Annotated in this window: 57 protein-coding genes and 3 tRNA genes (1 of these 60 cut by a window edge); 25 read left to right on the top strand and 35 right to left on the bottom strand. The window is 67.0% G+C overall.

Translation table 11 applies throughout. The features are described from left to right. The 3 genes in view from AC5P8R_RS19890 to AC5P8R_RS19880 are tightly spaced (each overlapping or abutting the next) and all read right to left on the bottom strand, a layout consistent with a single transcriptional unit that may run on beyond the window. Positions 1-709, bottom strand: the 5' portion of a protein-coding gene (locus AC5P8R_RS19890) for a purple acid phosphatase family protein (protein WP_014646781.1). It extends 659 nt beyond the left edge of the window; the window shows 709 of its 1368 coding nt (coding positions 1-709); its start codon is at positions 707-709; its stop codon lies beyond the left edge, outside the window. Then, positions 706-1821, bottom strand: coding sequence for an NHL repeat-containing protein (locus AC5P8R_RS19885; protein ID WP_032959149.1), 1116 nt, complete (start codon positions 1819-1821; stop codon positions 706-708). Before AC5P8R_RS19885 ends, AC5P8R_RS19890 begins: the two co-directional genes overlap by 4 nt. Further along, positions 1821-4334, bottom strand: a complete 2514-nt coding sequence (locus AC5P8R_RS19880; protein WP_414615654.1) for a TonB-dependent receptor — start codon at positions 4332-4334, stop codon at positions 1821-1823. The genes AC5P8R_RS19885 and AC5P8R_RS19880 overlap by 1 nt, the downstream gene beginning before the upstream one ends. 217 nt (positions 4335-4551) lie before the next feature. Between AC5P8R_RS19880 and upp the strand changes: the two genes are divergently transcribed. Continuing rightward, positions 4552-5184 (top strand): uracil phosphoribosyltransferase, encoded by a 633-nt coding sequence (gene upp, locus AC5P8R_RS19875; protein WP_005409099.1) that lies wholly within the window; start codon positions 4552-4554, stop codon positions 5182-5184. A gap of 114 nt (positions 5185-5298) precedes the next feature. On the opposite strand, the gene AC5P8R_RS19870 is transcribed toward upp, so the two are convergent. Next, positions 5299-5778, bottom strand: a complete 480-nt coding sequence (locus AC5P8R_RS19870; protein ID WP_495223761.1) for an SRPBCC family protein — start codon at positions 5776-5778, stop codon at positions 5299-5301. Further along, the gene (locus AC5P8R_RS19865) at positions 5759-6184 is read right to left on the bottom strand and encodes an ArsR/SmtB family transcription factor (RefSeq protein WP_495223760.1); all 426 of its coding nucleotides are present in this window, start codon (positions 6182-6184) and stop codon (positions 5759-5761) included. Before AC5P8R_RS19865 ends, AC5P8R_RS19870 begins: the two co-directional genes overlap by 20 nt. Positions 6185-6241: 57 nt before the next feature. On the opposite strand from AC5P8R_RS19865, the gene AC5P8R_RS19860 reads away from it, so the two are divergent. Then, entirely contained in the window at positions 6242-6535 is a 294-nt protein-coding gene (locus AC5P8R_RS19860; protein WP_046430010.1) for a PsiF family protein, read from the top strand. Positions 6536-6620: 85 nt separating this feature from the next. On the opposite strand, the gene AC5P8R_RS19855 is transcribed toward AC5P8R_RS19860, so the two are convergent. The 6 genes from AC5P8R_RS19855 to rsmD form a co-directional block, all read right to left on the bottom strand. Beyond that, on the bottom strand, positions 6621-7508 hold the full coding sequence (locus AC5P8R_RS19855; RefSeq protein WP_019338337.1) for an MBL fold metallo-hydrolase: 888 nt from the start codon (positions 7506-7508) through the stop codon (positions 6621-6623). Between the two features lie 120 nt (positions 7509-7628). Next, complete coding sequence (ggt, locus tag AC5P8R_RS19850; protein ID WP_014646774.1) at positions 7629-9359, bottom strand: gamma-glutamyltransferase; 1731 nt, start codon at positions 9357-9359, stop codon at positions 7629-7631. Further along, entirely contained in the window at positions 9356-9637 is a 282-nt protein-coding gene (locus AC5P8R_RS19845; RefSeq protein ID WP_004153175.1) for a YfhL family 4Fe-4S dicluster ferredoxin, read from the bottom strand. Before AC5P8R_RS19845 ends, ggt begins: the two co-directional genes overlap by 4 nt. 133 nt (positions 9638-9770) lie before the next feature. Further along, a complete protein-coding gene (locus tag AC5P8R_RS19840; RefSeq protein WP_005409092.1) occupies positions 9771-10262 on the bottom strand; it encodes a hypothetical protein in 492 nt (163 codons plus the stop codon). 60 nt (positions 10263-10322) lie between these two features. Continuing rightward, complete coding sequence (gene coaD, locus AC5P8R_RS19835; protein ID WP_014036814.1) at positions 10323-10832, bottom strand: pantetheine-phosphate adenylyltransferase; 510 nt, start codon at positions 10830-10832, stop codon at positions 10323-10325. A 26-nt stretch (positions 10833-10858) separates the two neighbouring features. Next, complete coding sequence (gene rsmD, locus AC5P8R_RS19830; protein WP_014646773.1) at positions 10859-11437, bottom strand: 16S rRNA (guanine(966)-N(2))-methyltransferase RsmD; 579 nt, start codon at positions 11435-11437, stop codon at positions 10859-10861. Between the two features lie 819 nt (positions 11438-12256). Between rsmD and htpG the strand changes: the two genes are divergently transcribed. Continuing rightward, positions 12257-14146, top strand: a complete 1890-nt coding sequence (htpG, locus tag AC5P8R_RS19825) for a molecular chaperone HtpG (protein ID WP_099475998.1) — start codon at positions 12257-12259, stop codon at positions 14144-14146. Between the two features lie 215 nt (positions 14147-14361). Here the strand turns inward: htpG and AC5P8R_RS19820 are convergent, their stop codons facing one another. Next, positions 14362-14661 (bottom strand): hypothetical protein, encoded by a 300-nt coding sequence (locus AC5P8R_RS19820; protein WP_495223759.1) that lies wholly within the window; start codon positions 14659-14661, stop codon positions 14362-14364. Between the two features lie 129 nt (positions 14662-14790). Here AC5P8R_RS19820 and ftsY point away from each other — a divergent pair, with 129 nt between their 5' ends. The 3 genes from ftsY to AC5P8R_RS19805 all read left to right on the top strand — a co-directional run bounded on the left by ftsY (position 14791) and on the right by AC5P8R_RS19805 (position 17604). Then, positions 14791-16122, top strand: coding sequence for a signal recognition particle-docking protein FtsY (gene ftsY, locus AC5P8R_RS19815; RefSeq protein ID WP_495223758.1), 1332 nt, complete (start codon positions 14791-14793; stop codon positions 16120-16122). A gap of 82 nt (positions 16123-16204) precedes the next feature. Beyond that, on the top strand, positions 16205-17329 hold the full coding sequence (gene mutY, locus AC5P8R_RS19810) for an A/G-specific adenine glycosylase (RefSeq protein WP_495223757.1): 1125 nt from the start codon (positions 16205-16207) through the stop codon (positions 17327-17329). Positions 17330-17334: 5 nt separating this feature from the next. Continuing rightward, entirely contained in the window at positions 17335-17604 is a 270-nt protein-coding gene (locus AC5P8R_RS19805) for an oxidative damage protection protein (protein WP_004153160.1), read from the top strand. A 74-nt stretch (positions 17605-17678) separates the two neighbouring features. On the opposite strand, the gene AC5P8R_RS19800 is transcribed toward AC5P8R_RS19805, so the two are convergent. The 10 genes from AC5P8R_RS19800 to AC5P8R_RS19755 all read right to left on the bottom strand — a co-directional run bounded on the left by AC5P8R_RS19800 (position 17679) and on the right by AC5P8R_RS19755 (position 24607). Then, complete coding sequence (locus AC5P8R_RS19800) at positions 17679-18128, bottom strand: DUF6491 family protein (protein ID WP_014646768.1); 450 nt, start codon at positions 18126-18128, stop codon at positions 17679-17681. Between the two features lie 107 nt (positions 18129-18235). Continuing rightward, positions 18236-18949: a lipoprotein-releasing ABC transporter ATP-binding protein LolD gene (gene lolD / locus AC5P8R_RS19795; protein ID WP_495223756.1), complete on the bottom strand. Its 714-nt coding sequence runs from the start codon at positions 18947-18949 to the stop codon at positions 18236-18238. Beyond that, positions 18942-20183 (bottom strand): lipoprotein-releasing ABC transporter permease subunit, encoded by a 1242-nt coding sequence (locus AC5P8R_RS19790; RefSeq protein ID WP_032958619.1) that lies wholly within the window; start codon positions 20181-20183, stop codon positions 18942-18944. The genes lolD and AC5P8R_RS19790 overlap by 8 nt, the downstream gene beginning before the upstream one ends. A gap of 23 nt (positions 20184-20206) precedes the next feature. Beyond that, a complete protein-coding gene (locus tag AC5P8R_RS19785; RefSeq protein ID WP_041863309.1) occupies positions 20207-20656 on the bottom strand; it encodes a hypothetical protein in 450 nt (149 codons plus the stop codon). Beyond that, on the bottom strand, positions 20607-20855 hold the full coding sequence (locus tag AC5P8R_RS19780) for an FAD assembly factor SdhE (RefSeq protein ID WP_005409080.1): 249 nt from the start codon (positions 20853-20855) through the stop codon (positions 20607-20609). Before AC5P8R_RS19780 ends, AC5P8R_RS19785 begins: the two co-directional genes overlap by 50 nt. A gap of 75 nt (positions 20856-20930) precedes the next feature. Further along, entirely contained in the window at positions 20931-21716 is a 786-nt protein-coding gene (locus AC5P8R_RS19775) for a succinate dehydrogenase iron-sulfur subunit (protein ID WP_005409079.1), read from the bottom strand. Positions 21717-21782: 66 nt separating this feature from the next. Next, the gene (gene sdhA, locus AC5P8R_RS19770; protein ID WP_014646765.1) at positions 21783-23573 is read right to left on the bottom strand and encodes a succinate dehydrogenase flavoprotein subunit; all 1791 of its coding nucleotides are present in this window, start codon (positions 23571-23573) and stop codon (positions 21783-21785) included. Between the two features lie 31 nt (positions 23574-23604). After that, positions 23605-23991, bottom strand: a complete 387-nt coding sequence (sdhD, locus tag AC5P8R_RS19765; RefSeq protein ID WP_005409077.1) for a succinate dehydrogenase, hydrophobic membrane anchor protein — start codon at positions 23989-23991, stop codon at positions 23605-23607. Further along, positions 23988-24380: a succinate dehydrogenase, cytochrome b556 subunit gene (sdhC, locus tag AC5P8R_RS19760; protein WP_024958620.1), complete on the bottom strand. Its 393-nt coding sequence runs from the start codon at positions 24378-24380 to the stop codon at positions 23988-23990. Before sdhC ends, sdhD begins: the two co-directional genes overlap by 4 nt. Before the next feature lie 56 nt (positions 24381-24436). Beyond that, positions 24437-24607, bottom strand: coding sequence for a DUF1674 domain-containing protein (locus tag AC5P8R_RS19755; RefSeq protein ID WP_005409075.1), 171 nt, complete (start codon positions 24605-24607; stop codon positions 24437-24439). Between the two features lie 39 nt (positions 24608-24646). On the opposite strand from AC5P8R_RS19755, the gene ygfZ reads away from it, so the two are divergent. Then, positions 24647-25522, top strand: coding sequence for a CAF17-like 4Fe-4S cluster assembly/insertion protein YgfZ (gene ygfZ, locus AC5P8R_RS19750; protein WP_495223755.1), 876 nt, complete (start codon positions 24647-24649; stop codon positions 25520-25522). 103 nt (positions 25523-25625) lie between these two features. Here ygfZ and AC5P8R_RS19745 read toward each other — a convergent pair whose 3' ends face one another. Then, entirely contained in the window at positions 25626-26708 is a 1083-nt protein-coding gene (locus AC5P8R_RS19745) for an ABC transporter ATP-binding protein (protein ID WP_126411940.1), read from the bottom strand. A 352-nt stretch (positions 26709-27060) separates the two neighbouring features. Here AC5P8R_RS19745 and zwf point away from each other — a divergent pair, with 352 nt between their 5' ends. From zwf to AC5P8R_RS19720, 5 genes are all read left to right on the top strand, one after another. After that, on the top strand, positions 27061-28497 hold the full coding sequence (zwf, locus tag AC5P8R_RS19740) for a glucose-6-phosphate dehydrogenase (protein ID WP_014646761.1): 1437 nt from the start codon (positions 27061-27063) through the stop codon (positions 28495-28497). Continuing rightward, positions 28494-29501: a glucokinase gene (glk, locus tag AC5P8R_RS19735; protein ID WP_014646760.1), complete on the top strand. Its 1008-nt coding sequence runs from the start codon at positions 28494-28496 to the stop codon at positions 29499-29501. The genes zwf and glk overlap by 4 nt, the downstream gene beginning before the upstream one ends. After that, the gene (gene pgl / locus AC5P8R_RS19730; RefSeq protein ID WP_014646759.1) at positions 29498-30223 is read left to right on the top strand and encodes a 6-phosphogluconolactonase; all 726 of its coding nucleotides are present in this window, start codon (positions 29498-29500) and stop codon (positions 30221-30223) included. The genes glk and pgl overlap by 4 nt, the downstream gene beginning before the upstream one ends. A gap of 58 nt (positions 30224-30281) precedes the next feature. Then, positions 30282-32198 carry a phosphogluconate dehydratase gene (edd, locus tag AC5P8R_RS19725; protein ID WP_495223754.1) on the top strand — a complete coding sequence of 639 codons (1917 nt, stop codon included), beginning with the start codon at positions 30282-30284 and terminating at the stop codon, positions 32196-32198. Between the two features lie 116 nt (positions 32199-32314). Next, positions 32315-32974 carry a bifunctional 4-hydroxy-2-oxoglutarate aldolase/2-dehydro-3-deoxy-phosphogluconate aldolase gene (locus AC5P8R_RS19720; protein ID WP_053495354.1) on the top strand — a complete coding sequence of 220 codons (660 nt, stop codon included), beginning with the start codon at positions 32315-32317 and terminating at the stop codon, positions 32972-32974. A gap of 159 nt (positions 32975-33133) precedes the next feature. Here the strand turns inward: AC5P8R_RS19720 and AC5P8R_RS19715 are convergent, their stop codons facing one another. The 3 genes from AC5P8R_RS19715 to ispG form a co-directional block, all read right to left on the bottom strand. Beyond that, positions 33134-33781 (bottom strand): response regulator, encoded by a 648-nt coding sequence (locus AC5P8R_RS19715; protein ID WP_005416124.1) that lies wholly within the window; start codon positions 33779-33781, stop codon positions 33134-33136. Positions 33782-33982: 201 nt separating this feature from the next. Next, on the bottom strand, positions 33983-34732 hold the full coding sequence (locus AC5P8R_RS19710) for a phosphatase PAP2 family protein (protein WP_014646755.1): 750 nt from the start codon (positions 34730-34732) through the stop codon (positions 33983-33985). After that, a complete protein-coding gene (gene ispG / locus AC5P8R_RS19705; RefSeq protein WP_197621771.1) occupies positions 34713-35978 on the bottom strand; it encodes a flavodoxin-dependent (E)-4-hydroxy-3-methylbut-2-enyl-diphosphate synthase in 1266 nt (421 codons plus the stop codon). Before ispG ends, AC5P8R_RS19710 begins: the two co-directional genes overlap by 20 nt. A 114-nt stretch (positions 35979-36092) precedes the next feature. Here ispG and AC5P8R_RS19700 point away from each other — a divergent pair, with 114 nt between their 5' ends. Beyond that, complete coding sequence (locus AC5P8R_RS19700; RefSeq protein ID WP_032960817.1) at positions 36093-37319, top strand: ATP-binding protein; 1227 nt, start codon at positions 36093-36095, stop codon at positions 37317-37319. Then, positions 37316-37885, top strand: a complete 570-nt coding sequence (locus tag AC5P8R_RS19695) for a response regulator transcription factor (RefSeq protein ID WP_012510702.1) — start codon at positions 37316-37318, stop codon at positions 37883-37885. Before AC5P8R_RS19700 ends, AC5P8R_RS19695 begins: the two co-directional genes overlap by 4 nt. A gap of 124 nt (positions 37886-38009) precedes the next feature. On the opposite strand, the gene pgi is transcribed toward AC5P8R_RS19695, so the two are convergent. The 6 genes from pgi to pcnB all read right to left on the bottom strand — a co-directional run bounded on the left by pgi (position 38010) and on the right by pcnB (position 43617). Continuing rightward, positions 38010-39524, bottom strand: a complete 1515-nt coding sequence (gene pgi / locus AC5P8R_RS19690) for a glucose-6-phosphate isomerase (protein ID WP_049442316.1) — start codon at positions 39522-39524, stop codon at positions 38010-38012. Then, a complete protein-coding gene (panD, locus tag AC5P8R_RS19685; protein ID WP_014646751.1) occupies positions 39521-39901 on the bottom strand; it encodes an aspartate 1-decarboxylase in 381 nt (126 codons plus the stop codon). Before panD ends, pgi begins: the two co-directional genes overlap by 4 nt. Positions 39902-40062: 161 nt before the next feature. Next, on the bottom strand, positions 40063-40902 hold the full coding sequence (panC, locus tag AC5P8R_RS19680) for a pantoate--beta-alanine ligase (protein ID WP_046429939.1): 840 nt from the start codon (positions 40900-40902) through the stop codon (positions 40063-40065). Next, entirely contained in the window at positions 40899-41714 is an 816-nt protein-coding gene (panB, locus tag AC5P8R_RS19675; protein ID WP_014646749.1) for a 3-methyl-2-oxobutanoate hydroxymethyltransferase, read from the bottom strand. The genes panC and panB overlap by 4 nt, the downstream gene beginning before the upstream one ends. Before the next feature lie 34 nt (positions 41715-41748). Continuing rightward, positions 41749-42234 carry a 2-amino-4-hydroxy-6-hydroxymethyldihydropteridine diphosphokinase gene (gene folK, locus AC5P8R_RS19670; RefSeq protein ID WP_032960824.1) on the bottom strand — a complete coding sequence of 162 codons (486 nt, stop codon included), beginning with the start codon at positions 42232-42234 and terminating at the stop codon, positions 41749-41751. A 3-nt stretch (positions 42235-42237) separates the two neighbouring features. Next, entirely contained in the window at positions 42238-43617 is a 1380-nt protein-coding gene (gene pcnB / locus AC5P8R_RS19665; RefSeq protein ID WP_032960826.1) for a polynucleotide adenylyltransferase PcnB, read from the bottom strand. A gap of 52 nt (positions 43618-43669) precedes the next feature. On the opposite strand from pcnB, the gene AC5P8R_RS19660 reads away from it, so the two are divergent. Then, positions 43670-43744: transfer RNA gene (locus AC5P8R_RS19660), tRNA-Glu, on the top strand. A 526-nt stretch (positions 43745-44270) separates the two neighbouring features. Here the strand turns inward: AC5P8R_RS19660 and AC5P8R_RS19655 are convergent. Then, positions 44271-45695, bottom strand: a complete 1425-nt coding sequence (locus AC5P8R_RS19655) for a sugar porter family MFS transporter (protein ID WP_046429936.1) — start codon at positions 45693-45695, stop codon at positions 44271-44273. Between the two features lie 180 nt (positions 45696-45875). Between AC5P8R_RS19655 and fdxA the strand changes: the two genes are divergently transcribed. After that, complete coding sequence (gene fdxA / locus AC5P8R_RS19650) at positions 45876-46199, top strand: ferredoxin FdxA (protein WP_005409054.1); 324 nt, start codon at positions 45876-45878, stop codon at positions 46197-46199. Between the two features lie 119 nt (positions 46200-46318). On the opposite strand, the gene AC5P8R_RS19645 is transcribed toward fdxA, so the two are convergent. Continuing rightward, on the bottom strand, positions 46319-46834 hold the full coding sequence (locus AC5P8R_RS19645; RefSeq protein WP_032960832.1) for a hypothetical protein: 516 nt from the start codon (positions 46832-46834) through the stop codon (positions 46319-46321). Positions 46835-46866: 32 nt separating this feature from the next. Further along, positions 46867-47760, bottom strand: a complete 894-nt coding sequence (gene dapA / locus AC5P8R_RS19640) for a 4-hydroxy-tetrahydrodipicolinate synthase (protein ID WP_046429935.1) — start codon at positions 47758-47760, stop codon at positions 46867-46869. Between the two features lie 163 nt (positions 47761-47923). On the opposite strand from dapA, the gene AC5P8R_RS19635 reads away from it, so the two are divergent. The 9 genes from AC5P8R_RS19635 (at position 47924) to AC5P8R_RS19595 (ending at position 53766) form a co-directional block, all read left to right on the top strand. Continuing rightward, complete coding sequence (locus AC5P8R_RS19635; RefSeq protein WP_005409051.1) at positions 47924-48484, top strand: glycine cleavage system transcriptional repressor; 561 nt, start codon at positions 47924-47926, stop codon at positions 48482-48484. A gap of 91 nt (positions 48485-48575) precedes the next feature. Continuing rightward, positions 48576-49055 (top strand): peroxiredoxin, encoded by a 480-nt coding sequence (locus tag AC5P8R_RS19630; protein ID WP_014646743.1) that lies wholly within the window; start codon positions 48576-48578, stop codon positions 49053-49055. An 84-nt stretch (positions 49056-49139) separates the two neighbouring features. Beyond that, positions 49140-50540 carry a PhoH family protein gene (locus AC5P8R_RS19625; RefSeq protein WP_014646742.1) on the top strand — a complete coding sequence of 467 codons (1401 nt, stop codon included), beginning with the start codon at positions 49140-49142 and terminating at the stop codon, positions 50538-50540. Beyond that, positions 50537-51043, top strand: a complete 507-nt coding sequence (locus tag AC5P8R_RS19620) for a hypothetical protein (protein WP_014646741.1) — start codon at positions 50537-50539, stop codon at positions 51041-51043. The genes AC5P8R_RS19625 and AC5P8R_RS19620 overlap by 4 nt, the downstream gene beginning before the upstream one ends. A gap of 12 nt (positions 51044-51055) precedes the next feature. Further along, a complete protein-coding gene (locus AC5P8R_RS19615; protein WP_032957720.1) occupies positions 51056-51724 on the top strand; it encodes a YoaK family protein in 669 nt (222 codons plus the stop codon). Between the two features lie 107 nt (positions 51725-51831). After that, positions 51832-52641 (top strand): bifunctional hydroxymethylpyrimidine kinase/phosphomethylpyrimidine kinase, encoded by an 810-nt coding sequence (thiD, locus tag AC5P8R_RS19610; protein WP_046429932.1) that lies wholly within the window; start codon positions 51832-51834, stop codon positions 52639-52641. After that, entirely contained in the window at positions 52638-53564 is a 927-nt protein-coding gene (locus AC5P8R_RS19605) for an alpha/beta hydrolase family protein (protein ID WP_142234573.1), read from the top strand. Before thiD ends, AC5P8R_RS19605 begins: the two co-directional genes overlap by 4 nt. After that, positions 53555-53631, top strand: a tRNA-Arg gene (locus AC5P8R_RS19600). Before AC5P8R_RS19605 ends, AC5P8R_RS19600 begins: the two co-directional genes overlap by 10 nt. Before the next feature lie 58 nt (positions 53632-53689). After that, positions 53690-53766, top strand: a tRNA-Arg gene (locus tag AC5P8R_RS19595). The last annotated feature ends 682 nt before the right edge of the window (positions 53767-54448 follow it).

Genomic DNA, 54448 nt, shown 5'->3' with positions numbered 1-54448 from the left:
CGCGGCGCTCCTGCGGCGTGTCCTCGAATTCCTCGAAGTACTCGTGGTTGCCGATGGCCGGCGCCACCAGCGTTTCCTGCGCCAGCCAACTGGTCGCAGCGAACCACTCACCCCACTCGCTGTCATCCATGTTGTCGCCTCCGCTGACCAGGTCACCGGCAAACAGACTCATGCGCGCCTGCGGCGCAGCCTTCTGCGCGGCACGCACCACGCGGCTGACATGGCTGACGTTCTTGTTCTGGGTATCGCCGAAGTACAGCAGGGTCAGCGGCTGATCGGCGCTGGCCAGCGTGCGCAGCTGGTTCCAGGCGCTCCAGCTGCCATTGCCCTGCACACGGTAGACGTACTGGGTATCCGGCTGCAGGCCATCGATATCTGCCCGATGGTGGTGCGACAGACCGTTCTCGGTCTGCAGCGCGCGGGTCGTCGCACGCACCTGGCGGATGCCTTCAATGGCCGGCGAATCTGCGGCCAGCGCGATTTCCAGCAGCGGCGCCTGCACGCTGTCGTCGGTACGCCAGGCCACGGCGAACCCATGACTGGAATCAACCGCCGGCGAGGCGACGATGCGGTCCGGCACCGTCGTCGCCGCGTAGTGGCGGCTACCTGCCGGCACCTGGGTATTCGGTTCGGCCGCCGCGAACGACAGCGACGGCAGCGCCAGCAGCAGGCCCAGCGCCAGCGCGCGCATTACGCACTGCCCGCTCATGCGCCACACTCCAGCGGCAACGCCAGCTGCTTGGCGATGCTCTCCCAGTCGAAGGCCACCACGCCCTGGTCGTCATGTACTGCATACAGCGCACCGTGTGGGAAGCGCGCGCTGGGCTGCTGCATCATCCAGATGCCATCGGTGTTGGCCACGGTATTGCCCTGGAACGCGCCGACCGGCTTCAGCGTGTGCCGGTCGAACAGGTGGAACACGCTGCGCTGCTTGCCCTGTTCGGTGGTGATCCACCAGCCGTCCTTGCCGCAGGTGCGCAGGGTCACGCCTTCGGCCTGGGCCTTGAACACGTCGCGGCCAAAGGTGGTGCCAGTGAAGCGGCCCGCCAGGGTGTAGACCTTGAACTCGCTGGCGTAGCGCTCGTCCTCTTCGGCAATCAGCAGCCGGTCGTTCTCGGGGTCGCCCCAGATCGACTCGACCACGCGCAGTGCACCGGCCTCGGTGGTATCGCCGATGCTGGCCACCAGCTTCGCCTCGACCTTCGCGCCGTCGCGGGTCACATGGTACTGGCGCACGCGCTTGTCCAGCTCGGCCAGCGGCGGCAGGATGTCACGCCCCTGCGCATCCTCGCCGTTGTCCCAGGAATCGGTGACGTAGACGCTGTAGCCATCGGCACGGCGGTCGACCCACAGACCGTACGGCTTGCGCAGGTCGTCCGCAGCGAAGGTCGCCAGCGGCGCGAAGTCCGGCAGGCTCAGCACCTGCACGCGGTGATTGTCGCGCTCGACGATCCACAGCAGGTCGTCGGTCACCGCGATGCCGTTTGGGCGGTCGAACTGCCCCGGTGCGGTGCCGCTGCTGCCGACGTCACGCAGGTGCTGGCCGGTGCTGCCGTCGTAGACCACCAGCTTGTCGGTGGCCTTGGCGGTGGCGATCAGCCACAGCGCGCCGTCCGGCGCGCGCCAGGCCGCCGGCGAGTCGATGTTGTCGGCCGGGGTCATCGGTGACAGGAACGCTTCGGCGATGGTGCTCACCACGCGCTCGCCATTGGCGGCCGGCGCGGCCGCTCCCGCAACCGGATCGTTGCCGGTGGCCGGCGTGCAGCCGGCGACCAGCGTAGCCGCCAGCGCGGCGGCCAGGACAGTGACGCCACGCCCCATCACAGCGCCACCTTCAGGCCCAGCGCATAGGTGCGGCCGTACTCTTCCATCTGCAGGGTGCGCGAGCGGGTGCCCTGGTAAAGCTCCAGCGGCTTGTCCAGCAGGTTCTGCGCTTCGAAGTACATGCTCACGCGCGGGGTGAACTTGTAGTCCAGCGAGAAATCGAGCTGGGTGTTGGGTGCCACGTAGATGTCGAATGCACGCCCCTTGCCGATGCTGTCCAGATACTCGCTGCGGTACACGGCCGCCAGACGCGTGCTTACACCGTACTTTTCATAGCCGATGTGTGCGCTGTAGACATGCTTGGAAGCGCGCGGCAGGGTGAAGTCCTCGCCCTCACGTCCCTTGATGCCGGCATCGAACGTGGTGTCCAGCCAGGTGCCACTGGCACCGATCAGCAGGCCATCCAGGCCCTCCGGCAGGAAGGCCAGCTGCTGCTGCCAGTTGAACTCCGCGCCACGCACGGTGGCCTTGCGACCATTGATCGGCTGGGTCACGTCGAATCCACCGTAGGCCGGATCATTGGTCCGCACGGTCTCCACGATGTAGCCATCGATCGACTTGTGGAACAGGCCCAGCGAAACGATGCCGCTGCTGCCGATGTACTTCTCCACCGACAGGTCGATGTTCTTCGACTCGTACGGATCCAGTTCCGGGTTGCCCAGGCGCACTTCCTCGTCACCGCGGCTGTAACCCACGCGCGGCGAGACGTCGCCGAAGGACGGGCGCGATACGGTCTTGTTGGCCGAGGCGCGCAGCACCCAGTCATCGGCCGCGTCATAGCGCAGATGCAGGCCCGGCAGCACGTTGGTGTAGCTGCTGTTGGCCACGCGCGGGGTGACGGTGAAGCTGCGGCCGTTGGCGGCCACGTCCACCTGGTTGCCGACTGCCTTGAAGCGGGTGTTCTCCACGCGCACGCCGCCGATGATGCGCAGCGCGCCCACATCCCAAGTACCCATGGCATAGCTGGCGAAGATGTCCTCGCTGGCCACGTAATCCTCTTCCAGCGACGTCATCGCATTGCCGCCGACATCCTGCGGGCGGGCGCTGTACTGGCCACCATTGGCGGCCCAGAACGCGCGCATCGCAGCCGAGTCCATGCCATCCCCCATGTTGCCGTGGCGATGCTCCGGCGAAGAGGTGGTCCAGCTCGACAGCACCACCTTCGGGCCGACGCGCAGTTCGCGCTCATCGACATTCACGTCGCGGTCGCGCCAGCGGCCGAGCAGGCCGAACTTGATGCTGCTGCTGTCGCCGTCGAAGCGCACGTTGACCTGCGCGCTGTGTTCCTTGTCGTTCACCTGCTTGGGCGAAAGCACGACGCGGTCGAACGCGTAGTTGCCGTTGTCCAGCCACTGCGGGTTATCGAAGCTGTAGCTGGGCAGGCGGCTGCTCTGGTCCAGGGTGCCATTGAAGGCCTTGCCGTTGAGCTTGAAGCGCGCCTCCATCTCGTCGTTCACGCGCTCTTCGGTACGGGTGTAGCCGATCCGGTAATCGACCACGGCGTTGGTCAGCTTGTTCTCGCCACCAAGACTGGCCGCAAAGGTGTTCTCCTTCTTGGTGCGGTAGCGCATGCGCTTGTCGATCGAGTCCTTCGGCATGCCATCGAGCCGGTACTGGTCGGTGCCGGTCTTGACCATCTTCGCGTCGTCGAAGTTGAAGATCACGCGCTGGCGGGTCTCCGCATCGTCGAACTGGCTGTACAGCGTGCGCAGGTAGTACGTGCTGTCTTCGTTGGGGCGCCAGTCGAGGTTGAGGTTGGCACCGATGCGCTTGCGCTCGATCTCGTACTTGCGGTGCTGCAGGTTGATCGCGGTCACGTCACCGGGGGCGGCATCGTCCTCGCCGTCGTACTCCACTTCGGTGTTGTCCGACTCGAACTTCCGCTTCTGGTAATTCACGCCCAGCGCCACGCCGAACGTGTCGTTGAACACTTCGCTGTAGTTGAAGGCGGCCTTGGGGCTGGTCTCGCCGGACAGCTGCTGGTGGCTGCCCTCGATCTTGCCGCGCAGGCTGCGGCCGTCGCGGTCGAAGGCCGACGCCGATTCCACCAGCACGGCGCCGCCGATGGCATCACCGGGCATGTCCGGGGTCGGCGACTTGACCACGCGCAGGCGCTCGGTGGAGTCCGATGGGATCACGTCCAGCGGCGCGGCGCGGCTGGAATCTTCCGGCGTACCGATGGCGATGCCATCCACGCTGACGCTGTTGAGATTGGCATCCAGGCCGCGAATGACCACGAAGCGGCCTTCGCCCTGGTCGCGGGTCACGCTGACGCCCGGCAGGCGCTGCAGTGATTCGGCCACGTTCTTGTCCGGATACTGGCCCAGGGCATCGGAGGACACCGCGTCCTCGATGGCGTCGCTGCTGCGCTTGAGGTCGACCGCGCGGATCTGCGATTCGAGCTGGGCGCGCACTTCGATACGGTCCAGGTCGACCGCGTCGGCCGCCACGGCGCCGGTAGCGGCTACCGCCTGTTGCCCGGCAGCCTGCAGCGGTGCCGCGGCCCCCATCGCCAGGGTCAGGGTGATGGCAACGGCCAACGGAGTCTTGATATGCACTGGGAATCCCCATTCCTGTTAAGAATGGGTCTGCACGGTATGTCCGCAAGGTTGCATGGCCGTGACATGCGCCTGCACATTTCATGTACATCAGATCCAGGCCCGGTTTGGGGTTCGACACGCCAATCCGGCAAAATGGCCTCCTCTCTCCTTTTCCCCCTTCCCGACCATGAAGATCGTCGAAGTGCGCCACCCGCTGGTGCAGCACAAGATCGGCCTGATGCGCAACGCTGCGCTCAGCACCAAGGATTTCCGCGAACTGGCCAACGAGCTGGGTACGCTGCTGGCCTACGAGGCCACCGCCGACCTGGACACCGAGCCGCACACCCTGCCCGGCTGGGCCGGCCCGGTGACGGTGCAGCGTATTGCCGGCGCCAAGATCACCGTGGTGCCGATCCTGCGTGCCGGCCTGGGCATGCTCAGCGGCGTGCTGTCGCTGATCCCGGCGGCCCGTGTCAGCGTGGTCGGCCTGCAGCGCGACGAGGAAACCCTGCAGCCGGTGCCCTACTTCGAGCGCCTGACCGGCCGCCTGGAAGAGCGCGACGCGCTGATCCTGGACCCGATGCTGGCCACCGGCGGCACCCTGATCGCCACCATCGACATGCTCAAGCGTGCCGGTGCCCGCCGCATCAAAGGCATCTTCCTGGTGGCCGCGCCGGAAGGCATCGAAGCGGTCAAGGCCGTGCACCCGGACGTGGAGATCTACACCGCAGCCATCGATGCCCAGCTCAACGACAAGGGCTACATCCTGCCGGGCCTGGGCGACGCCGGCGACCGCATCTTCGGTACCCGCGTCGGTTGATCCGGTGAACCGGGGTCAGAGCCCTTTCACAGCGAAAGGGATCCGACCCCAACATCGCGGGGGTCGGACCCCTTTCGCAGAAAGGGCCCTGACCCCACCACCCCGCATTCCTGCCTACAGCCCGGCGGCGAAGGCTTCCAGCTGGTCGATGGCGGTGGTCCAGCCGTTGAAGAAGCCCAGCTGCTCATGCTGGTCACGCAGGGCCTTGTCCGAGTGCATCACCCGCGCGGTGTAGCGGCAGCCCTGCCCCTCGTCCTCCATCGTGATCACGGCGGTAAAGCCCAGCCAGGGTGACTGCGGTCGCCAGCCCGCACCCAGCATCGAGGTGAACACCAGGCGCTGCTGCGGCACGATCTCCAGGAAACTGCCCGGATTGTCACTGCTGCCGCCATCGGGGCCCTGCATGAAGGTGTGGAAGGCCCCGCCGGGGCGCAGGTCGAATGCGCGTACCTCGGTGGTCCACGGCTTCGGGCACCACCACTGGCGCAGCAGTTCCGGGTCGGTCCACGCCCGCCACAAGGCGGCGCGCGGTGCGTTCAGCACACGGCTGATCACCAGATCGGTGTCGGGGTTGTTAACTGCGGCTACAGCCATGAGCCTGCTCCTGTCGGTGAAGGGTTTCGACGAAATCGACCATGCGGTCGGAACGCGCTTCCCAAGCCGCACGCTGTTCTGCGAGCCATTGTTCGGCCTGGCCCAGCCGCGCCGGCACCAGTTCGCAGGTGCGTGTGCGCCCCTGCTTGTGGCTGCGCACCACGCCGCTGCGCTCCAGCACGGCCAGGTGTTTCATCAGCGAGGGCAAGGCCATCCCGAAGGGTTCGGCCAGCATCGACACCGTGCGCGGCCCCTGCCCCAGCGCCGCTACGATCGCGCAACGGGTCGGGTCGGCCAGTGCCTGGAAGACGTCTTCAATGGCAGGATAATACTTACCCATATGGCTAAGTAATACGCCGGTCTGAACGTTGCCGCAAGCAGGCGCGGCACTGGCGTGATTCTTCACGTGGCCTTGCCGGCCCGAAGCGAATGCTCCGCGCACCCGCCACCCTTGGAGCTCCCGATGAAAGCCTCTTTCCTGCTGGCCGCCGTCCTGCTGGTCGGCCTGCCCTTGGCTGCCAACGCCACCACCCCGCAGCAGCAGCGCATGGCCGAATGCTCGGCCAAGAACAAGGGCTTGAAGGGTGATGCCTACAAGACCGCGCAGAGTTCCTGCCTCAGCGGCCACGCCGCCGAGACCAAGGCGGTCAATCCGCAGCAGGAACGGATGCGCAAGTGCAACGCTGACGCGGGCGCGAAGAAGCTGGCCGGTGATGCGCGCAAGACCTTCATGAGCAGCTGCCTGAAGTCGTCGTAATCGTCGCGTCCGGATCGAACGCCATCCACGCATGGCGTGGATCTGCCACCATCAGTGAAAGGCCGGGCATTGCCCGGCCTTTTCATTACCCCAGGGCGCGCGCCTTCAGCTCGCCCTGTTCGTGCAGGGTCACGAAACGTCCCTTGTCATCACGGCCCAGCTGCGCCAGCGCCACCTGCGGGTCGTGGGTGAAGAACAGCCGCACGTTGCGCGCCAGCTTGTCTTCAAGGAACTGCCGCTTCTCGTCGATCAGCAGCTCGGCGTTGCGGTCGTAGCCCATGGTGATCGGCACGTGTACCCATGAGCGCCCCGGGATCAGGTCGGCACAGAACACCACGCCACCATGCGCACTTTCGCCGGCATGCGCGTGACCGACGATCTCGGCCAGCATCAGTCCCGGCGTATGCCCGTCGCTGTAGCTGAAGCGCACGCTGCGGCCAAGTGCCTTCGAGTACTCCCCGTCCACCACTTCCAGCCGGCCACTGGCCTGCAGCAGGCCCGGCAGTTCCGGAATGAAGCTGGCACGGTCGCGCGGATGCGGCTGCACGGCGCGCTGCCAATGCTGCGCACCGACCACGTAGGTCGCGTTGGGGAACAGCAACTCGGGTTCACGCCCTTCGCTCCATGCCGCCAGCAGGCCGCCAGCATGATCGAAATGCAGGTGGCTGAGCACCACCACATCGATATCCTCGTGCTCGAAGCCGGCTTCGCGCAACGAATCGATCAGTACGTGCTGGCTTTCCTGCACGCCGTAGCGCTCGCGCATGCGCGGATCGAAGAACGCCCCGATACCGGTTTCAAACAGCACGGTCTTGCCTTCCAGCGGACTGGCAAGCAGTGCGCGGCAGGCCAGCTCGATGCGATTGAGCTCGTCGGGTGCCGCCCATTTTTCCCACAACGCACGCGGTGCGTTGCCGAACATCGCACCGCCATCGAGGCGCTGCGAGTTTCCACGAATAGACCAGAGTTTCATGCGTCGATTATCGGCGCCGGCCCGTTAAATAATCGCTAGAAAGGAAACAGAAAACCCCGCCGGCAAAGGCGGGGTTTCGGTAATCGGCCGGATTGCCGGCCAGCAGCCGGCGCTACCGGATCAGCGTGCCGGCACGACCTGGGCGCTGCCCACCGGGTTGCGGGGGTCGCTGCCGCCGAACAGCTTGTTCGCCTTGCGGTCCCATTCCACGGTCTGCAGGTTGCCCCACACGTGACTGGAACCGCGGCCGCCTGCGGCGACGTCACCCGGCAGGTCGATCTTGTGGCCCATCGCCTGCAACTGCTTCACCGTCGCCGCGTCGAACGCATCGTCCTCGGCTTCGATCAGGTCCGGCAGCCACTGGTGGTGGTAGCGCGGCAGCGCGGCAACCTGCTGTGCATCCAGGCCGTCGTCGTAGCCGAGGATGCCCAGCAGCACCATGGTGATGATGCGGCTGCCACCCGGGGTGCCCAGCACCACGACCTTGTCGGCGTTCTCCATGAAGGTCGGCGTCATCGAGCTGAGCATGCGCTTGCCGGCCTTCGGCGCATTGGCCTCATAGCCCATCACGCCGAACGCATTGGGCGTGCCCGGCTTCAGCGCGAAGTCGTCCATCTCGTTGTTCAGTAGCACGCCGGTGCCCTTGGGAATCAGCCCCGAGCCATACAGCAGGTTGACGGTCTGGGTGGCGCCGACGCGGTTGCCGTCGCGGTCGATGATCGAGAAGTGCGTGGTTTCGTCATCTTCCAGCGGCGTCGGGTTGCCCGACAGCAGGTCGCTGGGCGTGGCCTTCTCCGGATGGATGGTCGCCCGCAGGCCCTGCGCATAATCCTTGCTGGTCAGCACTTTCTGCGGGATCTGCACGAAGTCCGGATCGCCGAGGAAGAAGGTGCGGTCGCGGTAGGCGCGGCGCATCGACTCCACCACCAGGTGGGTGCGGTGGGCCGGGTCCATCTTCCTGATGTCCCAGCCTTCCAGGATCTGCAGCATGCTCGCCAGCGCGATGCCACCGGACGACGGCGGCGGCGCGGTGGTAATCTTCCAGCCGTTGTAGTTGAACACGATCGGCTCGCGCTGCTTGACGCGGTAACCGGCCAGTTCTTCAGCGGTCCACTTGCCGCCAGCCTGCTTCACGCCCGCCAGCAACAGCTTTCCGGTCTGGCCCTTGTAGAAGCCATCAAAGCCCCCCGCGGCCAGGCGCTCCAGCGTCTGCGCCAGTTCCGGCTGCTTGAACAGGTCGCCGCTGGCGATCGGCTTGCCATTGCGCAGGTAGACCTCGCGCGTGCCGGGATAGCGCTCCATCACTTCACGCCGCGACGCGTAGCCCTTGGCCATGCGGTCGTACACCGGGAAACCTTCGCGCGCGATGCGGATCGCCGGCTGCAGCGAGGCCGACAACGGCAGCTTGCCGTGCTTGGCCGACAGCTCGACCAGCGCTGCGGGCAGGCCGGGAATACCCGCCGACCAGGCACCGTTGACCGAACGATCACGGTCCAGGTTGCCCTGCTTGTCGAGGAAGGCCTGCGGGGTCGCCGCGGCCGGAGCGGTCTCGCGCGCATCCAGCATCACATCCTTGCCGGTGGCCGCGTCGTGCAGCAGGAAGAAGCCGCCGCCGCCCAACCCGGAACTGATCGGCTCGACCACCGCCAGCGTGGACGACACCGCCACTGCAGCGTCGAAGGCGTTGCCGCCCTGCGCCAGGATGTCGATGCCGGCCTGGGTGGCCAGTGCGTGGCCGCTGGCAATGGCCGCGCCATCAGGGCGATCGGCACGGGCCGGGCTGTCAGCCCAGGCCATGGGGCTCAGCAGCAGGCCGAGCAGCAACAGTGGGCGGACGATCAGCGTCTTCATTCGGATGGGGGCTCCGCGTAGAGTTCGGGGTGATCGTGCTGCAGCTGGCGCAGCTTGGCCAGCAGCTGGTCTTCCGTTTCCACGATCTCCGGGTCCGGGTCGATGCACTCGACCGGGCAGACGACCACGCACTGTGGCTCGTCGAAATGACCCACGCATTCGGTGCAGCGCGCAGGGTCGATCACGTAGATGGTTTCACCCATCGCAATGGCCTGGTTGGGGCAGGCCGGCTCGCACACGTCGCAGTTGACGCAGAGCTCGTTGATTTTCAGCGACACGGCGATACTCCTCGCCCGCGCCCTGGGACAAAGGACCGGCCAGCGCGGGCGCGCGGGCCGGTCAGGTCATCAGCGGCGCCCCTTGCAGGATGCCGCCCGGGCCATGCCGGAGCATGGCCGCCATGGCTCGGTATTACTTGGCTTCGACGAAAATGTACTCGGCACCGGTCGGCTGGATCGCAGCCTGCACGCGGGCGTTGTCGGCCGACTGGCCGATGAAGACGACGCGCACGCCCTTCATCGAATCCGGCGACACGTCCTTGAACACGGCCTGGATCATGTCCGCCATCTTGCCCGAGGCCGACGAACCGAAGGCCAGCATGTTGCCCGGCTGCACGCCACGGGCCACGGCCTGGGTCGCGCTTTCGGTCTGGCGCTCGTACTTGGCCTGGAAGTCCGGGTCCGATTCCGGCGAGAGGTAGTACAGGAACGGGCTGTTGGTGATGTTGCCCATGTTCTGGATCGCCACTTCCTGCAGGTACTTCTTCCAGCCTGCATCGTCGTCCTTGGCCGGGGCGACCAGGGCCTGCTTGGCCTCGTCGACCGGAGCGGCCTCTTCCTTCTTGCAGGCGGTGAATGCCAGGGCCAACGAAGCGATCAGCATCGCGCGCATGGTGGTGTTCATGGGTTTCCTCCCGGAATGGTGCGTGGTGGTGTACGTAATGGGGTGCGGGTACAGCGGGGCTTACGACTGTGCCGACTTCGCTTCGCGGACCTTGCGCAGGGCTTCGAGCACCGCGGCCGGCACGAAACCGGACACGTCGCCGCCCAGGCGCGCGATCTCGCGGACCAGCGAGGACGAAATGAAGCTGTGCTGCTCGGCCGGGGTCAGGAACAGGGTCTCGACCTCGGGGATCAGGTGGCGGTTCATGCTGGCCATCTGGAATTCGTACTCGAAGTCGGACACCGCGCGCAGGCCGCGCAGCAGCACCCCGCCCTGCACCGAACGTACGAAATGGGCCAGCAGGGTATCGAAGCCGATGACCTCGACGTTGCCGTGGTGGGCCAGCGCGCCACGCGCCAGCTGCACGCGCTGCTCCAGCGGCAGCGCCGGGCCCTTGGACGGGCTCTGCGCCACGCCGACCACGACCTTTTCGAACAGCGGCGCGGCCCGGCTCACAAGGTCGATATGACCGTTGGTGATGGGGTCGAACGTGCCGGGGTAGACGGCAATGCGGCGATTGGCCACGGTCATGGGCGGATGCAGATGTTCAGATGAGGTCAAAGTGTAGCAGTGGCACGGCGGTACAGGGCAAAGCGCACCTCGCGGGTGCCACCCTCGCGGTGCAGCAGCCAGTCCGGCGGCAGCACCGGCACGTGGCCGGCCGGCGATTCCAGGTACAGCCAGGCGTCGGCGGCCAGGTGCCGCGGCAGCTGGGCCAGCACGTCCTGCCACAGGCCATCGGCAAACGGCGGGTCGATGAAGACCAGATCGGCCTGCTGCGCCTGCGCCCCTTGCAGCCAGCGCAGGGCATCGGCCTGCACGACGGTGATCTGGTCGCTGGCCTGCAGCCTGGCGACGGCGGCGGTCAGGTTGCGTCCCAGCTGCGCATCGCGCTCGACCAGGGTGGCGTGGGCAGCGCCACGCGAGACCGCCTCCAGGCCCAGCGCGCCACTGCCGGCGAACAGGTCCAGCACGCGGGCCCCGCCGAGCTTGGGCATCAGCCAGTTGAACAGGGTCTCGCGCACGCGGTCGCTGCTGGGGCGAAGGCCCGGCAGGGTCGGCACCGGCAGCCGGGTATTGCGCCAGCGCCCGCCGATGATGCGGACCTGGCCGTCATTGCCACCGCGGCCGCTCATCGGCGCCCCCGGCGGGAGGAATTCGAGAAATTCAGCATGAGCGGGATTGTAGTTCGGCCGGGCGGCGCCCGGCACCCGCAGAAGCCGAAGCAACAGCAACAGCGGGCATCCCCGTGGGATGGCGGGGTGGGTCCGGTTGAGGGGGACGCTGCAAGTACGTCCATGTAAGCTCGGTCGCCGCATCCATGCGGCTCACGCCCCCTCAACCGGACCCACCCCGCCTTCGACAGTTTCCTGCGATCTGTCGGAACGGCTCTTGGGGTCAGATCCGTTTTCCTGCAGAAAACGGATCTGACCCCATTGGATGCACCCCGCCTTCGACAGTTTCCTGCGATCTGTCGGAACGGCTCTTGGGGTCAGATCCGTTTTCCTGCGGAAAACGGATCTGACCCCAGATTTATTTCGATATCTGACAGATGTGTCGACCAAGGTCGACACCTACCAACAGGCGCGGGAAATCTGTCAGAGGCGGCGCGGTGTGGGGTGGCAGGACCGTTGGCGCCATGGATGGCGCCATCGAGCCCCCATGGGTGAGGGCGCTTTGCTTGCGAAGCACTGCTTCGCAAGCGCCCGAACGCACAGCCGCCAGCGGCTGGGCCGGCCCCCGGAGGGGGTTTACGGCGTGTCCTGCCAACCCACACCGCCCCGCCATCCCACGGATAGCCCGCTGTTGCTGTTGCTGTTGCTGTTGCTGTTGCTTCGGCCTCTGCAGGTGCCGGGCGCCGCCCGGCCGACCAACCCCTTGATTTCGGGACAATCAGCCATACCCCTTGGCGAGGCCGCACGCGCTGGCGCGGCATTGCACATGGAGCCCTATCGATGACCGAGACCACCCAGACCGAAACCCTTGGCTTCCAGACCGAAGTCAAGCAGCTGCTGCAGCTGATGATCCACTCGCTGTACTCCAACAAGGAGATCTTCCTGCGCGAGCTGGTCTCCAACGCCGCCGACGCCGCCGACAAGCTGCGCTTCGAAGCCCTGACCCAGCCGGCCCTGCTGGAAGGCGACAGCGAACTGCGCGTGCGCGTCAGCTTCGACCCCGCCGCCCACACCATCACCATCGAAGACAACGGCATCGGCATGAGTCGCGCCGAGGCGATTGCCCATCTCGGCACGATCGCCAAGTCCGGCACCGGCGATTTCCTGCGCCAGCTGTCCGGCGACCAGAAGAAGGATTCGCAGCTGATCGGCCAGTTCGGCGTCGGCTTCTACAGCGCCTTCATCGTTGCCGACGAGGTCGAAGTGACCTCGCGCCGCGCCGGCCTGGCCGCAGGTGAAGGCGTGCGCTGGACCTCGCGCGGCGAAGGCGATTTCAACGTCGCCACCGTGGACAAGGCCGAGCGCGGCACCCGCATCGTCCTGCATCTGAAGGATGGCGAGCATGATTTCGCCGACGGCTGGCGCCTGCGCAGCATCCTCAAGAAGTACTCGGACCACATCGGCCTGCCGATCCAGATGCCGAAGGAAGGCGAGGAAGGCGCCACCGTCGAGTGGGAGACCGTCAACCGCGCCAGCGCGCTGTGGACCCGTCCGCGCACCGAGATCGGCGACGCCGAGTACACCGAGTTCTACAAGCACGTGGCGCACGACCACAGCGATCCGCTGGCGTGGAGCCACAACAAGGTCGAAGGCAAGCTGGAGTACACCTCGCTGCTTTACGTGCCCGGCCGCGCGCCGTTCGACCTGTACCACCGCGATGCGCCCAAGGGCCTGAAGCTCTATGTGCAGCGCGTGTTCGTGATGGACCAGGCCGAGCAGTTCCTGCCGCTGTACCTGCGCTTCATCAAGGGCGTGGTCGACTCCAACGACCTGTCGCTGAACGTCTCGCGCGAGATCCTGCAGTCCGGCCCGGTCATCGATTCGATGAAGGCGGCGCTGACCAAACGCTCGCTGGACATGCTGGACAAGCTGGCCGCCGATAAGCCGGAGCAATACGCCACGTTCTGGAAGGAATTCGGCCAGGTGCTGAAGGAAGGCCCGGCCGAGGACTACAACAACCGCGAGAAGGTGGCCGGGCTGCTGCGCTTCGCCTCCACCCGCGGCGACGGCGATGCGCAGACGGTGTCGCTGGCCGATTACCTCGGCCGCATGACCGAAGGCCAGGACAAGATCTACTACCTGACCGGCGAGAGCTACAGCCAGGTGCGCAACAGCCCCCACCTGGAAGTGTTCCGCAAGAAGGGCGTGGAAGTGCTGCTGCTGACCGACCGCATCGACGAGTGGCTGATGGGCTACCTGACCGATTTCGACGGCAAGGGCTTCGTCGACATCGCTCGTGGCGATCTCGACCTGGGCGCGCTGGAAACCGAAGCGGACAAGCAGGAACAGGAAGCCGCGGCGAAGGACAAGCAGGGCCTGGTCGAGCGCCTGAAGACCGTGCTGGGCGATGACGTGGCCGAAGTGCGCGTGTCACACCGCCTGACCGATTCGCCGGCGGTACTGGCCATCGGCGAACAGGACCTGGGCCTGCAGATGCGCCAGATCCTGGAAGCCAGCGGGCAGAAGGTGCCGGACAGCAAGCCGGTGCTGGAAATCAACCCGGGCCACCCACTGATTGCCAAGCTGGATGCCGAAGCCGATGGCGCGCGTTTCGACGACCTCGGCCGGGTGCTGTTCGACCAAGCCGCGCTGGCCGCCGGTGACAGCCTGAAGGACCCGGGTGCCTACGTGGCGAGGCTGAACAAGCTGCTGCTGGAGCTGTCGGCCTGATCGACAGGGGGGAGCCGGGCATGGCCCGGCTTACCCGGCGGTGCTCTGGTAGAGGCCGACCTTGGTTGGCGCCCCAAAAGCGTGCCAACCAAGGTTGGCACCTACCGGGGCGGATCGAGCGTGCCAACCAAGGTTGGCAGCTACCGGCGCGGGTGGAGAGTGCCAACCAAGGTTGGCACCCACCAGGGGCGGCGGTTGGCGCCTGCCGAAGGGGTTCAGACGTCGCGATCCAGCAGCGAACCCAGCATCTGGTCCTGGCGGCGGATCACCGCGGCATTGGCGGCGAAGGCCACCACCTCGGCTTTCGCGGCCAGCAGGTCACCCAGCGGCGCGCCGGCATCGGCGCCGACGGGAATCACCGCGGCCTGCACCCCACCCTGCCCGGCAGCACTGCGCTGCAGCTGCAGGCGCTGGGCATCCGGGGTCGCCAGGTTGGCCACGTTGTGCGCAGCCACCTGCACGCCCTGCTGGGATGCACGCATCCCGCCGAGGGCAATTCCCATCACGTTGTCCATGGCGGTCTCCGGGCCGCACGGCGCAGCCCTCCGGACCGGTTAACGGCCGGCGGGCCGCGACCTTGAGTCCACATCGGCCCGACAGGCCCGAGTGGTAGCATATCCCCCTGATTTCAGCGCCTTTTGCCAATGCTCAGTTTTTTCCGCCGCAAGAAGCCCCAGGATGCCCCCGCAGCGGAGGCACCCAAGACCCAGCACTACTCGGCTGAAGAGCTGGCGGCGGCGTTCCCGTCGGCCGCGCCGGTCGAGGACAAAGAGCCAGCACCGGTAGCCGTACCGGCCGCGCCTGCGCCGGCCGAGCCGCCGCCGGCAGCCGTCGTTCCGGTCGCTTTCGAGCGCACCCCGGTGGTTCCGGCTCCGGTGGTTCCGGCTCCGGTCGTTCCCGCTCCGAGCGCTCCGCAATCGGCCGCCCGGATCGACGTCGCCCCGGTGGCGGCCCCGGCCATCGAACCGGCACCCGCACCACTGCCTCAGCCCACCCCGGCACCGGTCACCGACGACCTGCCTGCCGCCGCCTCGATCGATGCCGTTCCGGCGCCTGCCGGCAAGCCCGGCTGGCGCGAACGCCTGCGCAACAGCGTCATCGCGCGCAGCTTCGGTGGACTGTTCTCGCGCAACCCCAAGCTCGACGACGATCTGCTGGACGAACTGGAAACCGCACTGATCACCGCCGACGTCGGCGTGGGCGCCACCACCGATCTGGTCGAGGGCCTGCGCAAGCGCATGAAGTCGCGCGAGTTCGCCGACGCCAATGCGCTGCTGGCCGCGTTGCGCGCCGAGCTGATCGCGATCCTGCAGCCGGTGGCCAAGCCGCTGGTGATCGATCGCAACGCCAAGCCCTTCGTGGTGCTCACCGTCGGCGTCAACGGCGTCGGCAAGACCACCACCATCGGCAAGCTGGCCAAGCGCTTCAAGGACGACGGCCACAGCCTGATGCTGGCTGCCGGCGATACCTTCCGCGCCGCCGCCGTGGCCCAGTTGCAGGCCTGGGGCGAGCGCAACGGCGTAGCCGTGGTCGCGCAGGGGCAGAACGCCGATGCCGCTTCGGTGGCATTCGACGCGCTGCAGGCCGGCAAGGCCCGCGGCACCTCGGTGCTGATCGCCGATACCGCCGGCCGCCTGCATACCCAGTCCGGCCTGATGAACGAGCTGGGCAAGATCCGCCGCGTGCTCGGCAAGATCGACCCCACCGCCCCGCACGAAGTGCTGATGGTGATCGACGGCACCACCGGCCAGAACGCGCTGTCGCAGTTGCGCCAGTTCAATGCCGCAGTGAACGTGACCGGCCTGGTGGTGACCAAGCTGGACGGCACTGCCAAGGGCGGCGTGGTGTTCGCGCTGGCCCGCGAGTTCGGCATCCCGATCCGCTTTGCCGGTATCGGTGAGCGCCCGGAAGACCTGCGCGTGTTCGACCCGGAAGCCTTCGTCGACGCCCTGCTGCCCGAAGCGCTGGGCGCCTGATACACCGCGCAGCCACGCATGGCGTGGCTCTACCGCAGCCTGGTAGAGCCACCCCACGGGTGGCTGCCTCTCTGGAACTCCAATGCCCCGCCAGCCGCACGCCAGCGCCGAAACTGCAGAACGGGACGGTTTCGTCGCCCGCCTGCTGCACTGGTTCGACGGCCATGGTCGCCACGACCTGCCCTGGCAGCACCCACGCAGCCCCTATCGGGTCTGGCTGTCGGAAATCATGCTGCAGCAGACCCAGGTAGCCACGGTCATCCCGTACTTCCAGCGGTTCCTGCAGCATTTCCCGACGCTGCCCGACCTCGCCGCCGCCAGCAATGACGCGGTGATGGCGCAGTGGGCCGGGCTCGGCTACTACGCCCGCGCACGCAACCTGCATGCCGCCGCGAAGCGCTGCGTGGAACTGCACGACGGCGACCTGCCGCGCGATTTCGATGCCTTGCATGCCCTGCCCGGCATCGGCCGCAGCACCGCAGGTGCGATCCTCAGCCAGGCCTGGAACGATCCGTTCGCGATCCTCGATGGCAACGTCAAGCGCGTGCTCAGCCGTTACCACGGCATCGACGGCTTTCCCGGCCTGCCGGCCATCGAGAAACAGTTGTGGTCGATTGCCGAGGCGCACGTGGCGCAGGTGCCGGCCGGGCGCATGGCCGACTACACCCAGGCGCAGATGGACCTGGGTGCGACGGTGTGCAGCCGCGCCAAGCCAGCCTGCGTGATCTGCCCGCTGCAGGACGCGTGCGTGGCGCGCCGCGAAGGCCGTACCGCCGAACTGCCCACGCCCAAGCCCAGCAAGACCCTGCCCGAGCGCGAAGCCGTGGCCCTGCTGCTGCGCGATGCCCAGCAGCGCGTGCTGCTGCAGAAGCGGCCGGACACCGGCATCTGGGCGCAGCTGTGGACGCTGCCGCAGGCCGAGGCCGGCAGCGTACTGCAGGACTGGTTCGACGCGCACGTCGAAGGTTCGCTGGAAGACGCCGAGGAGCTGCCCGTGCTGCAGCACACCTTCAGCCATTACAAGCTGCACCTGCAGGTACTGTCGCGGCAGGTGCACGGCCTGCGCGTGGAAGAACCCACGCTGCGCTGGGTCGCCACCGACGAACTGCCCGCGCTGGGCCTGCCGGCCCCCATCCGCAAGCTGCTCGATGGCGCCACGGTCAAGGCGCCGAAACGAACGCCCAAGAAACCCCGCAACCACGAGTGAGTACCATGTCCCGAACCGTCTTCTGCCAGTACGAACAACGCGATGCCGAGGGCCTGGACTTCGTGCCCTACCCCGGCGAACTGGGCCAGCGCATCTTCAACAACATCGGCAAGCAGGCCTGGGCCGCGTGGCTCGCGCACCAGACCATGCTGATCAACGAAAACCGCCTGTCGCCGCGCACCCCGGAGCATCGCGCATTCCTTGAGGGCGAACTGGTCAAGTTCCTGTTCGAGAAGGACGCGGAAAAGCCTGCCGGCTTCACCCCGGAAGCCTGACCCAAAGGTAGTGCCGGCCGCTGGCCGGCATCGCGCAGATGCCAGGTTGCCGGCCAGCGGCTGGCACTACCGCGCTATTTCGTATTTTCCTCGCGCTCCTGCACCTGCGCCTGGCGCAGCTCCTTCTCGGAGGCACGCAGTGCCTTCACGTCCAGCTTGCGGATGCTGTTGATGAAGCACGGCATGCGCGGGCCACCGGTCGGGTCGCGCACCAGCACCTTGTCGAAACGCGATGACACGCGGCCCATGCTGCTGGTCAACCCGATGGCGGTGGCGTACGACAGGTCCGGGCACGGACCACTCAGTTCCAGCAGGTAAGCCTCGCTCGGCCGGGTCCACACCGCCAGCGCGCTGTCACCCAGTTCGGTCCAGCCATTGAGGCTGCCGAAGAACTGCATGTCGTTCTGCGGCGCGCCGGCGTGGGCGCGGTACAGATCCAGTTTCTCGGTACTGCTGAGCCGGCCGGTGGTCGCGCAGGCGGCCAGCGCCAGGCAGAGTCCGGCGATCAGGATCGGGGTCTTCATGGCGATCTCCTCGGGGAACCTGCTGCGATCATGCGCCGGCCGATGTGCGGCCGGCGCGAGGGCAGGTAAACCCGTTCAGGCGCCGGGAGGCGGCCGTTGCCGGCCGCTCAGACGTCGGCGTGGGCCAGCGCGTGCAGGCGACCTTCGCGCAGCTCCAGCACCCGGTCCAGGCGCCTCGCCAGGCTGCGGTCGTGGGTAACCAGCACCAGGCTGGTATGACGCGCGCGGTTGAGTTCCAGCATCAGCTCGAACACGGTAGCAGCGGTGCGGTCATCCAGGTTGCCGGTCGGCTCGTCGCCGAGCACGCAGGCCGGATGATTGACCAGCGCACGTGCCACGGCTGCTCGCTGGCGTTCGCCGCCGGACAGCTCGCCGGGCTTGTGGTCCAGGCGATGGCCGAGGCCGACCGCTTCCAGCAGCGTGGTGGCCCGGCTGCTCGCTTCGGCCACGGTGGTGCCGGCCAGCAGCACCGGCATCATCACGTTTTCCAGCGCGGTGAACTCAGGCAACAGGTGGTGGAACTGGTAGACGAAGCCCAGCGCCTGGTTGCGCAGCAGGCCACGCGCAGTGTCCGACAGCGCGGACATGCGCTGGCCCGTGACGTACACCTCGCCTGCAGTCGGAACATCCAGCCCGCCCAGCAGGTGCAGCAGCGTGCTCTTGCCGGCACCGGAGGCACCGATGATCGCCACCGTCTCGCCGGCGGTCACGGTCAGGTCCAGTCCATCGAACACCGGGGTCTGCATGCGCCCTTCGGCGTAGGTCTTGCCCAGTGCTTCGGCGCGGATCACCTCATCGCCGCGGTTGAAGACCTTATTCATAACGCAGGGCCTCCGCCGGCTGGGTGCGTGCTGCCCGCCAGGCGGGATACAGGGTGGCCAGGAAGCTCATCAGCAGCGCGACCACGGTGATCGCCACCACGTCGCCGGTCTGCATGTCGGTCGGCAGGCCGGTGATGTAGTACACATCCTCCGGCAGCAGCTTGACGTTGAACACGCTCTCGATTGCACCGAGGATGCGTTCCAGGTTGAGGGTCAGGGTGATGCCGCCGATCAGGCCGGCCAGCGTGCCGAAGATGCCGATCAGCGAACCCTGCACCATGAACACCTGCATCACCCCGCCCGGGGTCAGGCCGAGGGTGCGCAGGATGGCGATGTCGGCCTGCTTGTCGGTCACCAGCATCACCTGCGAGGACACCAGGTTGAACGCACCCATGGCGATGATCAGCGACAGCAGGATGCCCATCACCACCTTCTCCATGCGCAGCGAGTGGTAGAGGTTGGCGTTCTGCTGGGTCCAGTCACTTACCCGGTACGCACCACCCAGGCTCTGCGCCAGGTCCACGCCCACTTCCAGCGAGCGGTCCATGTCGTGCAGTTTCAGCCGCACGCCGGTGGCGCCGTCGCTGCGCAGCACGCGCTCCAGGTCCTGCATGTTGGCGAAGCCGACGCCCCGGTCGACCTCGTTGTAGCCGGCCTCGAAGATGCCGCTGACGGTGAAGCGTTTCATCCGCGGCACGGCACCGGCAGGCGTGCCCTGCACTTCGGCGAAGGTCACCAGCACCTGGTCACCGACGTCGACGCCGAGCCAGATCGCCAGTTCCTTGCCCAGCAGCAGGTTGAAGCTGCCCGGCGTCAGGCTGGCATAGCTGCCCTTGGTGACCTTCTTGTCGATCACCGATACCTTCGGCTCCAGCGCCGGATCGATGCCCTGGATGATCGCACCCTGCACGCGCGGGCCGCTGATCATCGACTGGATCTCGATGTACGGCGCGGCACCGGCCACGCGCGGATCCTTGCGGGCCACGTCGACGACGCGCATCCAGTCCGGCATCGGCTCGCCGTCGCGGCTGATGGTGGTGTGCGCGGTCATCTGCAGCAGGCGGCTGCGGATTTCCTTCTGGAATCCGCTCATCACCGCCAACGTGGTGATCAGCACCGTAACGCCGAGCGCGATGCCCAGGATCGATGCCATCGAGATGAAGGAGATGAAGCCGTTGCGGCGCTTGGCGCGCAGGTAGCGCAGGCCAATGGCCACGGGAATGGGTTTGAACATGCAGGCACGCCGGTCAATTCAGCTTATGGTGCCATCGTCCGGGGCTGACGGGAAACGGCGCGTGCGGCCACGGCCAGTCGCAGTTCACGTCGCTGCCCGGAATCGAGCACATCCGGCCAGAACAGCAGGCGCTGGCGGCGCCGATCCTCACGCCACAGCAACAACAGCCATGGGCCACGCACCACCAGCCGTGGCGTATCAACGTCCTGCCCGGCCACCTGCAGTGGCTCGGGAAGCGGCGGCAGAAGCACCTGCACGCGCGGCCTGCGCTGGCGCCAGGCCAGTTCGGCCAGGCCCGTGCACCAGGCCAGCACCACTGCGGGCATCAGCAGCCGTGAAGGCAGATCCGATGCGCGCAGCAGCCACGGCGCAGCCAGCAGCACCGCCAACTGGGCGGCGGCCTGCAGCCGCGAGGGGCGCCACTCAAGGCTTGAGGGCGAGGATCTTCTGCATGAGGGGGATCGCGTGCGCATGCGGGCAGGCCTCGTAGCCCATGAACCAGCGCCACAACTTATCGTCCTCGCAGTCGAGCAGGAACAGGAAAACCTCGCGCTCTTCGGTCGGCGCAGTGCTCCACTCGTGGTCCAGGTAGCGGCCGAACAGCTGGTCCAGCTCACGCATGCCGCGGCGGCAGCGCCAGCGCAGCTTCTTCAGCAGAACGTCTTCTTCCATCGAGCTTCTCCAGATACAGCAAAGCCACGCATGGCGTGGCTCTACTGGGGTCATGCAACTACCCTGCGCCGTGTATCAGGCGCGGCGTTCCATCATCAGCTTCTTGATCTCGGCGATCGCCAGTGCCGGGTTCAGGCCCTTCGGGCAGGTCCGGGCGCAGTTCATGATGGTGTGGCAGCGGTACAGCTTGAACGGATCTTCCAGATCGTCCAGGCGCGCACCGGTGTCCTCATCGCGCGAGTCGATGATCCAGCGGTAGGCCTGCAGCAGGATCGCCGGGCCCAGGTAACGCTCGCCGTTCCACCAGTAGCTCGGGCAGCTGGTCGAGCAGCAGGCGCACAGGATGCACTCGTACAGGCCGTCCAGCTTCTTGCGGTCTTCCGGCGACTGCAGGCGCTCGCGGTCCGGCGGTGCCGGGGTCTGGGTGCGGATCCACGGCTTGATCGACGCGTACTGCGCGTAGAAGTGGGTCAGGTCCGGAACCAGGTCCTTGACCACGTTCATGTGCGGCAGCGGGTAGATCGGCACTTCCTTCTTGCCGCAGTCCGAGATGGCTCGGGTGCAGGCCAGGGTGTTGGTGCCGTCGATGTTCATGGCGCACGAACCACAGATACCTTCGCGGCACGAGCGGCGGAAGGTCAGGGTCGGGTCGATCTCGTTCTTGATCTTGATCAGGGCGTCCAGGACCATCGGGCCACAGGCGTCCAGATCGACTTCATAGGTATCGGTGCGCGGGTTGCTGTCGTCGTCCGGACTCCAGCGGTAGATCTTGAAGGTGCGCACATTCTTGCCGCCGTTCTTGACGGGGAAATGCTTGCCCTTCGTGATCTTGGAATTCTTGGGGAGTGAAAACTCGGCCATGGCTGCTCTCGTTGGCTCAGGCGGCCCGCGCCCGTGGGCGCGGATTGCATGGTAGGCGGGGTCGGATCAGTACACGCGCGGCTTCGGCGGCACCACGGACACGTCGTCGGTCAACGTGTACATGTGCACCGGACGGTAGTCGAAGCTGCACTTGCCCTTCTCGTCGACGCTGACCAGGGTGTGCTTCTGCCAGTTGACGTCGTCGCGGTCCGGGAAGTCCTCGTGCGCATGCGCGCCGCGGCTTTCCTTGCGCTGTTCGGCCGAGTTGATCGTCGCCACCGCATTGAGCAGCAGGTTGTTCAGCTCGTAGGTCTCGATCAGGTCCGAGTTCCACACCAGCGAACGGTCGGAGACCTTCACGTCCTGGAACGAGTCGAAGATCTTGTCCATCTTCTCGCAGCCTTCCTTCAGCGTCTGGCTGGTGCGGAAGACCGCCGCGTCGGCCTGCATGGTGCGCTGCATGCGATCGCGGATGACCGAGGTCGGGGTATCGCCGTTGGCGTGGCGCAGCTTGTCCAGCAGGCCCAGCGCCTTGTCGCAGGCATCGGCCGGCAGCGGCTTGTGCGCAGCGCCCGGCTTGATGGTCTCGGCACAGCGGTTGGCCACGGCACGGCCGAACACCACCAGGTCCAGCAGCGAGTTCGAGCCCAGGCGGTTGGCGCCGTGCACGGACACGCAGGCCGCTTCGCCGATGGCGTACAGGCCCGGCACTACCGCGTTGTCGTTGTCGCCGACCTTCTGCACCACTTCGCCGTGGTAATTGGTCGGGATGCCGCCCATGTTGTAGTGCACGGTCGGGATGACCGGAATCGGCTGCTTGTGCACGTCGACGCCGGCAAAGATGCGGGCGCTCTCGGCGATGCCCGGCAGCTTCTCGTCGATCACGCCCGGGCCGAGGTGGGTCAGGTCGAGCAGGATGTGGTCCTTGTGCTCGCCGACGCCGCGGCCTTCGCGGATCTCGATGGTCATCGAACGGCTGACCACGTCGCGCGAGGCCAGGTCCTTGTAGTGCGGCGCGTAACGCTCCATGAAGCGCTCGCCGCTGCTGTTGCGCAGGATGCCACCTTCACCGCGGACACCCTCGGTGATCAGGCAGCCGGCGCCGTAGATGCCGGTCGGGTGGAACTGCACGAACTCCATGTCCTGCATGGCGATGCCGGCACGCATGGCCAGGCCGCCACCGTCGCCGGTGCAGGTGTGCGCCGAGGTGGCGCTGAAGTAGGCACGGCCGTAGCCGCCGGTGGCCAGTACCACGCCCTGGGCGCGGAACAGGTGCAGGGTGCCGTCGGACATGTCCAGGGCCAGCACGCCGCGGCAGGCGCCTTCCTCGTCGAAGATCAGGTCGAGCGCGAAGTACTCGATCATGAAGCGCGCGTCGTGCTTCAGCGACTGCTGGTACAGCGTGTGCAGCATCGCGTGGCCGGTACGGTCGGCTGCCGCGCAGGTACGCTGCGCCGCCGGGCCTTCGCCATACTTGGTGGTCATGCCACCGAACGGACGCTGGTAGATCTTGCCTTCGGCGGTGCGCGAGAACGGCACGCCGTAATGTTCGAGCTCGATGATGGCCGGGATGGCTTCACGGCACATGTACTCGATGGCGTCCTGGTCGCCCAGCCAGTCCGACCCCTTGATGGTGTCGAAGAAGTGGTAGCGCCAGTCGTCCTCGCCCATGTTGCCGAGCGCGGCCGAGATACCGCCCTGGGCGGCAACGGTGTGAGAACGGGTCGGGAAGACCTTGGTCAGGCACACGGTCTGCAGGCCCTTGGCGGCCAGGCCGAACGTGGCGCGCAGGCCGGCACCGCCGGCGCCGACCACGACCATGTCGTACTTGTGTTCGGTGATCTTGTAAGCGGACATCTAATCTGGATTCCTGTGTAGGTGCCTGGGCTCAGGCAACGCCGAGGGCGATGCGGCCCACCGCAAACACACTGACGATCATGCCGAGCACGGCGACGAACTTCACCGCGGTCTGCAGCACCAGGGCCAGCAGCGATTCGTGGATGTAGTCTTCCAGCACGACCTGCATGCCGAGCTGCGCGTGCCAGAACATCGCGATCAGCAGGCCGATCAGCGGCACCGCGTTCCACGGCTTGGCCACGGCGGCGGCGGCGGTGGCGTAGTCCGAGCCCAGCAGGCCCAGCACGAAGACCAGGAACCAGATGCCCAGCACCACCAGTGCGGCGGCGGTCAGGCGCTGGTGCACGAAGTGCTCGGTGCCGGTCTTGGCCGAGCCAAGGCCGCGCACGTTCTTCAACGGGGTACGGAACTTGCTCACGCGGCACCTCCGAACATCACATAGGCCCACACCAGCAGGGTGATCACCAGGCTGCCGATGACCGACAGCCAGCTGCTGCGGATGAAGGCGGGGATGCTGAAGCCGATGGCGAAGTCCTGCACGACGTGGCGGATGCCATTGCACAGGTGATAGGCGAACGACCATGTCCACGCGAACAGGAACACGCGGCCATACCAGGCCCCGGCATGGCCGGTGAAGCAGTTCCAGGACTCGGGCCCCATCATCAGGGCCAGCAGGCCGGCGGCGATGATGAGGGCACCAACAGACAGAAAGACGCCAGTGGCTCGATGCAGGATCGAGGTGGCCATCTGAATCTGCCAGCGATACACCTGAAGGTGCGGGGAAAGTGGGCGTTGTCTGGTCGCCATTCGCTGGGCTCGTTGTCTCGGCTGGGCGGCACACGGCCGCGTTGGCTCAATGCTGATCAGAAATCGATGCAGCGTCCGTTTTTCTCCCAATCGCCATACCGCACCGGATCAAGTCCGCCGCGGCCGCCGAATTCTTCCGCTTTTTCCTGTTCCACGGGCACGGGTGCCGCGGGGACCAGCGGGGCTTCAGATTCGTCGTCGGGAGTGGGGGTTGTTTGGCCTATCATGTTCGGTCTCGCAACGCACAAATTTTAGACCTCGTTCACGTGCCTGACAACCTGCCCCCTGCTTTCGTCGGATATCCGCGCCTGCCCGGCCACCAGCTGCTGAGCCTGCAGGGCCCGGATGCGGCTGTCTTTGCCCACGCCCAGTTCAGCAGCGATGTCACCGCCCTGCCCCTGCAGCACTGGCAGTGGAGTGCCTGGCTGAGCGCCAAGGGCCGTACCCTGGCGGTGTTCCAGCTGCTTCGGCTGGCCGACGACCACGTGATGCTGGTGCTGGCTGACGGCGATGCCGATGCGATTGCGTCGCAACTGCAGCGCTTCGTCTTCCGCCGCAAGGTGAAGGTGCAGGTGCGCAGCGATCTGGCGGCGGCTGGCGCGTTCACCGCGCCCCAGGCCGCCAGCGGCGCGGCGATTGCGCAGACCGCAGGCGACGGCTGGGAGCTGGACCTGGGCAGCGATGCCCTGCCGCGCACCCTGCGCGTTGGCAGCGCCGACGCGTTCGCTGCCGGCAATGAAGCCGATGAGGCCGCTTTCGCCCTGGCCTGGCGCCAGGCCGACCTGCGCTACGGCCTGCCGCGGCTGGAAGAAGGCCAGCGCGAAGTGTGGACCCCCCAACAGCTGGGCCTGGACCGCCTGAACGGCTACAGCGTGAAGAAGGGCTGCTATCCCGGCCAGGAAATCGTCGCCCGCACCCACTTCCTCGGCAAGGCCAAGCGTGCGGTGCAGTTGCTGCATACCGCAGCACCGGCACAGGCCGGCGATGGCGTGCAGCAGGATGGCGCGGGGCTGGGCACGATTGCCAGCGTGGCCGGCGACCTGGCACTGGCGGTACTGCCACTGGAGGCCAGCGACGCTGACCTGCAGGTGGGCGATGCCATTGCGCAGCGCGTGCCGTTGCTGGATGGCCTGGCCCGCTGAAGCAGGCGGGGACCTGCACGGGTGGGTGCAGGAATGGTAGTGCCGGCCGCTGGCCGGCAACCATGCAGGGTTGAGGTTGCCGGCCAGCGGCCGGCCCTACCCGTTACAGGCGCTCGCCGGTTTCCGCGCTGAAGAAATGCAGGCCCTGCGGGTGGATCGCCACGCGGATCTGCTCGCCCACCTCGGGCAGCGCCTGCGGCGCCACGCGCATGGTCAGCGCGTGCTGGCCACTGCTCAGGTTGACGAAGATCTCGTTACCGACCGGTTCGATGCCTTCAATGCGTGCGACGAACGCATGCGCATCGTCGGCGGCCGCCGGCTGCAGGTGCTCCGGACGCACGCCCACCGCGATCGGCTTCTGCAGCCAGGCCGGATCGATGGTGGCCTGGCCCAGCGGTGCACGCCACTCACCATCGACCACGGTCACGCCACCGGCATCGCCCTGCAGCGTACCGCGCAGCACGTTCATCGCCGGGCTGCCGAGGAAGCCGGCCACGAACAGGTTGGCCGGGCGATCGTACAGCGCCATCGGCGTATCGATCTGCTGGATGACGCCATCCTTCAGCACCACGATGCGCTGGCCCAGGGTCATCGCTTCGACCTGGTCGTGCGTCACGTAGATCATGGTGGTGCCCAGCTTGCGGTGCAGCTGCGCGATCTCGGTACGCACGCTGTGGCGCAGCTTGGCATCCAGGTTGGACAGCGGTTCGTCGAGCAGGAACACCGCCGGCTCGCGCACCAGCGCACGGCCCAGCGCGACACGCTGGCGCTGGCCACCGGACATCGCCTTGGGCAGCTTGTCCATCATCTCGGTCAGGCCCAGCGTCTGCGCCGCCTCGGCGATGCGCTTGTCGATGGTCGCCTTGTCGTGACCGCGCAGCTTCAGGCCAAAGGCCAGGTTCTCGGCCACGGTCATGTGCGGGTACAGCGCATAACTCTGGAACACCATCGCGATGTCGCGATCCTTCGGCGCCACGTCGTTGACCACGCGATCACCGATGGTCAGCGTGCCGCCGCTGATCTCCTCCAGGCCAGCCACCATCCGCAGCAGGGTCGACTTGCCACAGCCGGACGGGCCGACCAGCACCATCAGCTCGCCATCGGCGACCTCGAAGCTGGCGTCCTTCACCGCGACCTGGCCGTTGTCATAGACCTTGCGCACACCCTGCAACTGCACTTTTGCCATATCACCTATCCGGTCCGCCCGAAGCCGGGCTGTCTTTTGGGACTGCCTCGGCCCTCCCGATGGCAGTGATGATTGCGCGCTTGCCGCATGACGGCGAGCACTGCAATCGAATACAGTTGCCCATTCTGCCATGTAAACGTTTTCACGTGGCACTATCCGATGATCGGTGCGCACCGATCTGCGTCGGCGGTTGAACGAAGGTTCCGCCGAGGCAGTGGTTTCGAATGGAACGGTCTTCCGGCACCCCGGAGAACGCCCCTGACGAACCTCGGACAGGCAGTTGCGCGGATGTCCCCCGAACCCAGCCATGAAGCGATTGACAACGATGTCACCCGGATCTGAAACTCGAGCGATGCACGACACCCTCTTCCTGTTCGGTGCCACAGGTGATCTGGCCCAGCGCTACCTGTTCCCTTCGCTGCTTCGCCTGCTTGGCGACGGCCTGCTGCCGGAGGACTTCCGCATCCGTGCGCTGGCCCTGTCCGGGCATGACACCGAAGCCTTCCATGACATCCTGCGGCCGCGCCTGCAGCAGGCCATGCCGATGGCCACGCAGGACGACATCAGCGCCCTGCTGCGTCGCATCGACTACCGCTCTGTGGACCTGCGCGACGTCGACTCGGTTGCCGCCGCGGTCGCCGACCTCGTGCACCGCAAGTGCGTCAGCTACCTCGCCATCCCGCCGGGCCTGTACATCTCCACCTGCGAAGGCCTGGCCAAGGGCGGCGCCCTCGCCGCGCCGGCACGCCTGATGCTGGAAAAGCCGATCGGCAGCGACAGCGAGAGCGCCGAGGAAATCATCAGCACCATCGGCCAGTGGATCGACGAGGACCGCGTGTTCCGCCTCGACCACTACCTGGGCAAGGCCGCGGTGCAGAACCTGATCGCACTGCGCTTCGGCAACACGCTGCTGGAAGCGGTGTGGAACCGCAACTACATCGAATCGGTGCACATCCTGGTGGCCGAAAGCGAAGGCGTGGATGGCCGCGATGCCTATTACGCCCGCTCCGGCGCGCTGCGCGACATGGTGCAGAGCCACATCCTGCAGCTGCTGTGCATGGTGGCGATGGAACCGCCGGCATCGCTGGAAGCCGATCGCATCCGCGACGAGAAGGTCAAGGTGCTGCGCGCCCTGCGCCCGCTCGATGCCAGGCACGCCGCGCGTGACAGCATCCGTGGCCGCTACACCGCCGGCACCATCAATGGCCAGCCGGCACAGGCCTACCAGCCGCCGGAAGGCAGCGACGTGGAAACCTTCGCCGGTGTCACCGCGCATATCGACAACTGGCGCTGGAGCGGCGTGCCGTTCCACCTGGTCACCGGCAAGCGCCTGCCCGAGCGCACCACCCGCGTGGTGGTAACGCTGAAGCCGGTCACCCACTGGCTGTTCGAGCGCCCGCAGCGCGCGCAGGCCGCACCGAACCGCCTGGTGTTCCAGCTGCAGCCGCAGGAAAACATCGAACTGGGCCTGATGAGCAGCCTGGCAGGCCCGGAATGGGGCGCGCTGGAGCTGCATCCGCTGGAGCTGGAACTGTCGGTGCCGACCGGCCTGCACCGCCGTATCGCTTACGAACGCTTGTTCCTGGATGCCTTCAACGGCAACCACACGCTGTTCGTGCGCGATGACGAAGTGCGTGCGGCCTGGGCCTGGATCGACAGCGTCGCCGACGCCTGGAAGGACGCCAAGCTGCCGCTGGAGCCCTACCCCGCCGGCCAATGGGGCCCGGGCAATGCGGGCGGGTTCCTGCCGCAGGACCTGGACGCGCCCGACAGCGGAGCGTCGGCATGAGTGCCAGCTCGCAGCCAGTGCTGGTCGCCGACATCGGTGGCACCAACGCGCGCTTCGCCCTGGCCGACACCTCGCTGGACGCACCGCTGCAGAAGGACAGCATCCGCGAGTACGCGGTGGCGGAGTTCCCGTCGCTGGGTGATGCCGCGCGCCACCATCTGGAACAGATCGGCGCCACGGCAAGCCGCGGCGTGTTCGCCGTGGCCGGTCGCGTGGATGGTGACGAAGCACGCATCACCAACCATCCGTGGGTGATCTCGCGCAGCCGCACCGCTGCCATGCTCGGGTTCGACGAACTGCACCTGATCAACGACTTCGCCGCGCAGGCGATGGCGATTTCGCTGCTGCAGCCCGATGATGTGGTCCAGGTCGGTGGGGCTGCCTGGGTACCGGGCAAGCCCGGCCAGCCACGCAACTACGCGGTGATCGGGCCCGGTACCGGGCTCGGCGTCGGCGGCCTGATCATGCGTCACGGCCGTTGCTATCCGCTGGAAACCGAAGGCGGCCATGTCAGCTTCCCGCCGGGAACCCCGGAAGAGATCCGCATCCTGGAGATCCTGTCCGAGCAGTTCGGCCGCGTCTCCAACGAGCGCCTGATCTGCGGCCCCGGCCTGGTCAACATCCATCGCGCCGTGTGCGAGATGGCCGGCATCGATCCGGGCCAGCTGCAGCCGGTGGACGTGACCGCCCGCGCCCTGCACGGCGATCCGCAGGCGATGCGCACCGTGGATGTGTTCTGCGCCGTGTTCGGCGCCATTGCTGGCGATCTGGTGCTGACCCAGGGCGCCTGGGACGGCGTGTTCCTGACCGGCGGGCTGACCCCGAAGATGCTCGATTCGCTGCAGCACTCCGGTTTCCGCCAGCGCTTCGAGCACAAGGGCCGGTTCTCTTCCATCATGGCGCGCGTGCCCTCGTTGGCGGTGATGCATCCCCACGCCGGACTGCTGGGCGCCGCCGCCTATGCCGCCGACGCCGAACGTGACGCACCTGGAGTTGCCGCATGAGCCCTACCACCTTCCACGACGACCGCATCGAGTTCATCAACCATGGCGATGCCGATGGCTGGATCGAAGCCGTTGCCGCCGAGATGGCGCACACCCTCAACCACGACATCAACGAAGTGGGCCGCGCCCGCATCCTGCTGTCTGGCGGCACTACACCGGCGCCGGTCTACCAGGCGCTGGCCGAGCTGGACGTGCACTGGGACCGGGTGGAAGTGAGCCTGGCCGACGAGCGCTGGCTGTCGCCGCAGGATCGCGACAGCAATGCCTGGCTGGTGCGCGAGCACCTGCTGAAACGCGCCGAGGGTGCGCATTTCGATCCACTGGTGCGGATCGGCAAGCCCCTGCCCGAATGCGTGTACACCGCCAACCTGCAGGCACAGCACAGCCAGCCGCCGAGCCTGGTGGCACTGGGCATGGGCAACGACGGCCACACCGCCTCGCTGTTCCCGGGCTCGAAGGACCTCGCCCGCGCACTGGAAAGCACCCTGCCCTATGCCGCGCTGGATGCCACCGGCTGCCCGGGCGCGAACCAGTGGCCGCTGCGCATCACGCTGACCCCGCATGGGCTGCGCCAATGCCGACAGCGCCTGCTGCTGCTGCGCGGCAAGCAGAAGCTGCAGGTGCTGCGCCAAGCGTTGGACAGCAACGACGCCCAGCAGTATCCGATCCTCAACGCGATCAACCTGGAAGGCGCGCGCCTGCGCGTCCACTGGGCTGATTGATGTCGGCGGCGGCGCCCCGCCGCCGCATGCCTCTCGCCACCTTGAACGCCGGTAGCCAATGAGCCTCCATCCGCAACTGCAAGCCATCACTGAGCGTGTCATCCGCCGCAGCGCCGCCTCGCGTGCCGCCTACCTGGCCGCGATCGACGCCTCCCTGCGCGAAGGCCCGTTCCGCAGCCGCCTGAGCTGCGGCAACCTCGCCCATGGATTCGCCGCCTGTGGCGGTACCGACAAGAGCCGCCTGCGCGGCGGCGTGACGCCGAACCTGGGCATCATCACCGCCTACAACGACATGCTCTCGGCGCACCAGCCGTTCGAGACCTATCCCGAGCAGATCCGCGAGATCGCCCGCGAGCTGGGTGCCACCGCACAGGTGGCCGGCGGCGTGCCGGCGATGTGCGACGGCGTCACCCAGGGCCGCGGCGGCATGGAACTGTCGCTGTTCTCGCGCGATGTGATCGCGCAGGCGACCGCGATCGGGCTCAGCCACGACATGTTCGACAGCACCGTCTACCTCGGCGTGTGCGACAAGATCGTGCCCGGCCTGCTGATCGGTGCGCTGGCCTTCGGCCACCTGCCGGCGGTGTTCGTGCCGGCCGGCCCGATGACCCCGGGCATCCCCAACAAGCAGAAGGCGGAAGTGCGCGAGCGCTACGCCGCCGGCGAAGCCACCCGCGAAGAGCTGCTGGAAGCCGAGTCCGCCTCATACCACGGCGCCGGCACCTGCACCTTCTACGGCACCGCCAATTCCAACCAGGTGCTGCTGGAAGCGATGGGCGTGCAGCTGCCGGGCGCGTCGTTCGTCAATCCGGGCACGCCGCTGCGCGACGCGCTGACCCGCGAAGCGACCGGACGTGCACTGGACATCACCGCACTGGGCGACGACTTCCGTCCGCTGGGCCGGATCATCGACGAGCGCGCGATCATCAACGCGGTCATCGCGCTGATGGCCACCGGCGGTTCGACCAACCACACCATCCACTGGATCGCGGTGGCGCGTGCGGCCGGCATCGTGCTGACCTGGGACGACTTCGACGAACTGTCGCAGCTGATTCCGCTGCTGGCCCGCGTCTATCCGAACGGCGAGGCCGACGTGAACCGCTTCGCGGCCGCTGGCGGCCCGGCGTTCGTGTTCGGCGAGCTGATCAAGGCGGGCCTGATGCACGGCGATCTGGTCAGCGTGGCGCGCGGCGGCATGGCCGACTACGCGCGCGAACCGCAGCTGCGCGACGGCCAGCTGGTCTACCTGCCGGGCCTGCAACACAGCGCCGATGACGAAGTGGTGCGTGGCGTCGACAATCCGTTCGAGCACCAGGGCGGCCTGCGCCTGCTGCGCGGCAACCTGGGCAAGTCGCTGATCAAGCTGTCGGCGGTGAAGCCGCAGTACCGCACGATCGAAGCACCGGCCGTGGTTGTCGATGCGCCGCAGGTGCTGAACAAGCTGCATGCCGGCGGCCTGCTGCCCGAGCACTTCGTGGCGGTGGTGCGTTACCAGGGCCCGCGTGCCAACGGCATGCCGGAACTGCATTCGCTGGCGCCGCTGCTGGGGCTGCTGCAGAACCAGGGCCGGCGCGTGGCACTGGTCACCGACGGCCGCCTGTCCGGTGCCTCGGGCAAGATTCCGGCGGCGATCCATGTGACGCCGGAAGCGGCACGCGGTGGTCCGCTGGCCAAGGTCCGCGAAGGCGACATGATCCGCCTTGATGGCGAGGCCGGCACGCTGGAAGTGCTGGTGGACGCGGCCGAGTGGGCCGCGCGTCCGCTGGCCCCGAACACGGCGCCTGCCGCGCATGACCTGGGCCGCAACCTGTTCGCGATCAACCGTCGCGTGGTGGGTCCGGCTGATCAGGGCGCGATTTCGATTTCGTGCGGGCCGGCGGCGGCCGATGGCGGGCCGTGGGAATACGACGCGGAGTACGAGCTGGGGCACGATGCCGCAGCGGCGGCGGCGCCGCATGAGGCAAAAGACGCCTGAAGCGAAAAGCCGCGGCAGGCTTCCCGGCCTGGGCAGTAGAGCGCCCTGGACAATTCCCGGCGCGTCATTTGCGCTGCGGCCACTGAATCAAGAAGAGCAAAGGCAAGGGCAAAAGCATGGGTATCGAACAACATCAGGTGAAGGCGGCGGAGCTGTTGCGTGCGGCGGGCATCCTGCCGGTGGTGACGATTCATACGCTGGACCAGGCGCGTGCGGTCAGTGCTGCGTTGCTGGAAGGTGGCCTGCCGGCGATCGAGTTGACGCTGCGTACGCCAGTGGCGATGGAAGCATTGGCGATGCTCAAGCGCGAGCTGCCGGACGTGGTGGTGGGCGCCGGCACGGTGCTGACCGTGGAGCAGATGCAGCAGTCGATCGATGCGGGCGCGGACTTCCTGGTGACCCCGGGTACGCCACCGGCGCTGGCCGATGCGCTGGCGGCGGCACCGCTGCCGGTAGTGCCGGGTGCGGCCACGCCGACCGAACTGCTGTCGCTGTATGCGCGCGGCTTCCGCGTGTGCAAGCTGTTCCCTGCCACCGCCGTGGGGGGGCTGGCGATGATCAAGGGTCTGGCCGGCCCGGTTGCCGACCTCAAGCTGTGCCCGACCGGCGGCATCACCGAAAACACCGCCGCCGAGTACCTCGAGCAGAAGAACGTGGTCTGCATCGGTGGTTCGTGGATGGTGCCGGGCAACTGGATCGCCGACGGTCAGTGGGACAAGGTGCGCGCCAGCGCCGCCGACGCCGCGAAGATCATCAAGCGCGTACGCGGCCACTGAGCCCGACACAGGTGTAGAGCCGAGCCCATGCTCGGCTCCGCGCCCGCAGGCCGGAAAGCAGCCGAGCATAGGCTCGGCTCTACATTTCCTCTATCGGCAGTGACGGCGCACGGAACCTGTCGGTGGCCCTGCGGAGGGCTCAGCCGTTGGCCGAATCCCTTACAGCGGCCGTGCCGGATCCACCAGCCCGTACTGGCTGGCCATGCGCGCCAGCGCGATGTTGTCGTGGATCCCCATCTTCTCGAACAGCCGCGCCTTGTGCGTGTTCACCGTCTTCGCACTCAGGCTCAGGCGCCGCGCGATGTCTTCCTGGCGCAGGCCCTGGGTCAGCAGCAACGCCACTTCCAGCTCGCGCGGCGACAGGCTGTCGAATGGAGAGCCATTGCCTTCAACGGTCGACAAGGCCAGGTTCTGCGCGATGCTGGTGCCCAGGTAGCGACGGCCCATGGCCACATCGCGCACCGCACGCAGCAGCTCCTGTGCATCGCAGCCCTTGCCGATGTAGCCCGCAGCCCCGGCTTCCAGCAAGCGCTTCGGCAGCGGACCGTCTTCCAGCACCGACACGATCACCACGCGGGTGTTGCGATGGCTGCGGACGATGCGCTCGGTCACCTCCATGCCACTCACGCCGGGCAGGTGCAGGTCGCACAGCACCACGTCCGGCAGCAGCTGGCGGACGTCGCGCAGCGCATCTTCGCCGGTCTCGGCTTCGCCCACCACCTCGATGTCGGTCTCCCCCGACAGGATCATCTTCATCCCGGTGCGGACCAGTGCGTGGTCATCCACCAGGTAGACTCGAATCGTCATTCACGTACCTCTTCGAATGCGGCCATTGCAGGTCAAGCTAGGCAGGGCGCCGATACCCCTGCAAGCGCGTTCGAGATGCGACCCGGGCATTCTGCCTTGCGCATCACAGTACCGCGCGTTGTGCTTGCCCCCTGTCTTGCAGAACCTGCTGCAACGAAACAACTGATCTATTACGTAGACGCCCCGGAGGGGCCATCCACGTCAATCCCCCTGTGATGATGCTTCGCTGGCCGTCGCTGGCGGCGAATCCTGACGTCGCCAAGGATGCCGGCGACTGAACATGACCAGATAGCACCCTACCACCCAAACCAGCGCGGCACACCATCCGGCCAGGATATCGGAGGGATAATGCACGCCCAGATAGACCCGGGAGACGCTGACCAGCAGGCTGAACGCGGGCGCCAGCAGCAGCACCGGCCAGCGCCAGCGGGTGTTCCAGGCCAGCAGCACCAGGGTCACGGCCAGGGTCATCGAGCCCATCGCGTGGCCGCTGGGAAAGCTGAACGTCGATTCCGGCGCGATCGATTCCCACAGGCTGGGGCGCTGGCGCTGGAAGAAATGCTTGCTGCCCATGTTCAGCAGCGCCGAGCCGACGAAGCTGACCGCCACGAAGGTGGCCTCACGCCAACGCCGGTAGCCCAGCAGCACGCCGATGATCAGCACGTCGGCGGGAATCAGGAACCATTCGTAGCCCAGCCTGGAAATGAGCACGAAGAAGCGGTCCAGCAGCGGTGAGTGCAGGCCATGCATCTGCCACAGCAGCGGCGCATCGAAATGGAACGATTCAAACTCGTGCACTTCGTCGGCCAGCGCGACGAAACCCGCCAACGGCAGCAGCACGCCACCGAACAGCAGCACCAGGCGCCAGGCATTGCGGGCCATCCAGTGGCGGAAACCGGAGGCGGACTCCGGCGCAGCGAGGATCGCAGGCTTATCCGGCGCTTCGGACATATTTGTGTTCGACGTAATCGTCGATCAGGGCGACGAACTCCTGGGCGATGTTCTCGCCACGCAGGGTCACCTTCTTCTCGCCATCGACGAACACGGGCGCGGCCGGGGTTTCACCGGTGCCCGGCAGGGAAATACCGATGTTGGCGTGCCGCGACTCACCCGGCCCATTGACGATGCAGCCCATCACCGCCAGGGTCATGTTCTCCGCACCCGGATGGTGGATCTTCCACAGCGGCATCTTCTCGCGCACGTGGTTCTGCACCACCTTGGCCAGTTCCTGGAAGAACTCGGAGGTGGTGCGGCCGCAGCCCGGACAAGCCGTGACCAGCGGCGTGAAGGCACGCTGGCCGGTGGTCTGCAGCAGTTCCTGGGCGACGATCACTTCCTGCGTGCGCGACTGGCCCGGTTCCGGGGTCAGCGAGATGCGGATGGTGTCACCGATGCCTTCCTGCAGCAGCACGCCCAACGCCGCCGACGAGGCGACGATGCCCTTGCTGCCGATACCGGCCTCGGTCAGGCCCAGGTGCAGGGCAAAATCGGAGCGCTGGGCCAGGTCGCGGTACACCGCGATCAGCTCCTGCACGCCACTGACCTTGGCCGACAGCACGATGCGATCGCGCGGCAGGCCGAACTCCACCGCCTGCTCGGCCGAATCCAGCGCCGAACGGATCAGCGCCTCGCGCAGCACGCGACCGGCATCCCAGGGCTGCTCGCGCAGGTTGTTCTCGTCCATCAACTTCGCCGCCAGGGCCTGGTCCAGCGAGCCCCAGTTGGCACCGATGCGCACCGGCTTGTTGTAGCGGATCGCGAACTCGATCAACTGGGCGAACTGCAGATCCTTCTTCTTGCCGAAGCCGACGTTGCCCGGATTGATGCGGTACTTGGCCAGCGCTTCGGCACATGCCGGCTCGGCGGTCAGCAGCTGGTGGCCGTTGTAGTGGAAATCACCGATCAGCGGCACGTCGATGCCCATCATCGCCAGCTTGTCGACGATGCGCGGGATCGCCGCAGCGGCTTCCACGGTATTGACGGTCAAACGCACCATTTCCGAACCGGCCCGCCACAGCTCGGCCACCTGCTTCACGCTGGAGGCCACGTCGGACGTGTCGGTGTTGGTCATCGACTGCACCACGACCGGCTTGCCTCCGCCTACGGTGACCCCGCCGATCTGCACGGCATGGGTCTGGCGGCGGGGCCAGGAGGTGGCATCGGAGGGAGGAGTCGGGCGGGTGACGGCGTCGTGCATGGGCGCATTCTACCGCCCGCCCCCGCATTCCGGGTGACTCGCATTCAGCCGGTGTCACGGCTGCGGCCGATTGTCGCAGGCACAGCCGCCCGTGAACGCATACGATGAGCGTGAATGACCGGTCCCGACGCCCCGTTTCTCCGTACCCTGTGCAGCCTGCGCTGGCTTGCCGTAGGCGGCCAGGCCGCCACCATCCTGGTTGCCACCTGGGTGCTGGGCCTGCCGTTGCCGCAGCTGCCGCTATGGGCCGGTGTGGCGGTGCTGGCCCTGTTCAACATCTATACCCAGTTGCGTCCGGACGCGGCTGACACCGCACCGCTGACCGCGTTCGGCCACATCCTGGTGGACGTGATCATCCTGACCTGGATGGTCGGCTGGAGCGGCGGCATGGCCAACCCGTTCAGCTCGCTGTTCCTGATCCTGATCGCGCTGGCCGCATTCGCCCTGCCCCTGCGCTGGGCACTGGCGGTCGCACTGGCCTGCCTGCTCGGCTACGCCGCCAGCGGCATCTTCGGCCAGCCATTGCCGGACGGTTACTTCCGCGCGCAGGACCTGAATCGCTGGGGCGTGGTCGCCAACTTCCTGATTTCCGCCGCGGTGGTACTGGCCTTCTCCACCCGGCTGGCGCTGGCCCTGCGGGAGCGCGAGCTGGAACTGTCGGCACTGCGCGAGCGCTTCGCCCGCAACGAGGGCATCGTCGCGCTGGCCACCCATGCCGCCTCGGTGGCGCATGAACTGAACACGCCGCTGGCGACCATGACCCTGCTCGCCGACGATGTGGCCGAGCGCAGCGAAGAGCCGGAAGTGCGCGAGGACATGGAAACCCTGCGCGAGCTGCTGGTGCAGTGCCGGGAGCGCGTGCTGGCGCTGGCTGCTCCGGCCTCGGCCGACGCACCGGGCCGCAGCCATTCCAGCGCACAGCAGGTGCTTGAGCAATGGCGCCTGGTGCGGCCGACCATCGACCTGCACCGCAACGATGATGCGCCGCTGCGGCTGCCGCTGGACCCGGGCGTAGGCCATCTGCTGATGGTCCTGCTCAACAACGCCGCCGATGCCGGCGAGAAAGCCGGCCGGCCACGCGTGGACCTGGACCTGCGCATCGAAGGCGACGACCTGATCGGCGAAGTCCGCGACTACGGCCATGGCTTCGACGCCCGTGCCGCCGTGCTGCCGGGCAAGCTGTTCGGCAGCAGCAAGAGCGAGGGCATGGGCGTCGGCCTGGCCCTGTCCCATGCCACCATCGAACGCCTCGACGGCGAGATGTGGATGCGCCCGGCCCAGGGGGCCGGCAGCCGCGTCGGCTTCCGCCTGCCGCTGGCCCCACGCGAGGACACCCCATGAGCCTTCACCATTCCACCCTGGGCCTGCTGGTCGACGACGACGAGCTGTACCTGCGTACCCTGCAACGCAGCCTGGCCCGCAAGGGGCTTGAAACGCAGACCGCACAGGATGCCGCCAGTGCGCTGGCGCTGGCCCGGCAGCATCCACCGGCCTTCGCGCTGATCGACCTGAAGCTGGGCAGCGATTCCGGCCTGGCACTGATCCAGCCGCTGCGCGCGCTGCGCGCGGACATGCGCATACTGCTGGTGACCGGCTACGCCAGCATCGCCACCGCGGTGGAGGCGATCAAGCTGGGTGCGGATGATTACCTGCCGAAGCCGGCCACGGTGCCGATGATCCTGCGCGCCCTCGGCGAGGAAGACGACGGCCCGGCCGACGATGGCGAAATGGAAGTGCCCGATGCGATGACGCCGATCAGCCGCCTGCAGTGGGAACACATCCAGCAGGCGATGCACGAGACCGGCGGCAACGTGTCAGCGGCCGCGCGCCTGCTCGGCATGCACCGGCGCTCGCTGCAGCGCAAACTGGCCAAGCGGCCAAGCCCGGAGCGCGACCCGAGCCGGTGACGCGGTAGTGCCGGCCGGTGGCCGGCAACCCATCTTCTGCGGTAGTGCCGGCCGCTGGCCGGCAACCTCATGAACGATTGAAGCATCACCTGGATGCCGGCCAGCGGCCGGCACTACCAGAGCATCAGCGCTTCAGCTGCGCCAGGATCTCGCGGGTCATCGGATCGGCAACCGCCACATCCTCGCCCTGCAGCGCCGGCAGCAGGCCACTGGCCAGTTGCTTGCCGAGCTCGACACCGAACTGGTCGAACGCGTTGATGTTCCAGATCACCGACTGCACGTACACGGCGTGTTCGTACATGGCGATCAGCGCACCCAGTGCCTGCGGGGTCAGCGCGTCGAGCAGGATCAGCGTGCTCGGCCGCCCGCCCGGGTAATCACGGTGCGGATCGTCGCTGCTCTGGCCATTGGCCAGCGCCTCGGTCTGTGCCAACAGGTTGGCCAGCAGGGCCTGGTGATTGATCGTGTAGGGATCATCGTTGTGCACACAGCCGATGAAGTCGGCCGGAACGACGCTGGTGCCCTGGTGCAGCGCCTGGAAGAAGCTGTGCTGCACATCGGTGCCTGCCCCACCCCACCACACCGGCACGGTGTCGGTGGTGACCGGCGCACCATCACGCTGCACGCGCTTGCCCAGGCTTTCCATCACCAGCTGCTGCAGGTAGGCCGGCAGCAGCGCCAGACGCTGGTCGTAGGTCATCACCGCATGCGTGGCATGGCCCAGCAGGTTGCGGTTCCAGATGTCGGTCAGGCCATGCAGCACCGGCAGGTTGCGCTCCAGCGGTGCATCCAGCGCATGCGCATCCATCTGTGCGGCGCCTTCCAGCAGCTGCTCAAAGCGCTCGAAGCCGATCGCCAACGCGATCGGGAAACCGACCGCCGACCACAGCGAATAGCGGCCACCCACCCAGTCCCACATCGGCAGTACGCGATCGGCGGCGATCGCGAAGGCCTTGGCGGCGCGATCCGGATTGGCGCTGACTGCATACAGGCGCTCGCTGCCGCCCAGCCAGTCGTGCAGGATCTGGCCGTTGAGCAGCGTTTCCTGCGTACCGAAGGTCTTGGAGATGAGGATGCCGGCGGTCTTGGCCGGATCCAGCGTGGCCAGCGTGCGCTGCATGGCGGCGCCGTCCACGTTCGAGACGAAATGCACGCGCAGGCGCGCACCGCTGACCGGACGCAGCGCGTCGGCGACCAGGCGCGGGCCAAGGTCGGAACCACCGATGCCGACGCTGACCACATCGGTCACGCCACTGTCTTCCAGCGCGCGCACCAGCACGCCCATGCGCTGGCGGATCGCGCGCGCGGTGGCATAGGCCTCGGCCGCCACCGGCGCATCGACCACATCGCCGCGCAGCGCGGTATGCAGCGCGGCGCGCCCTTCGGTCAGGTTGACCTGTTCGCCGCGGAACAGGCGCGTGATGGCACCACCGACATCACGCTCGGCAGCCAGCGCCAACAGCGCCTGCAACGCCGCGGCATCGTATTTCTGCCGGGCGAAATTGACGTACAACGGACCGACCCGCAGCGCCAGCTCCTGTACACGGCCGGGTTCGGCGGCGAGCAGGCTGGGAATGCTTGCGCCCTTCAGGCGCTGGGCGTGGGAATGCAGCGAGTCGAATCCGTTGTTCGTTGTCATGCGGCCTGGGTCGGGATCGTGTCGTTGGTGTGGGTGATCTGGTTGTTGCCATCAACGTACACCAGCTTCGGCCTGAAGCTGTCAGCTTCCTGCTCGGTCATGCTGGCGAACGCGGCGATGATGATGATGTCACCGACCTGCACGTGGCGCGCGGCGCCACCGTTGAGCGAGACAACGCCGCTGCCGGCTTCGGCGCGGATGGCATAGGTCGAGAAACGCGCACCATTGGTCACGTCCCAGATGTGCACCTGCTCGAACTCGCGGATGCCGGTGGCAGCCAGCAGGTTGTCATCGATGGCGATCGAGCCTTCGTAGTTCAGCTCGGAATGGGTGACGGTGGCGCGATGGATCTTGGTCTTGAGCAGGGACAGGTGCATGGGGGCGCTGCAACGGCAAAGGAAAGAGCGGATTCTAGCACCCGCGCAGCGCGGGGCATCACGGCCGGCAACCTGTTCAGGTAGCCGGTGAAACCGGGGTCAGAAGCCTTTTCCCCTGGAAAAGGGATCTGACCCCATGCATCGCGCGGCGCCGCCGGAACTCAGAACTCCAGGTTGTCGATCAACCGGGTGGTTCCCAGGCGCGCGGCAATCAGCGCCACGCGGCCACCGCCGTCGAAGGTCGGCTCGGCCAGCTCCGGGGTGCGCAGCACCGCGTAGTCGACCTGGAACCCGGCTGCCTGCAATGTGGCCGTGGCGTCGGCTTCGATGCGATCACGTGCCTGCCCCGCCACGTAGCCCTCGCGCATGCCCAGCAGGGTGCGGTGGATGGTGGTCGCGACCGGGCGCTGTTCGTCGCTCAGGTACTGGTTGCGCGAACTCTTGGCCAGGCCATCCTCGTCGCGCACGATCTCAGCACCGACGATCTGGATCGGGAACGACAGCTCGGCCACCATCTGCCTGATCACGGCGAGCTGCTGGTAGTCCTTGCGGCCGAACACGGCCACGTCCGGCTGCACCTGCAGGAACAGGCGCGCCACCACCGTGCAGACGCCATCGAAGTGCCCCGGGCGGCTGGCGCCTTCCAGCACTTCACTGACACCCGGCGCGTGCATGCGCGTGGTCCTGTCCACGCCCAGCGGATACATCGTCTCCACGCTGGGCAGCCACACGGCATCGCAGCCGACCTGCTCCAGCCCGGCCACGTCGGCCTCGGGCGTGCGCGGGTAGCGACTGAAATCCTCGTTGGGGCCGAACTGGGTCGGATTGACGAAGATGCTCGCCACCACCTTGTCAGCGTACTGGCGGGCCAGGGTCACCAGCGAATGGTGCCCCCCATGCAGGTTGCCCATGGTCGGCACCAGCGCCACGCGCAGGCCCTCACGCTTCCACTGGGCGATCTGCTCGCGCAACGCGCCGAGCTCGTTGAAGGTCTGGATCATTGGGCGTAGGCGTGCTGTTCGTCGGGGAAGCTGCCGTCGCGCACCGCGTCGGCAAAGGCGCGGGTGGCACCGGCCACCGAGCCACCTTCGGCAAGGAAATCCTTGACGAACTTGGGACGGCGATGGCCACTGTCCAGGCCGAGGAAATCGTGCAGCACCAGCACCTGGCCATCGCACTGCGGGCCCGCGCCAATGCCGATGGTCGGCACATCCACCGCAGCGGTCACTTCGGCAGCGACCGGGGTCGGCACGCATTCAAGCACCATGATGCTGGCGCCTGCGGCGGCCACGGCCCTGGCGTCCTCCACCAGCTGGCGCGCAGCATCGCCGCGGCCCTGGATCTTGAAGCCGCCCAGTCGCAGCACCGACTGCGGGGTCAGGCCGAGGTGCGCGCAGACCGGAATCTCGCGCTCGACCAGGTAGCGGATGATGTCGACCTTGAAGCCGGCACCTTCGATCTTGACCATCTCGGCACCGGCTTGCAGCAGCTGCAGCGAGGCATCCAGCGCGCGTTCCGGGGTGGCATCGGCGCCGAACGGCAGGTCGGCCACCAGCAGCGCACGCTGCAGCACGCGGGCCACGGCCCGGGTGTGGTAGACCATGTCGGCCACGGTCACCGGCAGGGTCGAATCATGACCCTGCACGACCATGCCCAGCGAATCGCCGATCAGGATCAGATCGACGCCGTTGGCATCGAAGGTGCGGGCGAAGCCGGCGTCGTAGGCGGTCAACATGACCAGCTTCTGGCCATTGCGCTTGGCCTCGGCCAGGGCGGGAACGGTCCAGGGCTTGCTGTCTGCGTGGGTGCTCATGTGCTGATAACCGGGGGAGATAACCCGGGCATTATCACCCTATCGGCGCGATCCCGCAGGCATCGACCCGCATCACTGCATCCTGCACGCGTCCATGGCCAGGAATTGTCAGTTCCGGCGCGATTTCGGCCAGCGGCACCAGCACGAAGGCACGCTCGTGCAGGTACGGATGCGGCACCTTCAGCCCAGGCTGGTCGAGCGCCTGCGCACCATACAGCAGCAGATCCAGGTCCAGCGCGCGCGGGCCCCAGTGCACTGCCGGATCACGCGTGCGACCGAAGCGCTGCTCCAGCGCCAGCATGGCCTGCAGCAGCTCATCGGCCGGCAAGGTGGTTTCGACCGAGGCCACCGCATTGACGAACGGCGGCTGGTCTTCATTGCCCCAGGCCGGCGTTGCGTAAAGCCGCGAGGCCTGGCGCAGCCGGGTACCGGGCAGGCCGTCCAGCGCGGCAATCGCCGCGCCGACGGTGGCGGCCGCGTCGCCGAGGTTGGCGCCGAGGCCGATCCAGGCGAGGGTCATCGCTTACTCGCCCGCTGCACCGGCCGCGGCACCCGGACGACGGCGGCGACGGCGGCGCTTGCGCGGCGCTCCGCTCTCGTCATCGCCATCTTCGCTGTGCATCGCATCCAGCGACGACTCCAGCTCACGACCGGACTGCGCCTGCGCTTCGCGCCAGAACTCGACATCGGCGGCGTGCTCGGACGACGCCACCTGGCGCAGGCTGAGGAAATCGAACGCGGCACGGAAGCGCGGATGGGTCAGGGTGCGGAACACGCGCTTGCGCTGGCGCGAGCTGAAGCGCGACTGCAGCAGCCAGATTTCCTGCATCGGCAGCGAGAAGCGGCGCGGCAGCGCGATGGTGCTCAACTGCTGCACGGTGACGCGGTCGGCGGCGCGGCGCTGCGCCTCTTCCGGTGCCACGCCCTGCTTGAGCAGGGTCGCCTGTGCACGGCAGAACGCCGGCCACAGCAGCAGCGCGAACAGGAACGCCGGCGAGACCGGTTCGTCGTTGGCCACCCGCGCATCGGTATTGGCCAGGCCCTCGACCAGCATGCGGCGCAGCGCGCCGGTGCGGTTGGCTTTCAGCGCCTTGGCGCTTTCCGGGAACAGCACGTCGAGCAGGCCGTAACGCTCAAGGCCTTCGAAGCTGGCCACGCCGTGTCCGGACAGGAACAGCTTGAGCACTTCCTCGAACAGGCGCGCTGGCGCGGCTTCGTTGAGCAGGCCGGCCAGGTGCGGGATCGGCGCGGCAGTACCCTCTTCGATCTGGAAGCCGAGCTTGGCCGCCAGGCGCACCGCTCGCAGCATGCGTACCGGGTCTTCCTGGTAGCGCTGCACCGGGTCGCCGATCAGCTTCATCAGGCGCGCCTGCACGTCCTCGAAACCACCGGTGTAGTCGCGCACCGAGAAGTCCTCGATGGCGTAGTACAGGGCGTTGCAGGTGAAGTCGCGGCGGATGGCGTCGTCTTCGATGGTGCCGTACACGTTGTCGCGCACGAGCATGCCGTTTTCCATCTCGCGGTCGCCGCTGCCGTCATCGCTGTTGGCACGGAAGGTGGCGACTTCGATGATTTCGCGACCGAACACTACGTGGGCGAGGCGGAACCGGCGGCCGATCAGGCGGCAGTTGCGGAACAGCTGCTTGACCTGCTCGGGCGTGGCGTCGGTGGCCACGTCGAAATCCTTGGGTTGGCCATTGACCAGCAGATCGCGCACCGCGCCGCCGACAAGGTAGGCGCCGAAGCCGGCATCGCGCAGGCGGTAAAGCACGCGCAGGGCGTTCGGGCTGATGTCCTTGCGGGAGATCGTGTGCTGGTCGCGCGGGATGACGCGCAGGCTGAACGGTGATGTAGCAGAGGAAATGATGTTGGCGCTTCCGGTTGAAGTTTCGGGATTGCCCAATGGCATCGAGGTGCATATACTAGCGCTCCTGCCTCGGCAGCGACACAGTTACGCTCCCTTCGTCTAGTGGTTAGGACGTGGCCCTCTCAAGGCTAAAACAGGGGTTCGAGTCCCCTAGGGAGCGCCAGTCGCCGCAGCAGGAACCGAAAAAGCCCGCCTTGTGCGGGCTTTTCTGTTTTCCGGGATTGCAGTGATTGCGGTCGGGTTGGTCGCTTTGGCGCCTCCCTGCAATCGGCTCGAGCCGGTGGGGTCACCCAGGGCAGGACACGCCGTGAACCCATCCATGGGGGCTCGATGGCGCCATCCTTGGCGCCAACGGTCCTGCCCTGGGTGACCCCACCGACTCTGGACGGTTTCCCGCCAGCTGCGGCAACAACCGACCAGCGCTTCGCCGCATCCGCACGCACCATGAAACTGTCAGGAGGGGGCAGGCCGCCCTCTCCAGGACCGTTGGCGCGATGGGTTGGGCGCATGCGCCCGACGGGTTGGGCAGGAGCACAAGCCTGGTCTTGCCGAGTGCGCAGGACAGCGCACGCGAGCAAGGCGCCATCGAGCACCATGGATGGGCTCTTGCGTGTCCTGGAGAGGGCGGCCTGCCCCCTCACACTCTGGACAAGCAGGCGCCAACGGAACGCAACCGAAGCCAGTCGCCGTCAGCCTTCCATCTGCTCCAGCTCCTTGCCCTTGGTCTCGCGTACGTAGCGGACCACGAAGACGATCGAGAGGATGGCCGCCACCGCGTAGATGCCATAGGCGCCGGCCAGGCCGATGCCGGCCAGCAGCATCGGGAAGGTCACGGTGATCGCGAAGTTCGAGGTCCATTGCGCCGCACCCGCCACCGCCAGCGCCGGGCCGCGGATCTGGTTGGGGAACATCTCGCCCAGCATCACCCACATCACCGGGCCCCAGGACATGTTGAAGAACACCACGTAGACGTTGGCGGCGACCAGCGCCAGCCGTCCCATGCCATCGGACAGCTGCAGGCGCCCGCCGGCCAGGCTGCCGCTGGCAAACGCCACCACCATCAGCACCAGCGCCACCGACATGCCGACCGAGCCGACCCACAGCAGCGGCTTGCGCCCAATGCGGTCGATCAGCAGCACGGTGAGCAGGCAGGCGCCGATGCTCAGCGCGCCGGACAGCACATTGATCAGCAGTGCGTCGCTTTCAGAGAAGCCCACCGCCTGCCACAGCACCGCGCCGTAGTAGAACACCACGTTGATGCCGACCAGCTGCTGGAACATGGCCAGGCCGATGCCCACCCAGAGGATCGGGCGCAGCCTGCCGGTAGCCCTGCTGCGCAGGTCGCCGAAGCGCGGCTTGTGCTGGTCCTGTGCCAGGCTGGCTTCGATCTCGGCCTGCTTGGCCCGGGCAGCGGCCTCGCCGTACAGTCGCGACAACACCGCCCTCGCCTGCCCCTGGCGGCCCTTCAGCACCAGGAAGCGCGGGCTTTCCGGAATCACCAGCAGCAACAGCAGGAACAGCGCGGAGGGCAGCGCCTGCATCCAGAACATCCATCGCCAGGCTTCGTGGCCCAGCCACAGCGGCTCGGTCGAGGCGCCGGCGGCGCGGGCCAGCAAGTAATTGCTGAGGAAGGCCGCGAACAAACCGCAGATGATGGCCATCTGCTGCACCGTGGCCAGCCGGCCGCGATAGCGCGCCGAGGCGACTTCGGCGATGTAGGCCGGTGACATCACGCTGGCCGCCCCCACCGCAAAGCCGCCCAGCACGCGGGCCGCGATGAACAGCCAGGACGCGTGGGCCGCCCCGGCGCCCAGCGCCGAGACCAGGAACATCAGCGCGGACACGATCAGGACACCACGGCGCCCCAGGCGATCGCCCAACCAACCGGCCAGGAATGCACCGACCGCGCAGCCCAGCAGCATCGAGGCAACTTCGAAACCCAGCGCCGCCTCGCTGGAGTTGAAGGCCTGGCGCAGGCCATCGACCGTGCCGTTGATGACACCACTGTCGAAGCCGAACAGGAAGCCACCAAGCGTGGCCACGCAACTGATCAGGACGATGAACGCCGTGTTTTCACCACCGTGGGAGGCGGTGCGGGACGGGGCCTGGGACATGGACGATCCTGCTGGGAAGGGAGCCCGGCCACCAGGACCGGTTGTCGCGCAGCCTCGCACACGCCCTGCCGTGCCGCCAATGGCCGCGCCTGCCAGACGCCCGTTTTCCGTCCCATCCCGACACCGGGGGCCAACCTGTTCTAGAATTGGCGGGTTCAGGAATCGATCCACCCCCAGCCCATGCCCTTTGTCGTCACCGAAAACTGCATCAAGTGCAAACACACCGATTGCGTGGAAGTGTGCCCCGTGGATTGCTTCCACGAAGGCCCGAACTTCCTGGTGATCGACCCGGATGAGTGCATCGACTGCACCCTCTGCGAGCCGGAGTGCCCGGTCAACGCGATTTTCCCCGAGGACGACGTCCCCGCCGGCCAGGAAGGCTTCGTTGCCCTCAATGCCGAGCTGGCGAAGGAATGGCCGGTGCTGACCGTGCGCAAGGACCCGCCCGCCGACGCCGGCGAATGGGACGGCAAGCCGGACAAGCTGAAGCTGCTGGAGCGCTGAGAAGCGCCCGCGGCGGCAACGGAAAAGGGCGCCCATGGCGCCCTTTTCTGTTCTCGGTAGGTGCCAACCTTGGTTGGCACGGAAGCGCCGACCAAGGTCGGCCTCTACCAGGGCGGCCCTTACTGAGCCAGCTTCGCCTTCAGCGCGGCGATCAGCTTCACCGGCGCTTCGGCGGTGGCCGGCAGGCCACGCGGGTCGACCGCGGAGATGTAGGCACCTGCATCAACCGCCACCACGCGGACCAGGAAGTTGCTGCCTTCGTAGGCCACGTCGTACGAGCCCAGCAGCTGCGCGCGGCTGGCAATGGTCACGCCTTCCACGCCTTCCAGTGCGGTACCGACCTTGGCGAAGGCTTCATCCTTGCCACCGGCAATGGTGAAACCGGTGTTGCCCACCGCCGGGGCTGCGGCGACCGGCGCCGCCGGCTTGGTGGCCGAGGCCAGTGTCGGCACCTTGTTGTCGGTGGTGGCGTTGGGCAGGTTCAGGTCCGGCGGTACTTCCAGCGGGCGCATTTCCGGGGCCAGGGCGTAGTCGCCCTTGACGCCACGCTTGAAGCAGCCGGTGGTGCCGGCCGCAACAGCTACAGCAAGCAGGGCGTAGGACAGCACGCGGACAGTGGAAACGGATTGACGCATGTGAATCTCCTGGGTCAGACCAAGACGGAAGGTCAGTGGCTGGAAAGGGCTTCGAGGGCGGCGATGTCGCCGGCAAGGTGGTCGGCCGCGGGATGATGTGCTGCCGACAGCGGCAGCAGCGGCAGGCGCAGGTCATGGCCGATGCCGATGCGGCGCAGCAGCGCCTTGACCGGGATCGGGTTGGGTTCGACGCCACAGAAATCATGGAAGGGATGCAGGCGCGCGTCCCACGACTCGGTGGCTTCTTGGTCGTGCGCGGCAGCCAGCTCGCACATCCGGCGATACGCGCCCGGAAGCACGTTGGAACCGACCGAGATCAGGCCATCGATGCCGGCCCGGATCGAACGCGCGGCGGTGCCGTCGTCGCCACTGAGCACCGCGAACGTCGGGCTGCGCAGCGCCAGCAGCGCCTGCACCCGGCCGGTGTCACCCACCGCTTCCTTGATGCCGACGATATTGGGGTGGCTGGCCAGTTCGGCCACGGTCTCCGGCTGCATGTCGCAGCCGGTACGGCCGGGCACGTTGTACAGCACGACCGGCAGCCCGCCCTGGTCGGCCACCGCGCGATAGTGCGCGATCAGGCCAGCCTGCGTCGGCCGCACGTACGGCGGGGTGACCACCAGTGCGTGGCTGGCGCCAAGGGCGGCGGCACGGCGGGTCTGTTCGATGGTCTTGGCGGTGCCCGACAGGCCGGTGCCGGCCATGACCGGGATGCGGCCGCCGATGCGTTCGACGGCGCTGGCCAGCAGCTGGTCGTACTCGGCATCGGTCAGGGTCGCCGCTTCGCCGGTCGAGCCAGCCACGACAACGCCATGGACGCCACCCTCCAGTTGCAGGTGCAGCAGGCGCTGCCAACCATCGGGATCGAGGGCGCCGTCGGCCCGGAACGGGGTCGCCAGCGCGGTGATGAGGCCGGAAAGGGACAAGGACGTGCTGCTCTTGGCTGGGAAGGGAAACGCCCGCCACGAAAGGCTGGGGGCGGCCTGAATGTTACTTGCGGCGCGAAAGCACGGGCAAGTATGCTGGACACCGGTGGATCCCCGCCTCTGGCGGGCATTCAGACTCACGCATGCATTACCCGGAATCGCCTTGACCGACACCACCCCGCGCCCCGCGCCGAGCGAAAACCACCTCCTGATCAACGCCTATACGACGCATCCGGAGTCCCCCCTGCTGTCCGTCACCCGCCGCATCGCCGACAGCGGCTGCAACCTGGTGGACGCACGCCTGGCCACGGTCGGCCGCGATGTCTCGGTCACCGCCCTGGCCACCGGCTCCTGGGACTCGGTGGCCAAGCTCGAGGCGATGCTGACCCGGCTGGAGCGCGAGGAGGGCCTGAAGCTGGTCTGGTACCGCACCGCCGCCAAGCAGGCGCAGTCCAACCTGCTGCCATACATCGTCGAAGTGATCGCCGCCGACAAGCCGGGCATCCTGTTCCAGCTGGCCGACTTCTTCGACCGCCAGGGCATCACCATCGAGAACCTGCAGAGCACGCGCTACCGCGCCATGCAGACCGGTGCGGAAATGTTCAGTGCACAGGTCACCATCGGCGTGCCGGCCAACATGCACATCGCCGCGCTGCGCGACGATTTCCTTGAGTTCTGCGACCACCTGAACCTGGACGCGATCATGGACCCGATGAAGTTCTGAATGAATTCCTGATTTTTCGCGCGCCTCTCACGGGCGCGTGGCGTTTCATGCAATTGTCTTGGAAAGAACCCAGGCTCGACAGAAGGACCTCATGAACAACGGCGATACCCTGGACAGCACCACCCTCTCCCTGCCGCTGGCGCTGTCCGGTGGCGACCAGGCCACCCTCGGCGACTATGCCGGCCAGTGGCTGGTGCTGTACTTCTACCCCAAGGACAGCACTCCCGGCTGCACCACCGAAGGTATCGACTTCAACGCGCTGCTGCCGAAGTTCAAGAAGGCCGGCGCGGTCGTGCTGGGCGTCTCGCGCGATTCGGTGAAGTCGCACGACAATTTCTGTGCCAGGCAGGGCTTCGGCTTCCCCCTGGTCAGCGATGGCGACGAAGCGCTGTGCAGCGCCTTCGACGTGATCAAGATGAAGAACATGTACGGCAAGCAGGTACGTGGCATCGAACGCAGCACCTTCCTGATTTCCCCCGACAGCCGCATCGTGCAGTCCTGGCGCAAGGTCAAGGTCGCCGGCCATGCCGATGCCGTTCTCGCCGAACTGAAGGCCTCCCAGTCCAAGTGAGTCCCACTGCCTACTGTGTCTGCCATCACCCTGCCCGGCAGCAGGCCGTGGTGGTTTTTCCCTGTCCGTAACCAGGAATCGACGATGACCCGAGGCAAGCGCATCTACGTGCTGGATACCAACGTGCTGATGCACGATCCGACCGCGCTGTTCAAATTCGAGGAGCACGACGTTTACCTGCCCATGCAGGTGATCGAGGAGCTGGACAACGGCAAGAAGGGCACCTCCGAAGCGAGCCGCAACGCCCGCCAGGTGAGCCGCTTCCTCAACGAGCTGGTGCAGGCCTCCGGCCTGGACAACCTGGCCGACGGCATTCCGCTGCAGCGCCCGAATGGGCTGCAGCTGCGCGGCAAGCAGAGCGCCGGCAAGCTGCGCTTCCAGACCAGCCATTTCGACGCTGGCAAGAGCTTCGGCAAGGTGATCCCGGACAACGCCATCCTCGGCGCGATCCTGGCCCTGAAGGAAGAAACCCCCGACCTGCCGGTGGTGTTCGTCTCCAAGGACATCAACCTGCGGATCAAGGCCGCCATCGCCGGCATCGTGTCCGAGGACTACGAGAACGACCGCGCGCTGGACGATTTCAGCCTGCTCTACACCGGCGCTACCGAGCTGCCGGAAGACTTCTGGAAGCGCCACGGCGACGACCTGCGCAGCTGGAGCGACAAGGGCCGTACCCATTACGAAATCCAGGCGCAGGACGGCGAGGAGTGGTACCCGAACCAGTACGTCTACCTGCCCGGCGAAGATGAAGTCGAGCTGCGCGTCAGCCGCGTGGTCGGTGACGGCAAGGTGGTGCTGTCGCTGGTCGATGATTTCCGCCACGGCAGCCACGCCGTGTGGGGCATCAGCGCACGCAACCGCGAGCAGAACTTCGCCCTCAACGCACTAATGGATCCGGAGATCGACTTCGTCACGCTGCTGGGTACCGCCGGCACCGGCAAGACCCTGCTGGCGCTGGCCGCCGGCCTGGCGCAGACGATGGACCAGCAGCGCTACCGCGAGATCATCATGACCCGCGCCACGGTCAGCGTCGGCGAGGACATCGGTTTCCTGCCCGGCACCGAAGAAGAGAAGATGACGCCGTGGATGGGCGCGCTGACCGACAACCTGGAAGTGCTCACGCACAACCAGGAAGGCGGCACGTGGGGGCGCCAGGCGACCAACGACCTGCTGGCCAGCCGCATCAAGATCCGCTCGATGAACTTCATGCGCGGCCGCACGTTCCTGTCGCGCTACCTGATCCTGGACGAGGCGCAGAACCTCACCCCGAAGCAGATGAAGACGCTGATCACCCGCGCTGGCCCCGGCACCAAGATCGTCTGCCTGGGCAACGTCGAGCAGATCGACACCCCGTACCTGACCGAGACCACCTCGGGCCTGACCTACGCGGTGGATCGCTTCAAGAACTGGCCGCATAGTGCACACATCACCCTGCGCCGTGGCGAGCGTTCGCGCCTGGCCGATTACGCTTCGGAGGTGTTGTGAACCGCCGCACCCGCCTGCTGCTGCCCACGGCTGCAATCACCCTCGCAGCCGTGCTGGGCGCCTGCACCACTACGCGCGGCCCGGCCAGTGTGCCCACCGCCGAGCGCACCGGCCAGTCCTGGGTGGTCACCCGCCCGATCATCGCCGCGCAGGTGCTCGACACCTGCTCGCGGCCCAGCCCCGGCCGCGAGGCCGGGCGGGTCAGCGGCTACTGGGCACCCAGCCGGCAGCAGATCGACCAGCTGGAAGCGAATCTGTCTTCGCTGGAGGCCCAGGTGCCGAAGGTGCTCGACTTTGACCGGCAGTACGTCGGCATCGAAAGCGCAGGCCGACGCCTGATCTACATCAATGCCTTCCACCTGCCCGACGACAGCGGCATCAATCCGGCCCGCGAAGCGATCCGCGTCTGCGATGGCGGCGCGCAGTTCTGGGGCGCGGTGTTCGACCCGGCCAGCAACACCTTCAGCGAGCTGCAGTTCAACGGCGGCTTCGGCGGGCCCTGAGGGGCCCCGCCGATGGGAATACGCCTGCCCACCTGGGTCTGGATCGGCGCGGTCGCGCTCTCGTGCGTGGCCGGCATGGTCAACGTGGTCGGCTTCCTCGGTTTCGAGCACCAGGCGGTCAGCCACATGACCGGCAGTACCAGCCAGCTCGGCATGGCACTGGCCCAGGGTGACTGGCGCGCGGTCGGCCACCTGTGGGGACTGCTGATCGCGTTCTCGCTGGGCGCAATGCTCAGCGGCCTGCTGATCCAGGACAGCACCCTGCAGCTGGGCCGACGCTACGGCGTGGCGCTGGCGCTGGAGTCAGCACTGTTGCTGGTAGCCATTCCGCTGTTCGAACGGCACCAGATATGGGGTGCACTGGCCGCTGCCATGGCCTGCGGCCTGCAGAATGCGATGGCCACCACCTTCAGCGGCGCGGTGGTGCGCACCACCCACCTCAGCGGCATGTTCACCGACCTCGGCATCGGCTTGGGCCACCTGCTGCGCGGGTTGCCACTGCAGGTACGGCGACTGACCCTCAGCGGCCTGATCATCAGCGGCTTCCTCGCCGGCGGCATCCTCGGCGCCTGGCTGTTCGTGCGCTGGCAGTACGACGCCCTGCTTGCCCCCGCCCTGCTGACCGGCCTGACCGGACTGGGTTATGTGCTGTACCAGCAGTGGGCGCGTTGGCGGCATTGAGGGCGGCGCTCCAGGGGTCAGATCCCTTTGCCTGCGGTAAAGGGATCTGACCCCATCTATCAGCGGCGACGCTACCGCCTTTACGGTGACCACGGCACAATCGCTGGATGAGCCCGACCACTCCCGTTTCCGCCCTCACCATCGCCGGCTCCGACTCCGGTGGTGGCGCCGGCATCCAGGCCGACCTGAAGGCCTTCGCCGCACACCGCGTGCATGGCCTTTCCGCGATTGCTGCACTGACCGCGCAGAACACCCGCGGCGTCATCGCCGTGCATGTGCCGCCGATCGATTTCCTGCGCGCGCAACTGGACGCCTGCTTCGACGACTTCGACATCCACGCGGTGAAGCTCGGCATGCTGGCCAACGCCGAGGTGATCAATGCCGTCGCCGATGCATTGGAGCGCCATCGCCCGCCACACGTGGTGCTGGACCCGGTGATGGTCGCCACCAGCGGCGCGCGCCTGCTGGAAGACAGCGCCCTGCAGGCGATGCGCGAGCGGCTGATCCCGCTGGCCACGCTGATCACCCCGAACACGCCGGAAGCAGAGCTGCTGGTCGGACGGAAGATCGGCAACGGCGATGACGCCGAACGGGCGGCCTCCGCCCTGCTCGACCTGGGCGCCGGTGCGGTGCTGCTCAAAGGTGGCCATCTGCAGGAAGGCAACCGCGTGATCGACCGCTACTTCGACGGCGTCAGCAGCGAAGAATTCATCCATGCCCGCCTGCCGCTGGACGCACATGGCACCGGCTGCACGCTGGCCTCGGCCATCGCCGCGCAACTGTGCAACGGCTTGAGCCTGGCCAATGCCTGCGAAGCCGGTATCGACTACGTTGCACGCGGCCTGCAGCAGGGCTATGCCCCCGGCCGCAGCGAGGTGCTGGTGCTCGATCACTTCGGCGCGGCACCACACGCATGAGCCTCACACCGGACGTCCTCGCCGTGCAGTGCGCTGATGGCCATCGCTACGAAGTGATTGCCTGCGTGCCTGCACAGCCCATCGCGCGCCTGCTGTGGCTGCCTGCACTGGGCGTGGCCGCGCGCCACTACCTGCCGCTGGCGCAGGCGCTGGCGGCGAAGGGCGTGGCGGTGTACCTGCACGAGTGGCGCGGCAATGGCAGCAGCTCACTGCGGCCGTCGCGCACGCAGGACTGGGGCTATCGCGAGGTACTCGAACAGGATCTGCCCACCAGCCAGGCGGTCCTTGTCGCGGCGGATGACGAGGCCGGCGCGCTGCCCTGGATCATCGGTGGCCACAGCCTCGGCGGTCAGCTGGCCTGCGTGCATGCCGGCCGCAATCCGCAGCACTTCAACCGCTTGTGGTTGGCGGCCAGCGGCTCACCGTTCTGGCGCGGCTTCCCGCCACCGCGGGGCTGGCTGCTGCCACTGGTCTACCGCTTCCTGCCGTGGATCGCACAGCGCCAAGGCGTGCTGCATGGCCGGCGCCTCGGCTTCGGCGGCACCGAAGCGCGCGGACTGATCGCCGACTGGGCGCGCGTGGGCCTGAACAACCACTATGCCGCGGCCGGCATGGACGAAGACCTCGACGCACAGATGGCGCGCGTGCATGGCAGCGCGCAGGCGGTGTTGATGGAACACGACTGGTTGGCACCGACCGGATCGATGCAGACATTGCTGGCCAAGCTGCCGAATGTGGACGCGCAGCTGCGCGTGCTGTCGGCGCAGGAACTGGGCACGCGTGCGGATCATTTCGCCTGGTTGAAGGCCCCTGACGCTGTGGCGGACCGCTTTTTCATTCAGTTGGATGAAAATTTTCACAAAACTGTTGACGGTACGCGCCGACATCCGCATAATTCCGCTCCTGTCGCAGGGCGCCCGTAGCTCAGTTGGATAGAGTACCTGGCTACGAACCAGGCGGTCGGGAGTTCGAATCTCTCCGGGCGCACCACTCGACAGGTTTTCAGCATCCGCCGCTGGAAATGCAGTAAAATTTGATTGTGTACCGCGCGCCCGTAGCTCAGTTGGATAGAGTACCTGGCTACGAACCAGGCGGTCGGGAGTTCGAATCTCTCCGGGCGCACCATTACACCGAAACAGCAGGCCTCGGCCTGCTGTTTTTTTATGCGTGTTTTTCGGCAGGGCTGCGCCCTGCACCCCTGGTAGTGCCGGCCGCTGGCCGGCAACCTCAACGACAACAGCAGCAGCACGCATTCCGTGGGTTGGCGGGGCGGTGTCGGCGTGCGGGGACGCCGCAAGTACGTCCGTGTAGCAACTGTGTTGATGGAGGGGCTTGGCCCCTCCATCAACACAGTTGCTACATGGCGATCGTCGAGATCCAGGCTTACACGGCGGCCCACGCCGGCTCTCGACACCTACGCTGCCAGATTCCGATCAGATAAGGCTTGGCAGCCGCATCCATGCGGCTGACACCCCGCACTCCGACACCGCCCCACCTCTGACAGATTCCGTGTGCTGTCGGTAGGTGTCGACCTTGGTCGACACATCTGTCAGATATTGAGTGAATTCATCCACGCATGACGTGGATCTACCGTGTCGACCAAGGTCGACACCTACCAGAGCAGTACGCCGTTCCGACAGATCGCGGAAAACTGTCGAAGGCGGGGTGGGTCCGGTTGCGGGAGTGTCCGCGGCATGGATGCCGCGGCCAAGCCCCCATGGGTGAGGGCGCTTTGCTTGCGAAGCACTGCTTCGCAAGCGCCCGAACGCACAGCCGCCAGCGGCTGGGCCGGCCTGGGGGTTTACGG

The sequence above is a fragment of the Stenotrophomonas sp. YJH_SMC_73 genome (genome assembly GCF_059370155.1).
This window is presented reverse-complemented; position numbering and strand designations above follow the sequence as displayed.

Coding starts and splice junctions, on each gene's coding strand:
- ggt (WP_014646774.1), bottom strand. CDS start 9,359: ATGAAGACGCTGATCGTCCGCCCACTGTTGCTGCTCGGCCTGCTGCTG.
- rsmD (WP_014646773.1), bottom strand. CDS start 11,437: ATGAGCGGCCGCGGTGGCAATGACGGCCAGGTCCGCATCATCGGCGGG.
- AC5P8R_RS19885 (WP_032959149.1), bottom strand. CDS start 1,821: ATGGGGCGTGGCGTCACTGTCCTGGCCGCCGCGCTGGCGGCTACGCTG.
- fdxA (WP_005409054.1), top strand. CDS start 45,876: ATGCCCTTTGTCGTCACCGAAAACTGCATCAAGTGCAAACACACCGAT.
- zwf (WP_014646761.1), top strand. CDS start 27,061: ATGCACGACACCCTCTTCCTGTTCGGTGCCACAGGTGATCTGGCCCAG.
- panD (WP_014646751.1), bottom strand. CDS start 39,901: ATGCACCTGTCCCTGCTCAAGACCAAGATCCATCGCGCCACCGTCACC.
- ispG (WP_197621771.1), bottom strand. CDS start 35,978: ATGCACGACGCCGTCACCCGCCCGACTCCTCCCTCCGATGCCACCTCC.
- sdhC (WP_024958620.1), bottom strand. CDS start 24,380: ATGGCGACCAGACAACGCCCACTTTCCCCGCACCTTCAGGTGTATCGC.
- AC5P8R_RS19655 (WP_046429936.1), bottom strand. CDS start 45,695: ATGTCCCAGGCCCCGTCCCGCACCGCCTCCCACGGTGGTGAAAACACG.
- sdhA (WP_014646765.1), bottom strand. CDS start 23,573: ATGTCCGCTTACAAGATCACCGAACACAAGTACGACATGGTCGTGGTC.
- AC5P8R_RS19605 (WP_142234573.1), top strand. CDS start 52,638: ATGAGCCTCACACCGGACGTCCTCGCCGTGCAGTGCGCTGATGGCCAT.
- AC5P8R_RS19755 (WP_005409075.1), bottom strand. CDS start 24,607: ATGATAGGCCAAACAACCCCCACTCCCGACGACGAATCTGAAGCCCCG.
- AC5P8R_RS19780 (WP_005409080.1), bottom strand. CDS start 20,855: ATGGAAGAAGACGTTCTGCTGAAGAAGCTGCGCTGGCGCTGCCGCCGC.
- folK (WP_032960824.1), bottom strand. CDS start 42,234: ATGACCCTCGCCTGGATCGGCCTCGGCGCCAACCTCGGCGACGCGGCC.
- glk (WP_014646760.1), top strand. CDS start 28,494: ATGAGTGCCAGCTCGCAGCCAGTGCTGGTCGCCGACATCGGTGGCACC.
- mutY (WP_495223757.1), top strand. CDS start 16,205: ATGCCCCGCCAGCCGCACGCCAGCGCCGAAACTGCAGAACGGGACGGT.
- AC5P8R_RS19625 (WP_014646742.1), top strand. CDS start 49,140: ATGACCCGAGGCAAGCGCATCTACGTGCTGGATACCAACGTGCTGATG.
- ftsY (WP_495223758.1), top strand. CDS start 14,791: ATGCTCAGTTTTTTCCGCCGCAAGAAGCCCCAGGATGCCCCCGCAGCG.
- AC5P8R_RS19805 (WP_004153160.1), top strand. CDS start 17,335: ATGTCCCGAACCGTCTTCTGCCAGTACGAACAACGCGATGCCGAGGGC.
- lolD (WP_495223756.1), bottom strand. CDS start 18,949: ATGAATAAGGTCTTCAACCGCGGCGATGAGGTGATCCGCGCCGAAGCA.
- AC5P8R_RS19785 (WP_041863309.1), bottom strand. CDS start 20,656: ATGCGCACGCGATCCCCCTCATGCAGAAGATCCTCGCCCTCAAGCCTT.
- pgl (WP_014646759.1), top strand. CDS start 29,498: ATGAGCCCTACCACCTTCCACGACGACCGCATCGAGTTCATCAACCAT.
- panB (WP_014646749.1), bottom strand. CDS start 41,714: ATGAGCACCCACGCAGACAGCAAGCCCTGGACCGTTCCCGCCCTGGCC.
- panC (WP_046429939.1), bottom strand. CDS start 40,902: ATGATCCAGACCTTCAACGAGCTCGGCGCGTTGCGCGAGCAGATCGCC.
- AC5P8R_RS19695 (WP_012510702.1), top strand. CDS start 37,316: ATGAGCCTTCACCATTCCACCCTGGGCCTGCTGGTCGACGACGACGAG.
- htpG (WP_099475998.1), top strand. CDS start 12,257: ATGACCGAGACCACCCAGACCGAAACCCTTGGCTTCCAGACCGAAGTC.
- AC5P8R_RS19720 (WP_053495354.1), top strand. CDS start 32,315: ATGGGTATCGAACAACATCAGGTGAAGGCGGCGGAGCTGTTGCGTGCG.
- AC5P8R_RS19820 (WP_495223759.1), bottom strand. CDS start 14,661: ATGGACAACGTGATGGGAATTGCCCTCGGCGGGATGCGTGCATCCCAG.
- AC5P8R_RS19715 (WP_005416124.1), bottom strand. CDS start 33,781: ATGACGATTCGAGTCTACCTGGTGGATGACCACGCACTGGTCCGCACC.
- AC5P8R_RS19840 (WP_005409092.1), bottom strand. CDS start 10,262: ATGAACACCACCATGCGCGCGATGCTGATCGCTTCGTTGGCCCTGGCA.
- AC5P8R_RS19860 (WP_046430010.1), top strand. CDS start 6,242: ATGAAAGCCTCTTTCCTGCTGGCCGCCGTCCTGCTGGTCGGCCTGCCC.
- pgi (WP_049442316.1), bottom strand. CDS start 39,524: ATGACAACGAACAACGGATTCGACTCGCTGCATTCCCACGCCCAGCGC.
- AC5P8R_RS19855 (WP_019338337.1), bottom strand. CDS start 7,508: ATGAAACTCTGGTCTATTCGTGGAAACTCGCAGCGCCTCGATGGCGGT.
- upp (WP_005409099.1), top strand. CDS start 4,552: ATGAAGATCGTCGAAGTGCGCCACCCGCTGGTGCAGCACAAGATCGGC.
- AC5P8R_RS19775 (WP_005409079.1), bottom strand. CDS start 21,716: ATGGCCGAGTTTTCACTCCCCAAGAATTCCAAGATCACGAAGGGCAAG.
- AC5P8R_RS19710 (WP_014646755.1), bottom strand. CDS start 34,732: ATGTCCGAAGCGCCGGATAAGCCTGCGATCCTCGCTGCGCCGGAGTCC.
- AC5P8R_RS19700 (WP_032960817.1), top strand. CDS start 36,093: ATGACCGGTCCCGACGCCCCGTTTCTCCGTACCCTGTGCAGCCTGCGC.
- thiD (WP_046429932.1), top strand. CDS start 51,832: ATGAGCCCGACCACTCCCGTTTCCGCCCTCACCATCGCCGGCTCCGAC.
- AC5P8R_RS19880 (WP_414615654.1), bottom strand. CDS start 4,334: ATGGGGGCCGCGGCACCGCTGCAGGCTGCCGGGCAACAGGCGGTAGCC.
- AC5P8R_RS19615 (WP_032957720.1), top strand. CDS start 51,056: ATGGGAATACGCCTGCCCACCTGGGTCTGGATCGGCGCGGTCGCGCTC.
- AC5P8R_RS19870 (WP_495223761.1), bottom strand. CDS start 5,778: ATGGCTGTAGCCGCAGTTAACAACCCCGACACCGATCTGGTGATCAGC.
- edd (WP_495223754.1), top strand. CDS start 30,282: ATGAGCCTCCATCCGCAACTGCAAGCCATCACTGAGCGTGTCATCCGC.
- AC5P8R_RS19800 (WP_014646768.1), bottom strand. CDS start 18,128: ATGAAGACCCCGATCCTGATCGCCGGACTCTGCCTGGCGCTGGCCGCC.
- AC5P8R_RS19630 (WP_014646743.1), top strand. CDS start 48,576: ATGAACAACGGCGATACCCTGGACAGCACCACCCTCTCCCTGCCGCTG.
- AC5P8R_RS19790 (WP_032958619.1), bottom strand. CDS start 20,183: ATGTTCAAACCCATTCCCGTGGCCATTGGCCTGCGCTACCTGCGCGCC.
- AC5P8R_RS19745 (WP_126411940.1), bottom strand. CDS start 26,708: ATGGCAAAAGTGCAGTTGCAGGGTGTGCGCAAGGTCTATGACAACGGC.
- coaD (WP_014036814.1), bottom strand. CDS start 10,832: ATGACCGTGGCCAATCGCCGCATTGCCGTCTACCCCGGCACGTTCGAC.
- AC5P8R_RS19645 (WP_032960832.1), bottom strand. CDS start 46,834: ATGCGTCAATCCGTTTCCACTGTCCGCGTGCTGTCCTACGCCCTGCTT.